Below are 56,202 nucleotides of genomic sequence, written 5' to 3' on the forward strand. Positions count from 1 at the left end.
CTCTCGCGGAAGGGTGGCCAGCCGCGGGTGTCGTCGCCCGTGCCGGGCGGCTCCACCTTCACCACATCGGCGTCGAGATCGCCGAGCCACTGGCCGCAGAGCGGGCCGGCCAGCACCTTGGAGAAATCCAGCACCTTCAGCCCGGCGAGCGGCGTCATCTCAGTAGGATTTCGGCTGGCCGAGCACGCGCTCGGCGATGAAGGAGAGGACGAGCTGCTCCGAGACCGGGGCGATGCGGGTGATCATCACCTCGCGCAGCAGGCGCTCCACCACGTATTCCTTGGCGTAGCCCATGCCACCATGCGTCAGCACCGCCTGCAGGCAGGCATTGTAGCCGGCGCGGCCGCCGAGCAGCTTGGCGGCATTCGCCTCCGCCCCGCAGGCCTGGCCGCTGTCGTAGAGCCAGGCCGCCTTCAGCGCCATCAGCTTGGCCGATTCCAGCGCCGTCCAGCATTCCGCCAGCGGGTGCTGGATCGCTTGGTTCTGCCCGATCGGGCGGCCGAAGACGCTGCGCTCGCGGGCATAGCGGGCGGCGCGCTCCAGCGCATCCTCGCCGATGCCGATGCCCTCCATGGCGACCAGCACGCGCTCGGGATTCAGGCTGTCGAGCAGGTAGGAGAAACCGCGCCCCTCCTCGCCGATCCGGTCCGCCTCGGGGACGAAGAGGTCGTCGATGAAGACCATGTTCGAATCGACCGCGGCGCGCCCCATCTTCGGGATGCGCTGCACCTCGATCCGGCTGTGGTCGAGATCGGTGTAGAAGAGCGTGATGCCCTCGGTCGGCCGGCGCGCCTCCTCCTTCCGCACGGTGCGGGTCAGCAGCATGATCTTGTTCGCCACCTGGCCGGTGGAGGTCCAGATCTTGCGCCCGTTCACCCGGTAGCCGCCCGGCACCCGCTGCGCGAAGGTGGTGATGCTGGTGGTGTCGAGCCCGGCATTCGGCTCGGTCACGCCGAAGCAGGCCTGGTCCTCGCCGGCGACGAGGCGCGGGATCCAGCGCGCCCGCTGCTCGGGCGTGCCGTGCACGGTGATCGGGTGCGGGCCGAACATGTTGATGTGCAGCGAGGAGGCGGCCGCCATGCCGCCGCCGCTGCGGGCGACGGTGTGCATCATGATCGCCGCCTCGGTCACGCCGAGCCCGGCGCCGCCCTGTTCGGGCGGCATGGTGATGCCGAGCCAGCCGCCCTCGGCCATGGCCTTGTGGAATTCGCGGGGAAAGCGCGCCTCGGCCTCGCAGTCGCGCCAGTAGTCGTCGCCGAAGCGGCGGCAGACCGCGGCGACGCCCTCGCGGATCGCCTCCTGCTCGGGCGAGAGACCGAAATCCATGACTACCCTCCCTCCGTTCCTCCGCCGAGTGTCGCCGCCGCCACCGGATGGGGGAAGGCCGCGGGCGTGAGGCTTGCGCCGAACTATTGCGCAGGCTTACGGTGCGCAAGCTTATAATAAGCCTGGGAAGAGCCTGGGCCCGGGACGGGCCTGGCGCACGGCCCGGTGCGCGGCACGCGCGCGGCGAGGCCCGGGGGCGGCGCCGGATGACGCGGCGGCTCGTCCCTGTATCCTCGGGCGGCATCGGCCGGTCGGGCCGGGCGGAAGGGGAGGAAGGCCGCATGGCCGGTTTGTGGTTCGAGGAATTCGAGATCGGCCAGGTCTTCCGCCACGGCATCCGGCGGACCATCACCGAGGCCGACAATGTCTGGTTCTCGGCGCTGACGCACAACCCGGCGGCGCTGCACCTCGACGAGGAATACTGCCGCACCGAGACCGAGTTCGGCACCCGCATCGTCAACAGCGCCTTCACCCTCGGACTGATGGTCGGCATCTCGGTCGGCGACACCACGCTCGGCACCACCGTCGCCAATCTCGGCTGGGACGAGGTGCGCTTCCCGAAGCCGCTCTTCCACGGCGACACGCTGCGCGTGGAATCCGAGGTCGTCGCCAAGCGCCCGAGCAAGTCGCGGCCCGGCCAGGGCATCGTGGAGTTCATCCACCGCGCCTTCAACCAGAAGGGCGAGCTGGTGGCGCATTGTCGCCGCTCCGCCCTGATGAAGGGCCGGCCGGCGGGAGAGCCCGAGGGGGGCGCGGCATGAGCGCGCCGCCGCGCTCCTGGCTCTTCGTCCCCGGCGACAGCGAGCGCAAGCTGGCGAAGGGCGGCGAAAGCGGCGCCGATGCGCTGATCCTCGATCTCGAGGATGCCGTCGCCGCCGACCGCCGCCCGGTCGCGCGCGGCATGATCGCCGACTATCTCGCGGCGCATGCCGGCGCGGCGCGGCGGCCGCGCCTCTGGGTGCGCATCAACCCGCTCGATGGCGAGGGGCTGGCCGATGCCGCGGCGGTGGTGCGCGCCGCGCCGGACGGGCTGGTGGTGCCGAAGGTGGCCGGGCCGGCCGAGTTGCTGCGCCTGTCCCACTGGCTCGATGCGCTCGAGGCGCGGGATGGCCTGCCGCCGGGTGGCATCCGCCTGCTCGCCGTCGCCACCGAGACGGCGGCGGCGGTGCTCGGCCTCGGCGAGTATGCGCGGCAGCCGGTGCCGCGGCTGCACGGGCTGACCTGGGGCGCCGAGGATCTCTCCGCGGCGCTCGGTGCCAGCAGCAACCGCGATGCCGAGGGGCCGCTCTCGCTCACCTACCGCATGGCGCGCTCGGCCTGCCTGCTCGCCGCGGTCGCCGCCGAGGTGCAGCCGATCGACTCGCTGGAGCCGGATTTCCGCGACGAGGCCGGGCTGCGCGCCGCCTGCGCCGCGGCGCGGCGGGAGGGCTTCACCGGCAAGATCGCCATCCATCCGGCGCAGGTCGGGCCGATCAACGAGGGCTTCCGGCCCACGGAGGCGGAGATCGCCTTCGCCCGCCGCGTCGTCGCCGCCTTCGCCGCCAGCCCCGGCATCGGCACGGTGGGGCTGGACGGCAAGATGCTGGACCGCCCGCATCTGCGCCAGGCGGAGCGCGTGCTGGCCGCCGCCGAGGCGTCGGGCGGATAGCGCCGGCATCGGCGTGCCGCTCGCTATGCGGGTTGTGGCCCCGGATCGGACGTGAAATTCTGAACCGATCCCGGAGCCCGTCGATGCACGCCGCACTCCGCCCTGCTCGTTGCCGCCCGCTGCTGTCCATCGCCCTGATCCTGTTGCTCGTCGCCTGCCGCGCGCTGGCCCAGGTGCCGGCGCCGGTGGTGAGCGTCACCCCCGTGGCGGTCGAGAATGTCGCGCCGGGCAAGGATTTCCTCGGCCGCGTCGAGGCGATCAACGCGGTCGATATCCGCTCCCGCGTCGAGGGCTTTCTCGAAGCGCGCGGCTTCGCGGAGGGGCAATTGGTCCAGCAGGACCAGGTGCTCTTCCAGATCGAGAGCGCCGGCTATGAGGCGGCGCTCTCGGCGGCGCAGGCCAGTCTCGCGGCGGCGCAGGCCGATCTGCGCGACGCGGAGGCCCGCTTCCAACGCAACCAGGAGCTGCGCCGGTCGCAGACGGTGTCGCAAGCCTCGCTCGAGGAATCCCTGGCGGCGCGCGACCGCGGCCGCGCCAATGTCCTCTCGGCCGAGGCCAGCCTGCGGCAGGCCGAGCTGAGTCTCAGCTATGCCACGATCCGCTCGCCGATCGAGGGGCGGATCGGCCATACGAGCTTCGCCGTGGGCAGCCTCGTTTCGCCCTCCTCCGGCGCGCTCGCGCGCGTCGTGCAGGTCGATCCGATCCGGGTGGTCTTCTCGGTGAGCGACCAAAGCATCCTGGATTTCCGCGCCGGGGCGACAGAGGAGCAGCGGAAGGCCGATTTCGTGCCGAGGCTGATCCTCTCCTCCGGCCAGGCTTATCCGCATCCCGGCCAGATCGAGTTTCTCGGCAATGAATTCGATCCCCGCACCGGCACCATTCCCGTGCGGGCGCGCTTCCCGAATCCCGAGGGCATCCTGGTTCCCGGCCAGTTCGCCACCGTCTCCATCCAGCCGGCGACGCCGCGCGAGCGCCCCGTGGTGCGCCTCGGCGCCGTCCAGCTCGACCGCGAGGGGCGCTTCGTGCTGCTGGTCGATGACAATGACAAGGTGGTGCTGCGACGGATCCGCGTCGGCGCCCAGCTCGGCCAGGACTGGGTGGTGGAGGAGGGGCTGCAGGGCGGCGAGCGGCTGATCGTCCAGGGCCTGCAGAATGCCCGGCCGGGCGCCACGGTGAGGGCGGTGCCCGCCGCGCCGAATCCTGCCGAGGGCGCCGCGCGCCCATGATCTCCGCGCTCTTCGTCCGGCGGCCACGCTTCGCCATGGTCATCGCCGTGGTCACCGGCCTCGCCGGGCTGATCGCGCTCGGGCTGATCCCGGTCGCGCAATTCCCGCCCATCACCCCGCCGGAGATCCAGGTCAGCGCCAGCTATCCCGGCGCCAGCGCCGAAGTGCTGATGAACAGCGTCGGCGCGCCGATCGAGGAGCAGGTGAACGGCGTCGACGACATGCTCTACATGGCGTCCTCCAGCGGCAACAACGGCGCCTATTCGCTGACGGTCACCTTCCGGGTCGGCACCGATCCGGCGATCGCCCAGGTGAACGTGCAGAACCGCGTCGCGCTGGCCACGGCGCGGCTGCCGCCGGCGGTCACGCAGACCGGTGTCTCCGTCCGCAGCCGCTCGACCAGCATGCTGATGGGCATCGCGGTCTATGCGCCGCGCGGCACGCATGACGAGACCTTCATCAGCAACTACGCCTCGGTGAACCTGCGCGACGCCATCGCGCGGGTCCCTGGCGTCGGCGAGGTTGGCATCTTCGGCCCGGTCTACAGCATGCGGGTCTGGATGGACCCGGACCGCATGCAGGCGCTTGGGATCACCGCCTCCGATGTCACGGCGGCCATCCGCGCGCACAATGCCCAGGCGGCCGCGGGGCTGATCGGCTCGGCCCCGGCGCCGGCGGGGCAGGAGCTGCAGCTCACCATCATGGCGCGGGGCCGGCTGGAGACGCCGGAGGAGTTCGGCGACATCGTCCTCCGTACCAATCCCGACGGCGCCGTCGTCAGCCTGCGCGACGTGGCGCGCATCGAGCTCGGCGCGCAATCCTACGACATCCGCTCCCGCTTCAACGGCCAGCCAAGCGCCACCGTCGTGATCTACGCCGCGCCCGATGCCAATGCCATGAACGTCGCCAGGGCGGTCCGGGCCGAGCTGGAGCGCGCCTCCGGCCAGTTCCCGGACGACCTGGCCGAGACCGTCGTCTTCGACACCACCGCCTTCGTCAGCGAGACGATCCGCGAGATCGCGGTGACGCTCGGGATCACCTTCCTGCTCGTCGTCCTCGTCACCTATGTCTTCCTGCAGGACTGGCGCGCCACGCTCATCCCGATGCTGACGATCCCGGTCTCCCTGCTCGGCGGCTTCGTCATCCTCTACGGGCTCGGCTTCTCGGCCAACACCATCACGCTCTTCGCCGTCGTCCTGGCCATCAGCCTCGTCGTGGACGATGCCATCATCGTGGTCGAGGGCGTGCAGCGGCTGATGCGCGAGCAGGGGCTCGATGCGGTCGAGGCCACGCTGGCCACGATGCGCCAGGTCACCGCACCGATCGTCGTGACGACGCTGGTGCTCGCGGCGCTGTTCCTGCCGATCGGCTTCATCTCCGGCGTCACCGGCCGGCTCTATGGCCAATTCGCGGTGACGATCATGGCGACGATCGTGCTCTCGACGATCAATGCGCTGACCCTCAGCCCCGCCCTCTGCGTCATCCTGCTGCGGCGACCGGGCAGGGCGCGGCTCCGGCTGCTCGCCGGCTTCGACCGGGCGCTGGAATGGTCGCGGCAGGGCTATCTCGGCCTGCTGGTCCGGTTCGGGACCCGGTTCCTGGTCACCGGGGCGGTGACGGCGGCGGTGCTGCTCGGCGTATTCGGGCTGTTCCGCCAGTTGCCCACCGCCTTCATCCCCTCCGAGGATCTCGGCTATGTCTTCGTGAACGTGCAGCTGCCGAGCGCCGCCTCGCTCGAGCGGACGGATGCGGCGCTCGGCGAGGTGGTCGGCATCCTGCGCGAGACGCCGGGCGTCGCCGGTGTCATCGGCATCGCCGGCACCAGCATGGTCGGCGGCGGCGGCTCGGATTCCGGCATGGTCATCGCCTCGCTGCGACCCTGGCGGGAGCGAACCGGCGCGGCGGAGCGCCTCGATGGCATCCTCGGGCATGTCCGGGCCCGCTTCGCGACGCTGACCGCGGCGACGGCCGTGGCCTTCGTGCCGCCGGCCATCCTCGGCCTCGGCACCACCGGGGGCTTCGACATGCGCCTGCAGGCGCGCGCCGGGCAGGGCGCCGAGCAACTTGCCGAGGCGATGCGCGGGCTGATCGTGAAGGCGAACCAGGCGCCGGAGCTGACCGGCGTGTTCAGCACCTTCCGGGCGGACACGCCGCAGATCTACCTGCGCATCGATCGCCGCCGCGCAGAGCTGCTCAACCTGCAGCCGGACGCGATCTTCCAGGCGCTGCAGGCGCATCTCGGCTCGGCCTATGTCGATGACTTCAACTACCAGGACCGGGTGTTCCAGGTCCGCATCCAGGACGAGCCGCGCTTCCGCGGCCGCGCCGCCGATATCGAGCGCCTGCATGTCCGGAACGGCACCGGCGAGCTGGTGCCGCTCCGCACCGTCCTCGCCGCCTCGAGCGTGCTCGGCGCCAATGCCATCAATCGCTACAACCTCTTCCCCGCCGTCGCCATCAACGGCCAGGCCGCCGCGGGGACCAGCAGCGGCGCCGCGCTGGACCGCATGGAGACGCTGGCGCGCGAGAGCCTGCCGGCCGGCTTCGGCTTCGAATGGACCGGCCTCGCGCTGCAGGAGCGGCAGGCGGGCGCCGAGACGATCCTGATCATCATCGTCGGCATCGTCTTCACCTATCTCTTCCTCGTCGCCCAGTACGAGAGCTGGAGCGTGCCGATCGCCGTCATGCTCTCGGTCGCCATCGCCGTGCTGGGCGCGCTCGGCAGCCTCGCCCTCGCCGGCATGGCGGTCGATCTCTATGTGCAGATCGGGCTGCTGCTGCTGATCGGCCTCGCCGCCAAGAATGCCATCCTCATCGTGGAATTCGCCAAGGAGCGGCGCGAGGCGGGCATGGGCATCGTCGATGCCGCGAGGGAGGCGACCAGCCAGCGCTTCCGGCCGCTCGTCATGACCGCGGTCAGCTCGATCCTCGGCGTCGTGCCGCTGGTGCTCGCCAGCGGCGCCGGGGCGGCGAGCCGGCAATCGATCGGCATGACGCTCTTCGGCGGGCTGCTGCTCGGCACGCTGCTCGGCCTGCTGATGATCCCGGTTCTCTACATCGCCGTGCAGAGCCTGCGCGAATGGGCAAAGGCGCGGCTCTTCGGCACGGCGGGCGAGGGCTAGAGCGGATCCCGTTCGAGTGGAAACACTCGAACGGGTGAGGATGCTCTAGACGGGCGCGTCGCCGCAGATGGTGACGCGGTGCATGATGCGCGTCTCCGCCGGATAGTCGTTGATGGCGAAATGCATTGTGCAGCGATTGTCCCAGAAGGCGAGGGAGCCACTGCGCCAGCGGAAGCGGCAGGTGAATTCCGGCCGTGTCGAATGCTGGGTCAGGAACTCGATCAGCGGCTTGCTCTCCGCCTCGGTCATGTCCTCGAAACGGTGCAGGTGGCCGCCGACATAGAGCGCGCGCCGCCCGGTCTCGGGATGGGTGCGGATCAGCGGATGGGTGGAGACGGTCTGGGTGTCGCCCGGGTCGATCACCTTCATGGACAGCTTGTCGGCGTAGAATTCGCGCCGCGTCTTGCCGTCATGGCTGCTGAAATTGTCGCCGCGATAGACGCCTTTCAGCCCGTCCAGCATCCGCCGCAGGCCGGGCGAGAGCGCCTCGTAGGCGAGGTACTGGTTGGTCCAGAGCGTGTCGCCGCCGGCCGAGGGGATCTCGACGCCATAGAGGATGGTGCCCATGGCGGGCTTCGCGGTGAAGGCCTGGTCGGAATGCCAGGAGCCGCCGAAATTCTTCTTGTCGGCCGGCGTCTTCACGATCTCCAGCACCTCCGGGTAGTCCTCCATCCCGGCCATGTAGGGGTGCAGGTGGATCTCGCCCCAGCGGCGCGCGAAGGCGAGCTGCGTCGCCGGCGTCAGCCGCTGGTCGCGGAAGAAGATCACCAGGTTGTCGAGCAGGGCCTGGCGCAACTCGGCCTGCACCTCGGCCGGGATGTCGCCGGCGAGATCGACGCCGCTGACCTCGGCGCCGAGGGCGCCGGCGATCGGGTTGACCTCGATATGGCGGAATTGGCTGTTGGGCAGCCCGTCCATGGCCGTCTCTCCCTGTGCTGCGGGCACCGCGTCTCGTCCGGATGCGTCTTGCCCTTGCCCGGCAATTCCTGCGCCCCCGCGGCGCGGCGCGCAATGGTGCCGGGGGTGTTCCCAGCCATGGCGATCACGGGTTAGCCTCGCGCCGTCGCCCGGCCGCCCTGCGGCGCGGCGCGGCCTTCGGGAGGGGACGGGCCGGAAGGGCCGTGGCAGGTCGCGGCGATGCCGCCTCGCTGGCCGCAGGGCGCGAGCGGCGCCGCAATCCCCCCACGATGACCCGCAGCCACCCCCAAGCGACCCCCAGAGGGCAGCCCCGGGGCCAGAACCAGAGCGAGGTCCCATGGCCTTCACCAGCATCGGCGTCTTCGAAGGCGGTGCCGTCACCACCGTCGAGATCCAGCGGCCGCCGAACAATTTCTTCGACATCACGCTGATCGAGGAGATCGCCACCGCCTTCGAGGCGGCCGATGCCGATCCCGGCGTGCGCGCCCTGCTGCTGGTGGCCCAGGGCAAGGCCTTCTGCGCCGGCGCCGACTTCTCCCGCCGCGATGTCGGCGACCAGCGGCCGGGGCGGCATCTCTACAAGGAGGCGCTGCGCCTGTTCCGCACCCGCAAGCCGATCATCGCCGCGGTGCAGGGTCCGGCGATCGGCGGCGGGCTCGGCCTCGCCTGCATGGCGGATTTCCGCATCACCTGCCCCGAGGGGCGGTTCAGCGCCAATTTCACCCGGCTCGGCTTCCATCCCGGCTTCGGCCTGACGGCGACGCTGCCGCGGCTGGTCGGGCCGCAGCAGGCGGCGCTGCTTTTCTACACCGGGCGGCGGATCAACGGCGAGGAGGCGGTGCGGCTCGGCCTCGCCGACCAGCTCGTGCCGCAGGCCGAGCTGCGGCAGGCGGCGGCGGCGCTGGCCACCGAGATCGCGCAATCCTCCCCGCTCGGCCTGCTGGCGACGCGCGAGACGCTGCGCCGCGGCCTGGCCGATGCGGTGGAGCAGGCGACGGAGCGCGAGCTGGTGGAGCAGGACTGGCTGCGCAAGACCGCGGATTTCCAGGAGGGCGTCCGGGCCTCCGCCGAGCGGCGGCTGCCGGATTTCCAGGGGCGCTGAGGGAGACGACCATGAGCAGGCTCGATTTCGACGAGAACGCCTTCTTCCAGGCCGGCAAGGAGGTCTGGTTCGAGATGCGCGGCCCGGCCGTCGCGCAGAAGGCGATGGACGAGGCCGCGCAGCACGAGATGACGCGCGACCTGCGGCAATTCCTCTTCGAGCACTGCTTCGGCGCGGTGTGGAACCGGCCGGGGCTGGAGAGGGTGACGCGCAGCACCATTACCATCTCGGTCCTGACGGCGCTGGGGCGGACCGAGGAGCTGAAGTCGCATATCCGCATGGGGCTGAACAACGGCCTGACGCGGGAGGAGCTGAAGGAGATCTTCCTGCATGTCGGCGTCTATGCCGGCGTGCCGACCGCCGTCGCCGCGGTGCGGGCGGCGATGGAGGTCTTCGCCGAGCTCGACAAGCCGGCGGGCTGAGCCGTCGCCCCGCGACGGCACCGGGCGCCGTCGCGGGGCGGATCGGCGCCCGGCGCATCCGATGCCGTCACTCGGGTATTCCCGCCGGCGTCGATCGTCTCTAGCATCCCGGGATCTGCCAGGCCGTGTGACGGGAAGGGGCATGGAGCGCATGACGGGTGCAGAGGGCGATACGGAATTCCGGCCGCACAGCGCGCATTGGGGCGTGTTCTCCGCCGCCTGGCAGGGGGGGCGGCTGGTGGTCCGGCCGCATCCGGAGGACCCGGACCCGAACCGGATCCTGCAGAATTTCCCCGAGGCGCTGCGGCACGAGGCGCGCATCGCCCAGCCCATGGTGCGGCGCGGCTGGCTGGAGAATGGCCCGGGCGCCGATCCGCGCCGCGGCCGGGACGAGTTCGTCCCCGTCTCCTGGGATCGCGCCCTCGACCTGGTGGCGGCGGAGCTGCGGCGGGTGCCGATGCAGCGCATCTTCGGCGGCTCCTATGGCTGGTCCTCGGCCGGGCGCTTCCACCATGCGCAGAGCCAGGTGCACCGCTTCCTGAACACGGCGGTGGGCGGCTATGTCCGCAGCGTCAACAGCTACTCGGCCGGCGCCTCCAACGTCATCCTGCCGCATGTGCTGGGGCCGATGGAGGAGATCAGCCGCCGCAACGTCTCCTGGGAGCAGGTGGCGGCGCAGTCCGAGATCGTGCTCGCCTTCGGCGGCATGGCGCTGAAGAACAGCATGGTCGCGGGCGGCGGCATCAGCCGGCATATCGAGCGCGGCTCGATGGCGGCGGCCGCGGCGCGCGGCTGCGCCTTCGTCCTGATCGGACCGCTGCGCGACGACATGCCCGAGGAGGCGAAGGCGGAGTGGCTGCCGCTCACGCCGAACACCGACACGGCGCTGATGCTGGCGCTGATGCACACGCTGGCCGCCGCCGGGCTGCACGACCGCGCCTTCCTCGACCGCTACGCCACCGGCTGGCCGGAGCTGGAGGCCTATCTGTTCGGCCGCGAGGACGGCCAGCCCAAGGATGCCGCCTGGGCCGCCGGCATCACCGGCATCCCGGCCGAGCGGATCACCGCGCTCGCCCATCGCCTGCCCGGCAAGCGGGTGCTGGTCACGGTCGCGCATGCGCTGCAGCGGGCCGAGCATGGCGAGCAGCCGGTCTGGGCCGGCATCGCGCTCGCCGCCATGCTGGGGCAGATCGGCCTGCCCGGCGGCGGCTACACCTATGCGCTCGGCGCGCTCGGCCATACCGGGCGGCGGATGAACCTGGTCTCCACCGCGGCGCTGCCGCAGGGGCGCAACCGCGTCGGCGCCTATATCCCGGTCGCCCGCATCGCCGACATGCTGCTGCATCCGGGCGAGGGCTACGACTACAACGGCCAGCGCCTGACCTATCCGGAGATCGGGCTGGTCTACTGGGCCGGCGGCAACCCCTTCCACCACCACCAGGACCTCAACCGCCTGCGCCAGGCCTTCCGCCGCATCGAGACGCTGGTGGTGCACGAGCTGGCCTGGACCGCGACGGCGCGTCATGCCGACATCGTGTTGCCGGTGACGATGACGCTGGAGCGCGAGGATATCGGCAGCAGCCAGACCGACCCGGTGATGGTCGCGATGAAGCAGCTCGCCGCGCCCTTCGCCGCGGCGCGCGACGACTACGCGATCTTCACCGACCTCGCCCGCCGGCTCGGCCGCGAGCAGGAGTTCACCGAAGGCCGCAGCGCCCGCGACTGGCTGCGCCACCTCTACGACCGCACCGCCCAGGACCTGCGTGACAAGGGCTTCGCGGCGCCGGAATTCGAGGAGTTCTGGCAGCAGGGCCTGCTGCCGCTGCCGGAGGGGCCGGATACCGGCGGCATGCTGCGCGCCTTCCGCGAGGACCCGGAGGGCGCGCCCCTGCCGACGCCGAGCGGCCGGATCGAGCTCCACTCCGCCACCATCGCCGGCTTCGGCTATGATGACTGCCCCGGCCATCCCGCCTGGCTGGCGCCGAGCGACGTGCCGGGGCCGGGGGCGCCGCTCCGCCTCGTCGCCAACCAGCCGGCCACGCGGCTGCACAGCCAGCTCGATTTCGGCGGCCACAGCCAGGAGCGCAAGCATCGCGGGCGGGAGGTGATGCGCATCCACCCGACGGACGCGGCGGCGCGCGGCATCCGCCAGGGCGACATCGTGCGGCTGTTCAACGCCCGCGGCGCCTGCCTCGCCGCGGCGGAGCTGAGCGAGGCGGTGATGCCGGACGTCGTCAACCTGCCGACCGGCGCCTGGTACGACCCGGAAGACCCGGCGGAGGACCGGCCGCTCTGCGTGCACGGCAACCCGAACGTGCTGACGCGCGATGTCGGCACCTCGCGCCTCGCCCAGGGCTGCACCGGCCAGCTCACCACCGTGGAGGTGGAGCGCTTCACCGGCAACCTGCCGCCGATCCGCGCCTATGCGCCGCCGGAGGCGCTGCCGGCCGCAGCGGAATAGCCGCGGCCGCGGCCGCCCCCCGCGCCGGTCAGGCGGCGGGGGCGGGGCTGCGGCGGCGGAAATCCGCCGCCATGTCCTCGAGCGTGACGAAGCGCACGCCCGGATGCTTCAGCATGTGCGCGATCAGCCGCTCCAGCATCAGCAGCACCTGCGGCCGGCCGGAGACATCCGGGTGGATGGTCATCGGCACCACGGCATAGTCGTATTCGCGGTAGATGAAGTCGAAATGGTCGCGCCAGATCTGCTCGAGCTGGTGCGGCGAGACATAGCCGTGGCTGTTCGGGAATTTCTTGATGAACATCATCGGCGGCAGATCGTCGAGATACCAGGAGGCCGGGATCTCGACGAGGTTGGTGAGCCTGCCCTTGGTGAAGGGCCGCATCCAGCTCTCGGCCGGCCGGGCGTAGTCGATCGGCACCCAGGCATCGCCGGTGCGGACGTAGTAGGGCTGGCAGTCATGGTGCATCAGGCTGTGGTCATAGGCGATGCCGCGCTCGACCAGGATCTCGATCGAGGTCGCGCTCACCTCCCACCAGGGCGCGACATAGCCCACCGGCTTGCGGCCCCAATGCCGCTCGATCAGCCCGATGCAGCGGTCGAAGATCGCCTCCTCCTGGGCGCGGGAGAGGGCCAGCGGGTTCTCGTGGCTGTAGCCATGCAGGCCGATCTCATGCCCGGCCTTCGCCACCATCTCGGTCTCCTTCGGGAAGGATTCGATGGTGTGGCCGGGGATGAACCAGGACTGCGTCAGCCCGAAGCGCTCGAAGAGCCGCAGGATGCGCGGCATGCCGACCTCGGCGGCGAAGACACCGCGGCTGATGTCGCCCGGGCTGTCCTCGCCCATGTAGCTGCCGAGCCAGCCGGCCACGGCGTCGCAATGGATGCTGAAGGCGCAGAGGATCTCTTTCGGCATCGTCACCCCTCCCGGTCGTTGGCCGCCCGCCAGCGCTCGATGGCGTCGAGGCAGGCGGCGGCGTCGATCACATCGGCATAACGCCGCTCCACATCCTTCAGGTTCTGCGCATGCGCGACGGGGTCGTGGTCGCCGACGCAATCCTCCGGCACCATCACCCGGAAGCCAAGCGAGAAGGCGTCGATCACGCTGGCCCGGACGCAGCCCGAGGTGATGCAGCCGGCGACGATCACCGTGTCCACCCGCTCCTTCGTCAGGATGGCGGCGGCCGGGGTGGCGAAGAAGATCGAGGGCGCGGTCTTCATCAGCACCACATCCGGCCCGGCGGCGGCGATGCGCGGGTCGAGCTCCACCGCCGGGCTGCCCTGCAGCAGGTCGAAGACCGGCGCCGCCTTCCAGTGCGGCGCGGCGCGCGGGCTGTCATAGCCGTTGACGCAGGCGATCACCGGCAGCCCGGCCCGCTTCGCCGCGGCGATCAGCGGCACCGTGTTGCGCACCGCGGCATCGACCATGGGCGCCCCGCCCATCGGGAAGCCCGCCTCGGTGAAGCCGCGCTGGAAATCGACCACGACCAGGCCCGGCCTGGCGCCGAAGCCGAGCGGCCGGCTGCCATAGCCGCGCGCGGCGTAGATGTCGGCCTCGGGGCTGGACATGGGCTGATCCTCCGCTGGGGTTCACCCGGGGAGGGTAGCAAGCGCCATGCCCGCTGCGGTCAGCCCGCCTCCGCCCCGATCAGCGCCAGCCCCTCCGCCACCGAGACGAACTCGCCGCCGCCGGCGAGGCGGTCCGCGCCGAAGCGCGCCTCGAAGAGCCGCCGCACCGCCGGCACCAGCGCCGTGCCGCCGGTGAGGAAGACCCGGTCCACCGCCCCCTCCGCCAGCCCGGCCGCGGCCAGGGCCGCCGTCACCGCCGCATCCATCCGGGCCAGCTCGGGGGCGATCCAGCGCTCGAACTCGGACCGGGCGATCGCCCGCCGCACCGCGAAGCCCTCGTGCCGGAAGTCGAGCACCGCCTCCTCGGCGCCCGAGAGCGCCGCCTTCACCCCGGAGACGGCGCGATAGAGCGCATAGCCCGCCTCCTCCTCGATCAATTGCAGCAGGTGGTGCAGCCGCTCCGGCGCCTCGGCGGTGCGGGCCACCTCGCGGATATCGGCCAGCACCCGCGGCGCCCGCATGAGGGAGAGGCGGTGCCATTGCGCGAAGCCGAGATACCAGCCGACCGGGATCGGCATCGGCTTGCCCATCACCGTGTAGGTGCCGCCCTTGCCGAGCAGCGGCGAGACGGCATGGTCGATGATGCGGTAGTCGAGCGCGTCGCCGGCGAGGCCGAGCCCGGCATGGCCGAGCGGGGTGACGCGCCGCGGCGGCCCCGGCTCGAAGCGGAGGAGGGAGATGTCGCTGGTGCCGCCGCCGAAATCGCCGACCAGCACGGTGGCCGCCTGGCCCAGCCCGGCGGCGAAGCGGTGCCCGGCCGCCGCCGGCTCCAGCGCCACCATCACCTCCGGCAGGCCGGCGGCGGCGAAGGCGGCGCGCAGCCGCGCCTCGCCGAAGCCGTCATCCGCCGTCTCGCCGGCGAACTGCACCGGGCGGCCGACCACGATGCGGGCATCGGCCAGCTCGGCCGCGAAGGGCGCGAGCAGGGCGCGCAGGAAGGCGGCCACCAGCGCCTCCAGCGTCCAGCCGCGGCCATGGATGCGGGTCTCGCGGAAGCTGCGCTGCGCCAGGTAGCTCTTCATCGACATGATGAGCCGGCTGGCCAGCGGGTCGTCCAGATAGGCCTCGATCGCCGCCGGCCCGGCGGCCAGCGCGGTGCCGCCCTGCGCCGCCTGCCAGAGGCAGAGCACGGAGCGGAAGACGGCGCCCGCCGCATGGTCGAGCGTGGCCACGCGGCCATCCGGCCGCAGGGCCGCGACGACGCTGTTGGTGGTGCCGAAATCGATGCCGATGACGGGGCGCATGCCGGTCCGCGGATGGGGGAAGGGGGCGCTTTGGAGCAGCCGCGGCGCCATCTGGCAAGGCCGGCGGTGCGGGGCGGGGGATGCCGGGCCCGCCGCGCCACCCCATCTTCGGCGCGGAGAGGGCAGGGGCGGGCGTGCATGGCGGGGCTGCTGATCGTCTATCATTCCCGCACCGGCGGCACCCGGCGGATGGCCGAGGCGGCGGCGCGCGGGGCGGCGGCCGAGGCGGCGCCGGCGCGGCTGCTGCCGGCGGAGGCGGCGGGGCCCGGGGACCTGCTCGCCGCCGGCGGCTACCTCTTCGCCGCGCCCGAGAACTTGGCGGCGCTCTCGGGAGCGATGAAGGAGTTCTTCGACCGGTGCTACTACCCGGTGCTCGACCGGCTGAACGGCCGCCCCTATGCGCGGATGGTCTGCGCCGGCAGCGACGGCCAGGGCGCGTTGCGGCAGATGGCGCGCATCGCCACCGGCTGGCGCCTGCGCGAGGTGGCGGCGCCGGTGCTGGTCTGCACCGCGGCGCAGGCGCCGGAGGCGATCCTGGCGGAGAAGCACCTGCCGGCGGAGGAGCTGCGGCGCTGCGAGGAGCTGGGCGCGGCGCTGGCGGCCGGGCTGGCGATGGGCATCTTCTGACCGCGACCGCGCTCGAGCAGCCTCCCGGCACGGTGGCCGTGCCGGGAGAGGCGCGCGCCGGGGGCCGATCCCGCGCGCGCGGCCCCGCTACCGCGTCACCTTCGCCCGCACCGCCTCGTCCTCGGCGAGCTGGCGGGCGCGGGAGGCGACGAAGGCGCGGACCTGCTCCACCTGCTCCTCGGTCATCCGCCCGGTCATGTTGGGCATGCCGCGCGGCTCGAGGATGCCGCCGAGGACCACGGCGCGGAAGGCCTGCGGATCGGCGATGGCCGGCGAGCGGCGCAGGTCCGGCACGACGCCGAGCGAGATCGCCGAGAAGCCGTGGCACAGCACGCAATTGCCGTATTGCGCCTCGCCCTCGCGCACCGCCGCCTCGGTCCAGGTGGCGGCCGGGACGAGGGTGGGCGGCCGGTGCTCGGGCCTGTAGGGCGGCAGCGCGGCGGTGCCGTTCAGCTTGAAGACCAGGATGCGGCCCTGTCCCGCCTTGGCGCCGTCGATATAGGGCACGTTCAGCCCGTTCGAGCCGCCGAAGCCGGCGAGGACGGCGACATACTGCTCGCCCTCCACCTGATAGGTCATGGCGCCGGCGATGATGCCGTTATGCCCCTCGAACTGCCAGAGATGCAGCCCGTTATCGGCCCGGTAGGCATGGAAGACGCCGTCCGGCGTGCCCTGGAAGACCAGGTTGCCGGCGGTCGAGAGCACGCCGCCCGCGCCCATGGAGGGGTGCTGGACGCGCCAGGCCTGGCTCTGCGTCGCCGGGTTCCAGGCGACCAGCGCGCCCTTGTTCCATTGCGAGAGCTGGATGCGCTCGGGCTCGTTGCGCGGCCCGGTATTGGTCAGGGCCGTCGAGCCGTTGGCCATGTTCCAGACGCCGGGCTGCGGCCGGTAGACGAAATTCGGGTCCTTCTTGTAGCCGAGCGGGTTCTCCTGCACCGGGATGTAGACGAGCTGGGTCTTGGGGCTGAAGGACATCGGGTGCCAGTTGTGCGAGCCGAAGGCCGCCGGCTGCGCCATGAACTCGCGCCCATGGTTGCTGTAGCGGGCTTCCGGATACTCGATCGGCCGGCCGGATTCGATGTCGATGCCGGCGGCCCAGTTCACCTTGGTGAAGTTCTTCGCCGAGAGCAGCCGGCCGTTGCTGCGGTCGATGACGTAGAAGAAGCCGTTCTTCGGCGCGTGCAGCAGCACCTTCCGCGGCGTGCCGGCGATGGTCATGTTGGCCAGGATGATCGGCTGGACCGAGGTGAAGTCCCATTCCTCGCCGGGCGTCTCCTGGTAGTGCCATTTGTAGGCGCCGGTATCGGGGTCGAGGGCGACGATCGAGGAGAGGAAGAGGTTGTCGCCGTTGCCGCCCTTGCCGTTGCGCGTCTCGAACACCCAGGGGGAGCCGTTGCCGGTGCCGACCAGCACCTGGTTCTGCTCGACGTCGTAGACGATCGCGTCCCAGGCCGTGCCGCCGCCGCCGGTCTGCTTCCAGACGCCGTCGCCCCAGCTCTGATAGGCCTGGCTCATCAGGATGCTGTCGGAGGCGGCGCCGTCCGGCTTGTTCTCCGGATTGGGCGTGAAATAGAACCGCCAGGCCTGCTTGCCCGTCTCCGCATCATAGGCGCCGACGTAGCCGCGGACCCCGAGCTCGGCGCCGCCATTGCCGATCAGCACCTTGCCTTTGACGATGCGGGGCGCGCCGGTGATGGTGTAGGGCCGGCTGGTGTCGGTGGTCTGCGTCGACCAGACCTGCCGGCCGGTCTTCATGTCGATGGCGATCAGCCGGCCGTCCAGCGCGCCGACATAGATCTTGCCGTTGAAGGCGGCGAGGCCACGGTTGACCACGTCGCAGCAGGCATCCTGACCCTTGGCGCCCGGCACCTCGGGATCGAAGACCCAGAGCCGCTTGCCGGTCTTGGCGTCGTAGGCATAGACCTTCGACCAGGCGGTGCTGGTGTAGAGCACGCCGTCGATCACCAGCGGCGTCGCCTCCTGGCCGCGGCTGGTGTCGAAATCGCCGTACCAGGCGAGCTTCAGGTCCTTGATGGTGTCGGCGTTGATCTGCTCGAGCGGGCTGTAGCGCTGCTCGTCATAGGTGCCGCCGATCGTCGGCCAGTTCGCCGGCTCGGCCGCCGCGTTCCGCAGGCGGGCATCGTCCAGCCGCGCCGCGGGCGCGTTCTGCTGCGCCGCGGCGGGGATGGCGGTCAGGCCCAGGCAAAGCAAGGCGGCCGAGAACGAAGCGCGGGACAGGCACGGTCTGGATGGTGTCCTGAATATTGACACTCTTCCCCTCCCATTTTGGACGTTACGCCATGCATTGAAAGAAGTGGCTGGCGCTATGGGATTGCAGCAATATTCCCGTGGGCCTTCAATGAAGAATATTTGACCTTGTCTTCGGGAAGTGCGGGCAGGGCCGGCGGGGAGCCGGTGCCGGGGGCGGCGGGAATTCCGCTGCGGCGGTGCCGGCCTCGCCGCTCCGGGCGGGCTGCGGCGCCGGCATCAGCCGGCCGCGACCTCCCGGGCGATGTACAGGATCTGCCGGCGCAGCCAGGCATGCGCCGGGTCCGCGTCATAGGAGGCATGCCAGAGCAGCGAGACTGCGACATCCGGCAGCGCGACCGGCGGCGGGCTGAGGCTCAGCCCGAGCTCGGCGGCGAAGAAGCGGGCGAGCCGCCCGAGCATGGTGACGACGACCGGCGCGCGGGCGACCAGATAGGGCACGGCGAGGAAGCGCGGCGTCGTCAGCACCACGCTGCGCCGCAGCCCCAGCGCGGCCAGCGCATCGTCGACCACGCCGCGCTCGCCCTCGCGCAGGCTGGTGAGCACATGCGGCAGGCGGACATAGTCCTCGAGCGAGATCGGCGGCACGAGGCCGGTCCGCCCCGCATCGAACATGCAGAGATAGGGCTCGGTCATGAGCTGCCGGCGCTTGTGGTGCGCCTGGCCGGCGGCGAACTCGCCGAGGCCGATGGCGAGGTCGAGCCGGTCGGCGTCGAGGTCGTCGAGGAGCCGTGCCGAATCGATGTTGTGCAGCCGCAGATGGATGCCCGGCGCCGCCGCCGTGAGCTGCGCCAGCAGGGCGGAGGCGAGCAGCACCTCGGCGCTGTCGGGCAGGCCGATGCGGAAGGTGCGGGCGGCGGTGCGCGGATCGAAGCGCTCCTCGCGCGAGACCAGGGCCTCGATGCGCGCCAGGGTCGCCCGCAGCGGCTCGGCCAGCGCCAGGGCGCGCGGCGTCGGCTGCATCCCCCGCGGCCCGCGCGTCAGCAGCTCGTCGCCGAACAGCCGGCGCAGCCGGGCCAGGTTGTGGCTCATCGCCGACTGGCCGAGGCCGATCCGCGCCGCCGCCCGGGTCACGCTGCCCTCGGTGAGCAGCGCGTCGAGCGCCACCAGCAGGTTCAGGTCGAGCCGGGCGAGATTGGCGTGGTCGATAGCCATGATCGATCCAATCGGTTGGACTGATGGCCCGCGCGGGACCATTTGGACGGCAACGCCCGAACCAACCGGGCCCCTGATGAAGGTTTCCCGACGATGATCCTCCGTTCCACCCTCCTGGCGGCCGGGCTGGCCCTCGCCGCCGCCGCGCCTGCCCCGGCCCAGGAGCTGAAGCCCATCGAGGCCCGCCGCATCGCGCTCGGCGAGGCTGCCGGCATCGCCTACTACACCGTCGAGCCGGAGGGGTATCGCGTGGTCGTCACCCTGGCGGTGCCGGATGCGGCGCCACTGCGGCTCGAGACCCGCCTCGCCGCGGGGCAGAGCGTCCTGCTCTCGGCGCCGCGCGGGCCGGATGCGCCGGCCGAGCAGATCGAGATCAGCCGCCGCGACGACACCGTGCTGGTCCGCCGCCCGGGGCCCGTCGCCATCAACTGAGACCACGCGCAGGACGGTTTCACCCTCCTGCCTCTCACACGCCGGGCGCAACCCTCCGGCTTGCCTGGGCCTTCGGCGCCCGGCCCTGCGGGCCGCGGGCCAGGACGTCATGCGCCGGGTACGAGGCCGGCATCTCGCCGCGCCCGTCCCGCCGCCGGGGCTGTTCCCCGGCGGCGCTTCCGGGGGATGCTGCGCCCGCAGACCCGGGAGGACGCGGATGGCGGAACAGAACAGGCCGGTCACGCTGGTGACCGGCGGGGCGGATGGCATCGGCTGGGCCATCGCCCGGCGCTTCGCGGCCGGCGGGCATCGCCTGGCCATCGCCGATCTGCGGCGGGACGCCGCCGAGGCGCGCGCCCGCGAGCTGGGCGAGGGGCATCTCGCCCTCGCCTGCGACGTCGCCGAGGAAGCGCAGGTCACCGCCATGGTTGCAGCGGTGGTGCAACGCCTCGGCCGGCTCGACGTGCTGGTGAACAATGCCGGCATCGCCGACAGCATCCAGCCGACGCTGGAGCAGAGCGGCGCGCATTTCGCCCGCCAGCTCGACATCCACCTGAAGGGCAGCTTCCTCTGCGCCCGCGAGGCGGCGCAGGCGATGCTGGCCCGCGAGCCCGGCGAGGGGGAGGGGCGCGGCGCCATCATCGGCCTCGCCTCCATCGCCGGCCTCACCGGCCTGCCGCGGCGCAACGGCTACGGCGCCGCCAAGGCGGGCATCATCGCGCTCACCCGCAGCCTCGCCGCCGAATGGGGCCGGCGCGGCATCCGGGTGAACGCCATCGCCCCGGGCTATGTGCGCACGCCCCTGGTCGAGGCGCTGGAGCGCGAGGGCAAGATCGACACCGGCGCCATCGCCCGCCGGGCGCCGCTCGGGCGGCTGGCGCGGCCGGAGGAGATCGCCGAGGCGGCCTGGTTCCTCGCCTCGCCGGCAGCGAGCTACGTCACCGGCATCACCCTGCCGGTCGATGGCGGCTGGATGGCCTATGGCGCCGCCGGGGAGGCACCGGATTAGGTCCCGATCCGGAACCATGGGAGTGCGGGGCCGGCTGGACCCTGGCGGCGAACGGTGGCCGGCCGCCGGCGTTCGGCCCTGAACGCCATGCGCGGGCAGCGCGCGATGGGGCGGCGGCGGCCCTGGCCTGGCAGGCCGGCTCGCCGGCGAGGGCCGGCCTTCGGACCCCGCGCCATCGTCGATATCGTGCGTCGTCACCGCCTGTTAGAAGCTGCTCGATGGTCCGGCCAGACAGTCTTCGCCGCATTCCGGTTCCGTGCCTGGCCCGTTGCCGGCAGGCCGCCACGCGCCCGGCATGACCGAGCCACCCGATGCCGTGCCCGGGCCGCGCCCCGCCGAGGCCGCCTTCGCGGATATTCCGCGGCTGGCGGCGGCGCTGCTCGGCGCGCCGATGGCGCTGCTGCGGCGGGCCGACGGGCCCGACGAGGCGGCGCTCGCCACTTTCGGCCCGCTGCCCGCCGAGGCGGCGGAGGCCATCGCCCGCGGCTGGCCCGGCCCGCCCGAGGCGGGAGGGCTGGTCGTCCCCGATGCCGCGGCGGAGCCGCGCCTCGCCGCCGATCCGCTCGTCGCCGGGCCGCCCGGGCTGCGCTTCTATGCCGGCCTGCCGGTCTGTTCGGAGGGGCGCGTGGTCGGCCTGCTCTGCGTGCTCGACACCGCGCCACGGCCCGGTGGGCTCGATCCCGGGCAGCGCGACCTGCTGCGCGCGCTGGCCCGCCAGGCCGGGCTGCAGGTCGCGTTGCGCCAGGCCCTGGCCCAGCGCGACCAGGCCGATGCGCTGCGCCAGCAGACCCTCGCCAGCGCCGTCGACACCGCCATCGTGGCGACCGACCTCGAGGGCCGCATCACCGGCTGGAATGCCGGCGCCGAGCGGCTGTTCGGCTGGAGCGAGCCGGAGGCGGTGGGGCAGCCCATGGCGATCCTGTTCACGCCGGAAGACCGCGCCGCGCAGCTGCCGGCGGCCGAGATGCAGGCGAGCCGGCGGCACGGGCGGACCGGCGAATCGCGCTGGCACCAGCGCAAGGACGGCAGCCGCTTCTGGGCCGGCGCCGAGATGCTGCCGCTGCGCGACGATGCCGGGGCGCAGATCGGCTTCCTCAAGGTCCTGAGCGACCGCACGCGGCAGCGCCGCAGCGGCGACGTGGCGGAGGCGATCAACGAGCGCTACCGGCTGGCGCAGCGGGCGACGCGCGACGCGATCTGGGACTGGGATCTCACCAACAACGCCGTGCGCTGGAACGAGGCGCTGGCATCGGCCTATGGCTGGGCGCCGTCTGCGGTGGAGCCGACCGGCGCCTGGTGGCTGGCCACGATCCATCCCGAGGACCGGGCGCGGATCGACCGCAGCATCCATGCCGTGATCGAGGGCGGCGGCACCAGCTGGTCCGGCGAATACCGCTTCCGCCGCGCCGATGACAGCTATGCCGCGGTGCTCGACCGCGGCTACGTCATCCGCGACGGCGACGGCAAGCCGATCCGCATGATCGGCGCCATGTTCGACCGCAGCGCGCTCGAGCGCGCCGATGCCGCGCTGCGCGAGCGGGACGACCGGCTGCGCCTGGCCACCGCCGCGGCCGGGATCGGCACCTTCGACTACCGGGTGCCGGAGGACCTGCTCAACTGGGACGACCGCTGCCGCGCGCTGTTCGGCCTGCCGCCCGGCGCGCCGGTCAGCTACGAGGGCACCTTCCTCGCCGGGCTGCATCCCGAGGACCGGGCGCGGGCCGATGCGGCGGTGCGCGCGGCCCTCGATCCCGCCGGCTCCGGCCAGTTCTCCTGCGAGTACCGCACCATCGGCATCGAGGATGGGATCGAGCGCTGGGTCTTCGCCAATGGCGAGACGCATTTCGAGCGCGGCGCGCCGGTGCGGCTGATCGGCACCGTGCTCGACATCACCGACCGCAAGCGCGCCGAGGCGGTGCTGCAGGCGATGAACACCGGGCTCGAGCAGCTGGTGGAGAACCGTACGCGCGAGCGCGACCGGATCTGGACGGTCAGCAACGACCTGCTGGCCATCTGGGGGCGCGATGGCCGCGCCAAGGCGGTGAACCCGGCCTGGACCAAGGATCTCGGCCATCCGCCCGAGGCCCTGGCCGGCCTGCTCTACACCGACCTGGCGCATCCCGACGACCTCCCCGCCCTGCAGGCGGCCTGGCAGCGGCTGCTGGCCGGCGAGGCGGTGCGCGGCCTCGACCTCCGGCTCCGCCACCAGGACGGCAGCTACCGCAGCCATAGCTGGACCTGCATCCCGGAGGGCGAGGAGATCTACGCCACCGGCCACAACGTCACCGAGCAGCGCGCGCTCGAGGCGCAGCTCCGGCAGAGCCAGAAGATGGAGGCGGTCGGCCAGCTCACCGGCGGCATCGCGCACGACTTCAACAACCTGCTGACCGGCATCACCGGCGCGCTCGAGCTGCTGAACCGGCGGCTGCAGGAGGGCCGCTTCGCCGAGACCGGCCGCTACATCACCACCGCCCAGGGCGCGGCGCGCCGCGCCGCGGCGCTGACCCATCGCCTGCTCGCCTTCTCGCGCCGGCAGACCCTCGATCCCCGCCCGACCGAGGTGAACCGCCTGATCGCCGGCATGGAGGAGCTGATCCGGCGCTCGATCGGGCCGGCCATCACGCTCACCGTGGTCGGCGCGCCGCGGCTCTGGCCGACCCTGGTCGATCCGAACCAGCTCGAGAACGCCCTGCTCAACCTTTGCATCAACGCCCGCGACGCCATGCCCGGGGGCGGCCGGCTGACCATCGAGACGGCGAATCTGCGGCTCGACGGCCGCAGCGCCCGCGAGCGCGACCTGCCGCCCGGGCCCTATGTGACGATCGCCGTCACCGATACCGGCACCGGCATGGCGCCCGAGGTCGCGGCGCGCGCCTTCGACCCCTTCTTCACCACCAAGCCGCTGGGGCAGGGCACCGGGCTCGGCCTGTCCATGATCTACGGCTTCGCCCGGCAATCCGGCGGCCAGGCGCGGATCCAGTCCGAGCTCGGCCGGGGCACCACGATGCGGCTCTACCTGCCGCGCCACTATGGCGAGGCCGAGACGGTGGAGCCGGCGCCGGGCCGGCCGGCGGCGGCGCCGGCCGGGGCCGGCGAGACGGTGCTGGTCGTCGATGACGAGCCGACGGTCCGGACCTTCGCCGGCGAGGTGCTTCGCGATATCGGCTATGCGGTGCTTGAGGCCGGCGACGCCGCCGCCGGGCTGGCGCTGCTGCGATCGCCGGCGCGGATCGACCTGCTGGTGACCGATGTCGGCCTGCCTGGCGGCATGAACGGGCGGCAGCTGGCGGATGCGGCGCGGCTGCACCGGCCCGGGCTGCGGGTGCTGTTCATCACCGGCTATGCCGAGCAGGCGGTCCTCGGCACCGACCCGCTGGAGCCGGGGCTGCAGGTCATGACCAAGCCCTTCACCACCGAGGCGCTGGTGCAGCGCATCCGGGCGATGCTCGGCGGCTGAGGCCGGCCCGCCGGCCGCGGCGGGACATCCCCCCAACGACCTCGCATCGGCCGCCGCCGCGACCGGGCGCCTCTCGGTGACGCCACCTCAAGCGATCACCCGGCTGGAGCAGATCCCGATCGGGTGGGCTCACCCGATCGGGTGAAGATGTCCTGAAAACAATGATCCAGGGTGCTTCCCCCGAACCGGTGTCCAGGGGAGGCACCCTGGCGGCAGGCGGGGCCGCGCCGCTACGCCTCCCATCCCGCCGGCAGGAAGCGGCTGACCTCGATGCCGCTGCCGACCGGCAACAGCACGCTGCGCATGCCGGGCTTGGCGCGCACCGCCTCGCCATAGCGCCGCACATCGGCATTGCCCGGGCGGATCATGTTGTCGGCGACCACGATCGCGCCGGGATTGAGCCGCGGGTAGAAGGCCTCGAGGCAGGGCAGGTAGAGGTCCTTCCAGAGATCGACGAGCACGAAATCGACCTTGCCCGGCAGGGCCTGGATCATCGCCACCGCATCGCCGACCAGGAACTCGACATGCGCCGCGAGCCCGGCCTTCTCCGCCATCTCGCGCGCGAAGGCGGATTTGTAGGCGTGCAGCTCCATGGTGACGAGGCGGCCGCCGGTGGCGCGCGCCGCCTCGGCGAGCCAGAGGCCGGAATAGCCGAAGGAGGTGCCGAGCTCGAGGATGGTCGGCGCCGCGAGGCTGCGGGCGAGGATGTTGAGCAGCCGCCCGGTCTCCGGCCCGACGGCGCGCATCCGCATGTCCTGGCCGCCGTCGCGGCCGCCGGGCGGCATCGCGCGCGGGGCGGCGCGTTCGGCGCGGATCATCGCCTCGTAGGTCTCGAGGACGGCAGTGACGGCCTGGTCCATGTCCGGTTGTCCTGGTTGCGGGCCGCCAACCGGGCGCGGCGGCGCCGGCGGGCTTCGGGCGGGCCCTGGGAAGCGCGTATCAGATATATCGAGATATGTCTTAGAGCAAGCGAGAGCCCCGATCCCCTGGCCGTTGGAGCGTGATCGCCTGGGATGGACTCACCGAAGGCGTGCATCCCGCGACCCAACACCGCGCTGGGCTCTGGCCCGCGAACCGGCGTGAGCGGATCCTGCTCTAGCCCCGGCCTGTCCGGGTTCCGCGCCGGGCCGCGGGCCCGATGGGACGGGGGAGGGGGCGGACCTTCCCACTACCAAGGTCGAGGGTTTCCCGCCGGCCCTTGCGGGGGCAGGATCGGCCCACACATGCCACGCGCATGTCGCCGCGCCATGGATGCAAGGGAGGGAGCCGGATGAAGACGCGCGCCGCCGTCGCCTGGGAGGCCAAGAAGCCGCTCACCATCGACACCGTCGATCTGGAGGGGCCGAAGGCCGGCGAGGTGCTGGTCGAGGTCATGGCGACCGGCGTCTGCCACACCGACGCCTATACGCTGGACGGGCTGGATTCGGAGGGGCTCTTCCCCGCCATCCTCGGCCATGAGGGCGCCGGCATCGTGCGCGAGGTCGGCGCCGGCGTCACCAGCGTGAAGCCGGGCGACCACGTGATCCCGCTCTACACGCCGGAATGCCGGCAGTGCAAAACCTGCCTCAGCCAGCGCAGCAACCTCTGCACCGCGATCCGCGCCACCCAGGGCAAGGGGGTGATGCCGGACGGCACCAGCCGCTTCCACTGCGAGCCCACGGGGCGCAGCGCGCCCTCGGGCAACACCGTCTACCACTACATGGGCTGCAGCACCTTCTCGAACTTCACCGTGCTGCCGGAGATCGCCGTGGCGAAGGTGCGCGAGGACGCCCCCTTCGACAAGATCTGCTACATCGGCTGCGGCGTGACGACGGGCATCGGCGCGGTGATCTACACCGCCAAGGTCTGGCCGGGCGCCAATGTGGTGGTCTTCGGCCTCGGCGGCATCGGGCTGAACGTGATCCAGGGCGCCCGCATGGTGGGCGCCGACAAGATCATCGGCGTCGACATCAACCCGGCGAAGCAGGAGATGGCGCGGAAATTCGGCATGACCCACTTCGTCAACCCGAAGGAGGTCGGCAACGACAAGGTGGTGCAGGCGATCGCCGACCTGACGGATGGCGGCGCCGACTTCTCCTTCGACGCGACGGGCAACGTCAACGTCATGCGCCAGGCGCTGGAATGCTGCCATCGCGGCTGGGGCCAGAGCATTATCATCGGCGTCGCCGAGGCGGGGCGGGAGATCGCCACGCGGCCCTTCCAGCTCGTCACCGGCCGGGTCTGGAAGGGCACCGCCTTCGGCGGCGCGCGCGGCCGCACCGACGTGCCGAAAATCGTCGACTGGTACATGGAGGGGAAGATCAACATCGACGACCTGATCACCCACACCATGCCGCTCGAGAAGATCAACGACGCCTTCGACCTGATGCATGCGGGCCAGTCGATCCGCTCGGTGGTGATCTTCTAGCATGGCGGCGGAGATCCTCTCGCGCGCCCGCTGCTTCGGCGGCGAGCAGCGCGTGCTGCGCCACCGCTCCGCCGAGACGGGGACGGAGATGCGCTTCGCCGCCTATCTGCCGCCGCAGGCGCTGGACGGGGCGACGGTGCCGGTGGTGTGGTTCCTCGCCGGGCTGACCTGCACGGAGGAGAATTTCACGGTGAAGGCCGGGGCGCAGCGCGTCGCGGCCGAGCTCGGCCTGCTGCTGGTGGCGCCCGACACCTCGCCGCGCGGCGAGGGCGTGCCGGACGACCCGGAGAAGGCCTATGACTTCGGTCTGGGCGCCGGCTTCTATGTCGATGCCACGGCGCAGCCCTGGGCGACGCATTACCGCATGCGGAGCTATATCGAGCGGGAACTGCCGGCGTTGGTCGGCGCCGAGCTGCCGGCCGATCTCGAGCAGCAGGGCATCATGGGCCATTCCATGGGCGGGCATGGCGCGCTGACCATCGCGCTGCGCAATCCCGGGCGCTATGCCGCGGTCTCGGCCTTCGCGCCGATCTGCTCGCCGCTGCGCTGCCCCTGGGGGGAGAAGGCGCTGTCCGGCTATCTCGGCCCGGACCGTGCCGCCTGGCGCGAATATGACGCGACGGCGCTGATCGAGGACGGGGCGCGGGTGCCGGACATCCTGGTGGACCAGGGGACGGCGGACGGCTTCCTCGAGGCCCAGCTCAAGCCCGAGCTGCTGGAGGCGGCCTGCGGCAAGGCCGGCATCCCGCTGACCTTGCGGCGGCAGGAGGGGTACGACCACTCCTACTTCTTCATCGCCAGCCTCGTGGAGGACCATCTCCGCTGGCATGCGGCCCGGCTGGCCCGGACCTAGGGCGCTTCCCGTGAAGGCCGGTTCACGGGAAGCGCCCCAGGCTCCTGTTTCCGGAGCATCTTCACCCGATCAGGGGAGTCCCCCTGATCGGGATCTGCTCTAGGCCTCCGCCGCCCGGAAGCGGGCGAGCGTGACGGCATCCCCGGCGAGCGCGGCGGCGATGGCGGCCTCGGCCGCCGGGGTCTCCGCCAGCGCGACGACCCGCTCGAACCAGGGACACTGGTTGCGCACCCGCGCCTGGAACAGCCGGTCCAGCGCCGCGGCAACGGGTGGGCGTCCGCCGCAACAGGCGCAGGCCGCGGCGTGCGGCAGGGCCGGGTCGAAGCTTGCCAGCGCCACGGCCCCCCGCGGCAGCGGCGGCGGCGGCGCCTCGGCCAGCACGGCAGCGCTTCCCCCGGCGGCCAGAGCCAGTTGCATCGCCGCCCTGTCCCTGGTCACGCGCACGGGAATCCGCGCATCGATTTGCCACATTTCTGCCATACTCCAGGGCTCATGCTGGACATAAGGATATCTTTATGCCAGATCCAGAATCATGGAAAAATTTCTGGTCCAACTGCGCGCTGCCGCGGAGCCGACGCGGCTTCGGTTGCTGGCGCTCTGCGCGCGGGGGGCCTTCTGCGTGACCGATCTGTGCGAGGTGCTCGGCCAGTCGCAGCCGCGGCTGTCGCGCCATCTCCGGCTGCTGGTCGAGGCCGGGCTGCTGGAGCGCCTGCCGGAGGGGGCGAACGCCTATTTCCAGGTGCCCCCCGGCGCCAACCTCGTCCACCAGCTTCTCGCCCGCCTGCCGGAGGAGGACCCGCAGCTCGCCGCCGACCGGCGCCAGGCCGCCCGCCTCGCCGCCGAGCGGGCCCGCGCCGCCTCCGACAGCTTCCGCCGCCACGGCGCCGACTGGGATGAGATGCGCGCCCTCGGCCTGCCCGCCGAGGCGATCGAGGCGGCGCTGCTCGCCGCCCTGCCGGACCGCCCCGGCCGCGTGCTCGACATCGGCACCGGCACCGGCCGCCTGCTCGAGCTCCTCGCCGGCCGCGCCGAGAGCGCCCTCGGCGTCGATGCCAGCCGCGACATGCTGGCCCTCGCCCGGGCGCGGCTGACCGAGCGCGGCCTCAGCCCGCGCTGCAGCGTGCGCCAGGCCGACATGTACCGCCTGCCGCTGCCGGATGCCTGCTTCGACCTCGTCACCCTGCAGATGGTCCTGCACTACGCCGAGGATCCGGGCGCGGCGCTGGCCGAGGCGGCGCGGGTGCTGCGGCCGGACGGGCTGCTGCTCGTCCTCGATCTCGGCCCGCACGGCAAGGTGGAGCTCGCCACCGACCACGCGCATCGCTGGCCCGGCTTCGACGATGACGAGATGGCGCAATGGCTCGCCGCCGCCGGCTGCCTCGCCCCGCCCGCCACCGAGATCCCGGGCCGCATCGCCGTCCGCCTCTGGTCCGCCCGCCGCATCGCCGGCGCCGTCGCCGCCCAGCCTGCCCTGACCTTCTGATCTCGCGGAACGCCCCCCCATGGCTCGCTCCACCGCCCGTCCCCATCTGCTCGACGCCCTCCGCGACCGCGTGCTGCTCTGCGACGGCGGCATGGGCAGCCGCGTGCAGGCCCTCACCCTCGACATCGACCGGGACTATCGCGGCAAGGAGAACTGCACCGAGGTGCTGAACCTCTCCCGCCCCGACCTCGTGCGCGAGATCCATCGCGGCTATTACGAGGCCGGCGCCGACATGGTGCTGACCAACAGCTTCGGCGGCAGCCCGGTCACCCTCGGCGAGTTCGAGCTGGAGGGCGAGGCCTTCGCCATCAACCGCATCGCCGGCGAGCTGGCGCGGGAGGCCGCCGAGAGCTTCGCCGATGGCCGCGACCGCTGGGTGATCGGCGATATCGGCCCCGGCACCAAGCTGCCCTCCCTCGGCCATATCGAGTACGACCGGCTGCAGGCGGCGCTGGAGGAGCAGTGCCGCGGCCTCATCGCCGGCGGCGTCGATGCGCTGCTGACCGAGACCAACCAGGACACGCTCTACATCAAGGCCGCCGTCAACGCCGCCAAGGCCGTGATCCGCGAGACCGGCGCCGACATCCCGATCTTCGTCCAGGTCACGGTCGAGACCACCGGCACGCTGCTGGTCGGCCCCGACATCGCCGCCGCCTCGACGGTGGTGCATGCCCTCGACGTGCCGCTGATCGGCCTCAACTGCGCCACCGGGCCGCAGGAGATGGCCGAGCATGTGCGCTGGCTGAGCCAGAACTGGCCGGGCCTGATCAGCGTGCAGCCCAATGCCGGCCTGCCCGAGCTGGTGGATGGCCGCACCCACTACCCCCTCGGTGCCGAGGAGATGGCGAGCTGGATGGAGCGCTTCGTCCGCGAGGACGGGGTGAACCTGATCGGCGGCTGCTGCGGCACCTCGACCCCGCACATCGCCGCGCTCGATGCGATGCTGCGCCGGCACGGGGCGTGGCGGCCGGCGCCGGTCGCCCGCAGGCATCACTGGGTGCCCTCCGTCGCCTCGCTCTACGGCGCCACCGCGCTGCGGCAGGAGAACGCCTATTTCTCCATCGGCGAGCGCTGCAACGCCAACGGCTCCAAGGCCTGGCGGGAGCGGCAGGCGGCGCATGACTGGGATGGCTGCGTCGCCATGGGCCGCGAGCAGGTGGGGGAGGGCTCGAACAGCCTCGACCTCTGCACCGCCTTCGTCGGCCGCGACGAGATGGCCGAGATGAACGAGGTGGTCCGCCGCTTCACCGGCAGCGTCAACGCGCCGCTGGTGATCGACAGCACCGAGACGCCGGTGATCGAGGCGGCGCTGAAGCTGCATGGCGGCAAGCCGATCATCAACTCGATCAATTTCGAGGATGGCGAGGGCCATGCCACCGACCGCCTGGTCCTGGCGAAGAAATTCGGCGCCGCGGTCATCGCGCTCACCATCGACGAGGTGGGCATGGCCAAGACCGCCGAGGACAAGCTGCGCATCGCCCGCCGGCTGGTCGATTTCGCCTGCACCCGGCACGGGCTGCCGCAGAGCGACCTGCTGATCGACCCGCTGACCTTCACCATCGCCACCGGCAACGAGGACGACCGCAAGCTCGGCCTCTGGACGCTCGAGGGCATCCGCATGATCCGGGAGGAATTCCCGGACATCCAGATCATCCTCGGCCTGTCCAACATCAGCTTCGGCCTCAACCCCGCGGCGCGGCACGTGCTGAACAGCGTCTTCCTCGACCATGCGGTGAAGGCCGGCATGACCGGCGCCATCGTGCATGTCTCGAAGATCAAGCCGCTGCACGCCATCCCGCCGGAGGAGGTGAAGGTCGCCGAGGACCTGATCTTCGACCGCCGCGCCGAGGGCTACGACCCGCTGCAGCGGCTGCTGGAGATCTTCGCCGGCCGCAAGGCGGCGGATGCCGCCAAGAAGGTGAAGGCCGCGACGGTGGAGGGCCGCCTCAAGGACCGCATCGTCGACGGCGACCGCAAGGGGCTGCACGAGGAGCTGCAGGACGCGCTCGACAAGGGCATCGCCCCGCTCGACATCATCAACACCATCCTGCTCGACGGCATGAAGGTGGTGGGCGAGCTGTTCGGCGCCGGCAAGATGCAGCTGCCCTTCGTGCTGCAATCGGCCGAGACCATGAAGGCCGCCGTCGCCTATCTCGAGCCCTTCATGGAGAAGGCGGAGGGCCAGGAGAAGGGCACCATCGTCCTCGCCACGGTGAAGGGCGACGTGCACGACATCGGCAAGAACCTGGTCGACATCATCCTGACCAACAACGGCTACCGCGTGGTCAATCTCGGCATCAAGGTGCCGCTCGCCGACATGGTGGCGGCGGTGAAGGAGCACCGGGCGCATGCCATCGGCATGAGCGGGCTGCTGGTGAAGTCCACCGTCGTGATGCGCGAGAACCTCGAGGAGATGAGCCGCATCGGCCTCGACGTGCCGGTGCTGCTCGGCGGCGCCGCGCTCACCCGCAACTATGTCGAGGAGGATTGCGTCCGCGCCTATGCCGGCGGCGAGGCGACGGGCCGCGTCGCCTATGCCCGCGACGCCTTCGACGGGCTGCACCTGATGGACAAGGTGACGGGCAACGGCTTCGACGACTACCTCGCCGCCATCCAGCAGAAGCGCAAGGGCAAGGCGCGGAACGAGAGCCGCACCCTCGGCCAGGCCGATCCGCGCGGCTTCGCGCCGGTCGATGTCAACTACGCCCAGGAGCGCCGCCGCCGCGTCACCGCCGGCGAGCCGGTGCCCGACCCGCCCTTCTGGGGCGCGCGGGTGATCGAGGCGGCGCCGAAGGCCATCGTGCCCTTCATCAACGAGCGCAGCCTCTATCAATTCCAGTGGGGCTTCCGGAAGCAGGGCCGCAGCCTGGAGGATTTCCTCGGCTGGGCGAAGCAGGAGCTGCGGCCGGTGCTGCGGCGCATGCTGGCCTTGGCCGAGGAGCAGCAGATCCTCCGCCCGCAGGCGATCTACGGCTACTGGAAATGCGCCGGCCAGGGCAACGACCTGGTGCTGTTCGAGGCGGATGGCGCGACCGAGGCCGGCCGCTTCACCCTGCCGCGCCAGCCGAAGCAGGATGGCGAGTGCATCGCCGATTTCGTCCGCGACATCGAGGACGGGCCGCTGGCGCGCGACGTGATCGGGCTGCAGGTGGTCACCGTCGGCCAGAAGGCCAGCGACATGGCGCGGGAGTGGTTCGAGGAGAACCGCTACCAGGACTATCTCTACCTGCACGGCCTCTCGGTGGAGATGGCCGAGGCGATGGCGGAATACACCCACAAGCGCATCCGCGCCGAATGGGGCTTCTCCGGCGAGGACGACCGCGACATGGAGCGGATGCTGAGCCAGGGCTATCGCGGCGGCCGCTATTCCTTCGGCTATCCGGCCTGCCCGCGGCTGGAGGACCAGGTGCCCCTGCTGCGGCTGCTGGGCGCGGAGCGCATCGGCGTCTCGATCAGCGACGAGTGGCAGTTGCACCCGGAGCAGAGCACCAGCGCCATCGTGCTGCACCATCCGCGGGCGAAGTATTTTTCCGTGTGACGGGGCCCGCGGCCGCGGCGCGGGACCTGGCCCGTGTCGCCGCGTGACGGCGGCCGGGCCCGGCTTTCATGCGCGGGCCAGGATGGGACAAGGCCGGCGCGCGCAGGATGCGGGGGATGGCTGAAGGAGGCTGTCATGACCCGCTTCACCCTGCGATCCGCCCTGCTGGCCACCACGCTGCTCGCCCTGCCGCTGCTCGCGCCCAGCCCAGCCCGGGCGTGGTGGGGGCCGGGCGGCTGGCATCCCGGCCCGGTCTGGGTGGTGCCGCGGCCGGTGCGGCTGCCGCCGCCCCTGCTGGTGGTGCCGGCCCCCGTCTATCGCCCCATCTATCGCCCCATCTGGGTGCCGCCGCATTTCGACCGCTACGGCTATTGGGTGCCGGGTCACTGGCGGTGAGGGGACGGACGGAAGGCGCGGCCGCCGCCATCGGCGCTTGCCGTTGCTGCCCGCGATCTGATATCATTTTCTGATATCAGAGGGCAGGCGATGGGACAGCTCCTGGTCCGGGGCCTGGACGAGCGGATCATCCAGACGCTACGGCAACGTGCCGCCCGGGCCGGCCGCTCGGTGGAGGCGGAGCACCGGGCGATCCTGGAGCAGGTGCTCGGCCCGGAGATGGAGAGCTTCGCCGATGTCGCGGCGCGGCTGCGCGCCCAATCGCCCCGGCAGCGCACCGACAGCGCCGATCTGCTGCGGGCGGATCGTGACCGGAACCGCGGCTCGGAGCCTTGAGGGTTGTCGTGGATGCCTCCGTCGCCGCCAAATGGGTGGTGGCGGAAGCGCATTCCGAGGCGGCGGCGGCCCTGCTGGACCTTGAGGCGCTCTACGCTCCCGATCACTGGCAGGCCGAGGCGGTCAATGTCCTGTGGTCGAAGCAGCAATTCGGCGACCTGACGGTGGCCGAGGCGGAGGCGCGGCTGGACCTCCTGCTGCGCGCGCCGATCCAGGCCGTGCCGATCGCCACCCTCATGCCGGGCGCCTTCGCGATCGCGGTCGGGAACGGCGTCACGGTCTATGACGCCCTCTACCTTGCCCTGGCCCGCGATCTCGGCATTCCCTTCGTGACGGCCGATGCCCGGTTGCTGCGAAAGGTCACCGATGCGGCGCTGCGGCCGCTGCTGCGCTGGATCGGGGACCGGCCGGAGGCGGGGTGAGGGCCCGCCGCCGCCGCCCGCCCCCGCGCCCTTCCTATCCCGGCACCGCCACCTCGCCCTGCATCAGCCGCCGCGCGGTGCGGAACACCACCGCGCTGTCGGCCACCCAGCCTGCCGCCGCCTGCCGCACCTCGGCGCCCACCGTCAGCATGCCGGAGGGATGCGCGACGCGGATCTCCTCCGGCCGGGCGCCGCGGCGCGCCAGCGCCTGCGGGATGCTGCCCTCGATGCGGCAGGCCACCGCGAGGCCCATGGCGCCGGTCATCGGCACCGCCCGGTGCGGCCGCTCCATCGACAGCATGCGGATGGTCACGTCATGCGCCGCGGGGTCGAGCACGGCGCCGTCCAGCGTCCGTGCCGCCAGCGGCCCGGCGACGAGCGCGACGCGCGGATTGGCCAGGCCGACCGCCGCCTCCGTCGCGGCGAGGCCCATGGCGACGCCGGCGATGCGGCGGATGCGGTCGAGCAGGGCCATCAGCGCCGCATCGGCCTCGATCGCCTCGGGGGATTCCGCGCCGGTCAGGCCGAGGTCGCGGGCATCGAGGAACACCGCCGGGTTGGCGGCATCGACCAGGCTGGCGCGCAGCCGCCCATGGCCCGGCACCTCCAGCACGTCCACCGCGCGCCCGGTCGGCAGCAGCGCCGCGCATTGCGAGCCGCCGGGCGCGAGGAAGTCGAGCCGGATGCGGGCGCCGCTGCCGGCGACGCCGGCGATGGCGAAACCGCCCCGCGTCTCGGCCCGGCCCGCGCGCACCGGGAAGCGGGCATGGATGAGCTTCTTCGTGTTCACCTGGTGGATGCGCACCAGCGCCTCGCCCTCGGCGGCGCGCACCAGCCCCTCATCCACCGCGAAGGGGCCGACAGCGGCCGAGAGGTTGCCGCAATTGCCCTTCCAGTCCACCACCGGCCGGTCCACCGCGACCTGGGCGAAGGTGTAGTCCACATCCGCCTCGGGATGGCTCGGCGGGCCGATGATGACGGCCTTGGAGAGGGAGGAGAGGCCGCCGCCCATGCCGTCGAGTTGCCGGCCATAGGGATCCGGGCTGCCGAGCACGCCGAGCAGGATCGGGTCGATCGCCGCGCGGTCGGCGGGCAGGTGGCGGGCCTGGAAGAAGACGCCCTTGGAGGAGCCGCCGCGCATGAAGACGGCGGGGAGGAAGCGCTGGGTCATTCTGGGTCTCCGGGACGAGGAAAGCCCTGGCAGGCCGGCCTGTCGAGAGGGGGGGGTGGCGCGGCGCGGCGGAATGGGCGAGGAAGGGGGCCGATAAGCCGGAGGGGACGCGAATGGCGGGCTTGCGCTTCGAGTTGCGGGACATCCCGCCGGAGGCGGAGGCGTTGCGCGCCGAGCTGCGCGGCTTCCTCGCCGAGGCCGGGCGCGCCTTCTCGCCGCGGGTGCGCGCCTATTCCTGGATGGGCTTCGACCGCGACTTCTCGCGCGAGGTCGGCCGGCGCGGCTGGATCGGCATGACGTGGCCCAAGGCCTATGGCGGCGGCGAGCGCACGGCGCTCGAGCGCTACGTGGTGCTGGAGGAGATGCTGGCCGTTGGCGCCCCGGTCGGCGCGCATTGGATCGGCGACCGGCAATCCGGCCCGCTCATCCTCCGCCTCGGCACCGAGGAGCAGCGGCGGGAATTCCTGCCGCGCATCGTCGCCGGCGAGCTGGCCTTCGCCATCGGCCTCTCCGAGCCCGACAGCGGCTCCGACCTCGCCAGCCTGCGCACGCGCGCCGAGAAGGTGCCGGGCGGCTGGAAGATCAACGGCCGCAAGGTCTGGACCACCAACGCGCACAAATGCGACTTCATGATCGCCCTGCTGCGCACCGCGCCGGCGCCGGACCCAAGGCAGAAGCATCAGGGGCTGAGCCAGTTCCTGGTCGATTGCCGCAGCTCCGGCATCACCATCCGGCCGATCCTCGACCTGCTGGGCGAGGAGGGGTTCAACGAGATCACCTTCGACGACGTCTTCGTCCCCGACAGCCTGCTGGTCGGCAAGGAGGGGAATGGCTGGGAGCAGGCGACGGCCGAGCTCGCCTTCGAGCGCGCCGGGCCGGAGCGCTACCTCTCCTCGCTGCCGCTGCTGACCGCGGCGCTGGATGACCTGCGGGCCGAGCCGGCGGCGCCCGAGGCGGTGGGTCGGCTGCTGGCGCGGGCCGGGACGCTGCGGCAGATGTCGCTCGCCGTCGCCGGCATGCTGCAGGACGGCAAGACGCCGGCGCGCGAGGCGGCGCTGGTGAAGGATGCCGGCAACGACTACGAGCAGGCGCTGCCCGAGACGCTGCGCGATCTGATGCAGCCCGGCCGCACGCCGGAGGAGGTGCTGGAGATGCAGCGCCTCATGACCATGGTCGCCCGCAGCTACTCGCTCCGCGGCGGCACCCGCGAGATCCTGCGCGGCATCATCGCCCGCCAGCTGGGGCTGCGCTGATCATGAGCGAGACCGACGACCTCCGCGCCATCCTGCTCGACCAGGTGGAGCGGCTGCTGGCCGACAAGGCCGGCCCCGACACGCTGCGCGCCAACGAGCGCGGCGACTGGCCCGCGGCGCTCTGGGCCGAGGCCGAGGCGCTCGGCCTGCCGACGGCGCTGGCGCCGGAGGAGAAGGGCGGCGCCGGGCTCGGCTGGGGCGATGCTGCGGCGCTCTGGCACGTGCTGGGGCGGCATGGCGCGCCCATCCCGCTCGGCGAGAGCATGGTCGCCGCCGCGCTGCTGGCGGCCGGCGGCATCGCGCCGCGCCCGGGCCTGCTCGGCCTCGCCGTCGCCGGCGCGCCCGTGCCCTGGGGCCGGCGTGCCGCGGCGGTGGTGATGGTCTCGGGCGGCGCGGTGCTGCTGCAGCCGGGGCCGGCGACGCGCCAGGGTCTGGCGCCAATCAGCCGCGAGCCGGCCGACCGCGCCGCGCCCGGCGTGCCGGCCGAGGAGGGGCGGCTGCCCGAGGCCTTCGGCCCGGAGGCGGACCTGCTCGCCGGGGCGCTGCTGAACGCGGCGCGGATCGCCGGGGCGCTGGAGGCGGTGCTCGACATGACGGTCGACTACGCCACCACCCGCACGCAATTCGGCCGGCCGATCGGCGGCTTCCAGGCGGTGCAGCAGCTCCTGGCGCGCGCCGCCGGCGAGGTGGCGGCGGTCGCCGTCGCCGCCTCCCATGCCGGCCGCGCCGCGGACCGGCACGGCCTCGCCGGGGCGGGTTTCGAGATCGCCTCGGCCAAGGTGGTGGCGGGCGAGGCGGCCGGCACCGTCGCCGCCATCGCGCACCAGGTGCATGCCGCCATCGGCTTCACCGACGAGCACGCGCTGCACCTCTACACCCGCCGGCTCTGGGACTGGCGCGACGGCTGCGGCGCGGAGCGGGTCTGGGCCCGGCGGCTCGGCCAGGCGGCGCTCGAACGCGGCGGCGCGGCGCTCTGGCCCGACCTCACCGCGCGCTGAACCCGATCCCACAGGCGGAACCACCAGGCATGTCCGACTACGTCACCTACGACGAGAGCGACCACGTCGTCACCCTCACCCTGAACGCGCCGGAGAAGCGCAACGCCATCTCCACCTTCGCCGATTGCGACGCGGTGGTGGAGGCGGTGCGGCGGGTGAACCGCGACCGCGGCGTGCGCGCCGTCATCCTCACCGGCGCCGGCACCGCCTTCTGCGCCGGCGGCGACCTGAAGGCGATGCGCGACCGCAAGGGCATCATCGAGGGCAGCCATGCCGATCTGCGGGAGAATTACCGCCGCGGCGTGCAGGCCATGGCGAATGCCCTCTACGAGTGCGACGCGCCCACCATCGCCGCGGTGAACGGCCCGGCCATCGGCCTCGGCCTCGACGTCGCCTGCATGTGCGACATCCGCATCGCCTCCGAGAAGGCGCGCTTCGCCGAGAGCTTCATCAAGGTCGGCATCGTCCCCGGCGATGGCGGCGCCTGGCTGCTGCCGCGCGTGGTCGGCATGTCCATGGCCTGCGAACTCAGCTTCACCGGCGACCAGATCGACGCCGCGACGGCGAAGGAGATCCGCCTCGTCTCCCGCGTCGTGCCGCACGACGAGCTGCTGCCGGCGGCCCGCGCGCTGGCCGCGCGCATCGCCGCCAACCCGCCCGAGATGGTGCGGATGACCAAGCGGCTGCTGCGCGAGGGCCAGCACATGCGGCTGTCCAGCCTGCTGGAGATCTCGGCCGCCTACCAGGCCCTGGCGCACAGCACCGAGGACCACAAGGAGGCGGTCTCGGCCATGCTGGAGAAGCGGGAGCCGCGCTTCACCGGGCGCTGAGGCGCCGCCCCCGTCGCCGGCCCCCGGCGGCGGGGCGGGGCGGACAGTCGGCCGGCGCCCCGCGGCATCGCGGCGGCCGTCAACCGCAGGGCCAGGTTCCGCCCGGGCCGTTCAATGAATCCGCGCCGGCCTGTGGCAAATCGCCATCGCCGCGTGGAAAATCCCGATCATCGGCTATCCTCTCCTCCTCTCCGGGCGTTCGTGGCCGACGAAGCCCCGGAATGGCAGAGGCGCGACGTCACATGCGACGAGGATTCCCCATGGCCCACCTCGCGCGCCGGAGACGTCAGGCCGGGCCGCCGCATCGCCATCCTGCCGCGGGACGGGCCCCGGCGCCGCACCGCCCGGGCGCCGGCCGCGCCCGGCTGCCGCGCCGGAGCCCGGCCTGATGCCGCCGCAGCCCTTCCCGATCGTCGGGGTCGGCGCCTCCGCGGGGGGGATCGAGGCGATGGAGGGCTTCTTCCGCGGCCTGCCGGCCCGGCCCGGCCTCGCCATCGTCGTGATCACGCATCTCAGCCCGGAGCGCGAGAGCCTCCTGCCCGAGGTCCTGGCCCGCTACACCGAGCTGCCCGTCCAGGTCGTGGTCGATGACCAGCAGGTCGAGCCGGACCAGGTCTATGTGCTGTCGGCCGATGCCGTCCTCGGCATCGAGGGCGGCCGCCTGCAGGTCACCCGGCCCAACACCGGCCGGCGCGAGCGGAAGCCGATCGACATCTTCTTCAGCGCCCTCGCCGCCGACCAGGGCGAGCACGCCGCCGGCGTGGTGCTCTCGGGCGGCGACGGCGACGGCACGCTCGGCGTCAAGGCGATCAAGGAGCGCGGCGGCCTGACCCTGGCGCAGGTCGCGGACGGCCATGGCCCCGCGCATCCGGACATGCCGGACAGCGCCATCGCCTCCGGCCTGATCGACTTCGCCCTGCCGGTCGAGGAGATGGGCGCCCGGCTCGTCGACTTCGCCCGCGGCCTGCACCTGCTCGACGGGATCGCCGCGGGTGCGGAGGGCGACCCCTCGGCCGAGGCGGCGGCGCTGGAAGGGGCGCGGCAGGAGATCTGCAACATCCTGCGCGATCAGATCGGCCACGACTTCGCCGGCTACAAGCCGAAGACCTTCCTGCGCCGGGTGCAGCGGCGCATGCAGGTGCGGCAGTTCACCTCCATGGAGGGCTATCTCGACCTGCTGCGGCAGAACCCGCAGGAGGTCAGCGCCCTGTTCCGCGACCTGCTGATCAGCGTCACCAATTTCTTCCGCGACGCCGATGCCTTCGAGGCGCTGGCCGAGACGGTGATCCCGCGGCTGTTCGAGGGGCGCGCCGTCGGCGACGCGGTGCGCATCTGGGTGCCGGGCTGCGCCACCGGCGAGGAGGTCTACTCGCTCGCCATCCTGCTGCGCGAGCAGATGGACCGCCTCGCCACGGCGCCGCGGGTGCAGATCTTCGCCACCGACATCGACGAGCGCGCGCTCGGCGTCGCCCGCGCGGCGCGCTATCCCGAATCGCTGCTCGAAGGCGTCTCGGCGGAGCGGCGCGAGCGCTTCTTCGTCCCGGACGGCGGCAGCCACATCGTGGCCAAGGAGGTGCGCGACCTCTGCGTCTTCTCGCCGCACAGCGTGCTGCGGGACCCGCCCTTCTCCCGCATCGACCTGGTCTCCTGCCGCAACCTGCTGATCTATTTCGGGGCCACGGCGCAGAACCAGGTCATCCCGATCTTCCACTACGCGCTGCGGCCGGGCGGCTACCTGTTCCTCGGCACCTCGGAGAACATCAGCGGCTTCGGCGACCTCTTCACGCCGCTGGAGAAGAAGCATCGCATCTTCCTGCGGCGCGGGGATGCGCCGCAATCCATCCGCCTGCCCATGGCGCTCAGCACGCTGCGGCCGGGGCATGTGGCGGGGACGACGCCGCCCCGGCTGGCGGGCAACGGCATGCTGCTGCGCCAGGCCGTGGAAACCCAGGTGCTGGAGCGGTTCGCGCCGCCCTTCGTGGTGGTGAACCGCGACGGCGACATCGCCTACTACTCGGCCCGCACCGGCAAGTACCTGGAGGCGGCGGCCGGGACGCCGACGCGCCAGATCCTGACCCTGGCCCGCAGGGGCCTGCGCCTCGACCTGCGGACGACGCTGCGGGAGGCCTTCGAGACCGGCCGCACCGTCACCCGCGACGGCATCGCGGTGGAGGAGGATGACGGCCGGGTCCAGCTCATCACGCTGACGGTGGAGCCGCTGCGCGACCGCGACGAGCCGCTGTTCCTCGTGCTCTTCGCCGATGAGGGGCCGCCGCTCGGCCGCGAGGAGGCGCTGGCCCGCAGCCAGGCGGCGCAGGACGGCGCGGCGCTGCGGCTGGAGGCCGAGCTGCGGGAGACCCGCGAGCGACTGCAATCGCTGATCGAGGAATACGAGACGGCGCTGGAGGAGGTGAAGGCCTCGAACGAGGAGCTGGTCTCGCTGAACGAGGAGCTGCAATCCACCAACGAGGAGATGGAGGCCTCGAAGGAGGAGCTGCAATCGGTCAACGAGGAGCTGCAGACCGTCAATCTCGAGCTGAACAGCAAGGTCGAGGCGCTGGACCGGGCGCATGACGACCTGAAGAACCTGTTCGAGAGCACCGACGTCGCCACCATCTTCCTCGACCGGAGCCTGCAGATCCGCAGCTTCACCCCGGCGGCGACGCGGATCTTCAACCTGCTGCCGACCGATCGCGGGCGGCCGATCACCGACCTGTCGAGCCGCTTCACCCTGCCCGAGCTCGACCGCAACATCGCCGCGGTGCTCGAGAGCGGCGAGCCCTTCGAGCGGCAGCTCGACCACGAGGAGGCGCGGGCGCATTACCTGGCGCGGCTGGCGCCCTACCGGAACGGGGATGGCCGGGTGCAGGGCGTGGTGCTGACCTTCCTCGACGTCACCGGCGTCACCCGGGCCGAGGCGCGGCAGCGGGTGCTGATCGCCGAGCTGCAGCACCGCACGCGCAACCTGCTGAACGTGGTGCAGGCCATCATCCTGCAGACGCTGGGCAAGGAGGGCACGCCGAAGCTGCTGGTGGAGCGGCTGGGCGCCATCGGGCGCGTGCAGAGCCTGATCAGCCAGTCCCGGGGCGAGGAGGTCGATCTCGCCGAGGTGGTGCGCCTCGAGCTGCGCGCCTATGCCGCGGGGCAGGATGGCCGGGTCAGCGTATCCGGCCCCTCCGTCTCCCTCGGCTATGAGCGGGTGCAGATCCTGGCGCTGGCCCTGCACGAGCTGACCACCAATGCGGTGAAGCACGGCGCGCTGAAGGAGGCGGCCGGGCGTCTGCAGATCCGCTGGGCGGTGGAGCGGCGCGGCGACGGCGAGGCGGTGCTGGTGCTCGACTGGCGGGAGAGCGGCGTCGCCATGCCGCCCGACACCTCCCGCCGCGGCTATGGGCGGGAGCTGATCGAGCGGGCGCTCCGCTACACCATGCGGGCGAAGGCCTCGCTCGATCTCGGCCGGGATGGCGTGGTCTGCCGGATCGAGATGCCCCTGCCGCCGCGGCCGGAGCTGCCGGACCGGCTCTCGGATGCGGTGGCCAGGCCCGCCTGAGCGGCGCCCCGGAGACGCCCTGGGGACGGGAGGCCTTCCGGGGGCTGCCATTGGAGGCTGCCGTGGGGGGCTGCCGCTTGCCGCTCCGCCGCCGCCGCGTTAGCCAGCCGGCATGACCCGCTTCCCCGCCGAGGCGCGCCCCGCCGTGGCCGCGCTCGAAAGCTCCAAGATCCGCGACGTCTACAACGACGGCGCCGGCATCGCCGACCTGATCCCGCTCTGGGTGGGGGAGCCGGACATCCCGACGCCCGACTTCATCGCGCGCGCCGCGGCGGCGTCGCTTGCCGCCGGGGAGACCTTCTACTCCCACAACCTCGGCATCGAGCCGCTGCGCGAGGCCATCGCCCGCTACCTGCAGCGCAACGGCCGCCCGGTGGCGATGGACCGCATCGCCGCCACCAGCGCCGGGGTGAACGCCATCATGCTGGCCTGCCAGTCGGTGCTCGACCCGGGCGACCGGGTGGTGACGCTGGCGCCGCACTGGCCGAATATCGGCGCCATCCCGCTGATCCTCTCGGCGCCGGTGGAGACGGTGCCGCTCGAGCTCTCGCAGGGGCTGTGGCGGGTCGATCTCGACCGGCTGCTCGCCGCCATCACGCCGGAGACGCGGCTCGCCCTGCTGAACTCGCCGGGCAACCCGACCGGCTTCGCCTTCACCGCCGAGGAGCAGCGGGCGGTGCTCGACCATTGCCGCCGCACCGGCACCTGGATCCTCGCCGACGAGGTCTATGAGCGGCTGTACTACGATGGCCCGGCGGCGCCCTCCTTCCTCGAGATCGCCACCCCCGAGGACCGGGTCATCGGCGTCAACAGCTTCTCCAAATCCTGGGCGATGACCGGCTGGCGGCTCGGCTGGCTGGTGGTGCCGCCGGCGCTGCTGCCGGGGCTGGCGAAGGTGGTGGAGTACAACACCTCCTGCGCCCCGGTCTTCGTGCAGCGCGCCGGCATCGCCGCGCTCGAGGGCGGGGATGACTTCATCGCCGGGAACGCCGCGCTGTTCCGCCGGCTGCGCGACCGCACGGCGGCGGCGCTGGCGACGGTGCCGGGGATCACCGCGCCGGTCGCCTCGGGCGGCATGTACAGCTTCTTCCGGGTCGAGGGGCTGACCGACAGCCTGGCCGAGGCGAAGCGGATGAGCCGCGGCGCCCGGGTCGGCCTCGCCCCCGGCTCGGCCTTCGGCCCGGGCGGGGAGGGGCATTTCCGCCTCTGCTTCGCGCAGCAGGAGGCGACGCTGGCGCGGGCGCTGGAGCGGGTGACCGACTGGTTCTCCCGCCCGCGCTGAGGCTGGCGGCGCCGGGCCCGCCCGGCGACGGCCGCGGAGCCTGTGGCGCCCCTCCGCGTTGGCAGGGGCAGTCCAGGAGATGGCCGATGACCCAGCACCTGCCGGCGATGCTGCAAAGCCAGCCGCATCACCCCTCCGCGCAACCGGTGATCGAGCGCTGCATCGCCAGCTGCCTCGATTGCGCCGCGGTCTGCACGAGCTGCGCCGATGCCTGCCTGTCCGAGACGAATGTCGCCGAGATGGTCGCCTGCATCCGTCTCGACCTCGACTGCGCCGATCTCTGCGGCGCGACGGCGCGGAGCGTCGGGCGGCTGACCAAGCCGAACAAGGCGAGCATGGCGGCCACCTTGCAGGCCTGCATCGCCGCCTGCGAGGCCTGCGCCGCCGAATGCGGCCGGCATGCCGGCATGCATGCGCATTGCCGGATCTGCGCCGAGTCCTGCCGCGCCTGCGCCGCCGCCTGCCAGGCGCTGCTCGACGTGATGCCCTGAGGCTTGGTGCCCCGAGGCTTGATACCCTGGTAGGGGGGCGGCGCCGTGGGATCAGCCGCGGGCGATCCAGGGCATCTTGGCGGCGGCGATGGTGACGAACTGGATGTTCGCATCCAGCGGCAGGTTGGCCATCATCAGGATGGTGCTGCCGACATGCGCCACGTCGAAGACCGGCTCCACCTTCATCTCGCCATTCGCCTGCTTCACGCCCTTCTGCATGCGGGCGGTCATCGGCGTGCCGGCATTGCCGATGTCGATCTGGCCGGAGACGATGTCGAAGGGCCGGCCATCCAGCGCCAGCACCTTGGTCAGGCCGGTGATGGCATGCTTGGTGGAGGTGTAGGCGACGCTGTCCGGCCGCGGCACATGCGCCGAGATCGAGCCGTTGTTGACGATGCGGCCGCCCTGGGGAGACTGATTCTTCATCAGGCGGAAGGCGGCCTGGGCGCAGAGGAAGGAGCCGGTGAGGTTGACCTGCACCACCCGCGCCCAGTCCTCATAGGCCAGGTCCTCGATCGGCCCGGCCGGGACGTTGCCGCCGGCATTGTTGAACAGGAAGTCGAGCCGGCCCCATTCCGCCTTGATGCGGTCGAAGAGGGCGTTCACCGCCTTCGGGTCGCCGACATCGGTGGGGATGGCGAGCGCGCGCGACGCCGCCTCGCCGGCGAGGCCGATGGTCTCCTCCAGCGCATCCTTGCGGCGCCCGGCGAGCGCGACCGACCAGCCGCCGCCGAGCAGGGCGAGGGCGGCGGCGCGGCCGACGCCGGAGCCGGCGCCGGTGACGACGGCATGTTTCGTGGACATCGGGGGTCTCTCCTGGACCGGGTGGGCGCCGGGGCGCCAAGGATAGGACGCGGCGCCGGGGCCGCGCCAGGGTCGGCGGCCGCTAGCTGTTCGGCCCGCGGCCCATGCCGACCGGCTGCCAGCGCCGCAGCTTGGTGGTCTGCAGCACCGAGGGGTTGACGCAGCTCATCGGCCATTTGTCCTGGAGCACGAGGGCCAGCTCATGCCCGACGCGCCGCTTGCGCGCCTCGTCGAAGCGGGCCGAGGCGCTGGCGACATGCGCGGTGAGGGTGACGTTCTCCATGCGCAGCAGCGGGTTGTTGTGGCTCGGCGGCTCGGTCTCCAGCACGTCGAGCGCGGCATGCGCGATCCAGCCCTCCTGCAGCGCCTTGATCAGCGCGCTCTCGTCCACGGTCGGGCCGCGTCCGGTGTTGACGAAGATGGCGGAGGGCTTCATGGCGCGGAAATGCTGCTCCTTCAGCATGTGGTGCACCTCGGGCCGCGCCGGGGCGTGCATGCTGAGGAAGTCGGACTGCGCCAGCACCTCGGAGAGCGTCGCCGGCTGCACGCCGTATTCCGCGATCTGCAGCTCCTCGATGAAGGGGTCGTAGGCCATCATGCGCAGCCCGAAGGGGGCGGCGCGGCGGGCGACGGCGCGGGCGACGCGGCCGAAGGAGATGAAGCCGAGGGTCTGGCCCATCAGGCGCGGGATCTGCAGCAGCGCCGGGCGGCCCTCCTTCCAGCGGCCCTCGCGCACCATGCGGTCCTGCTCGATCAGCCGGCGGAAGCCGGCGAGCAGCAGCATCATGGCATGGTCCGCCACCTCCTCGATGAAGGTGTCGGGCACGTTGGTGACCGGGATGCCGCGCGCCGTCGCCGCCTTCACGTCGACGCTGTCGACGCCGACGGAGCCGAGGGCGATGATGCGGCACTTCGTCAGGCTGTCGATGATCTCCCTGGTGATCGGGATGCCCTTGGCGTAGATCGCATCCGCCTCGCGCGCCGCAGCGATGAAGCCGGCGGTGTCGGTCGGCGCCTCGACGATCTCGGCATCGATCTCCGCCAGCGCCTCGCTCTCCAGCGCATAGCCGCCGCCGGCGACGGTGAAGCTGGCGCCTGCGGGGGTGACGATCCTGAACCTGGCCATGCGGCTGTCCTCTCCTTAACGCACCGGCCGCGCGCGGATCGCGGCCTCGTTGACCTCGACACCCCAGCCCGGCCCCTCCGACAGGACCAGCGCGCCATCCTCGATCCGCGGCGCGGCGGTGAACTCGTCGCGCCAGGCGACGCTGTCGATATCGATCTCCATCACCCGGAAATTCGGGATGCAGGCGGAGAAGGTGGCGCTGATGGCGGTGCAGAGATTGCCGTAGAAATTGTGCGGCGCGCAGTTGACCTCGTAGACGTCGCAGAAGGAGGCGATCTTCATGCTCTCGCCGAGCCCGTTCCAGATGACGTCGACAATGCCGACATCCATCGCGTACTGTTCGAGGAAGGGGCGGAACTCCCGCCGTCCGTGCAGCGTCTCGCAGGAGGCGACGGGGCAGGGCGCCATGCGCTTGATCGTGGCGAGCGCCGCCGGGTCGTGGCTGTCGATCTCGAGCCAGGTGAGGTCATAGGGCGCCACCGCCTCGGCGACGCGCTGGAAGCCCTCGGTGCGGAAATGGAAATTGGTGTCGAGATGGATGCCCATCTCCGGCCCCACCGCGTCGCGGATGCTGCGCAGATGCGCCCGCAGCTCGGCGAGCAGCCGGTTGTCCCAGTTCAGCTCCGGCCAGCCGGCATGCCGGCCGAAGCCGGGCGCGTACTGGAACAGCGCGCCATCCGGCCCGGGGATCAGGATGTTGGTCTTGAGGGCGCGGAAGCCGCGCTCCTTCACCTCGGCCGCGTGGCGGGCGACATCGGCGCGGCTGCGGATGGCCGGCACGCCCATATGCGCCGCGTTGCGCACCCGGTAGCTGGCGAAATGCGACCAGTAGACCGGGATCCGCGTGCGGATCGGCCCGCCGAAGAGGGCGGCGACGGAGAGGCCGCGCGCCCGCGCCGCGATGTCGAGCAGCGCATTCTCGATGGCGGCGATCGCCTGCTGGTTCAGCCCGCCGCGGGATTGCCGCGTCATCACCTGCAGCCAGGCCGTCACCTCCTCCCAGCGTGTCGGGTCGCGGCCGATGACCAGCGGCGCCAGGCTCTCGATGACGGCGGAGAGGCCGGCGGAGCCGAAGCTCTCGCTGTATTCCGACCAGCCGACGAGCCCGTCATCGGTCGTGACCTTGAGGAAGGAGAAGATCCGCCAGCCGGCATCGGCGCGCAGGGTCTCCAGCCGGGCGATCTTCATCGCGCTCTCCGTTCCTCTCCCAAGCATCCTGGACCATGATCCGCCCGCACGGGTTCGCGGATCATGGTCCAGGCCAGTGTTTGATCGCGTGATTCACGCCTTCGGCGTTTCCACCTCAGGCGATCACGCTCTGGCAGCGCCACGCCGCGCCGTGCCGGATCGAACCATGTCGGCCGCCTATCCACAAGCCGCCCCGGCGGGGGTAGCGTCGCGGCATCGTGGAGGAGGATGCGATGGGCAGGCTGGATGGCAGGATCGCCTGGGTGACGGGCGCGGGGAGCGGCATCGGCGAGGCGGTGGCGGAGCGCTTCGGCGCCGAGGGCGCGGTGGTGGTGCTCACCGGCCGCCGGCAGGACCGGCTGGCGGCGGTGGCGGAGCGGATCCGCGGCCAGGGCGGCACGGCGCATGTGCAGCCGGCCGACCTGATGCGGGCGGCCGAGGTGCAGCGCGTGGCGGACTGGATCGGCGCGACGCTCGGGCGGCTCGACGTGCTGGTGAGCAATGCCGGGCTGAACGTGGTGGAGCGGGACTGGACGCGGCTGAGCCCGGAGGGGATCGATCAGCTCATCCAGGGCAACCTCAGCTCGGCCTTCTACGTGGCGCGCGCGGTGCTGCCGATCATGCGGGCGCAGGGCGGGGGCGTGATGATCCACACCGCCAGCATGGCCGGGCGCAATGTCGGGGTGATGAGCGGCGCCGGCTACAACGCCGCCAAGCACGGCGTGGTGGCGATGAGCCACAGCCTCAACATGGAGGAATGCGTCAACAACATCCGCAGCACCGCCTTCTGCCCCGGCGAGGTGAACACCGAGATCCTGAAGAAGCGGCCGAACCCGCTGAGCCAGGAGGAGCTCGACCGCATGCTGCAGCCGGAGCAATGCGCCGACCTCATCCTCTACGTCGCCACCCTGCCGGAGGGCGTGACGATGAACGAGGTCTGGCTGACGCCCACCTGGAACCGCGGCTACGTCTCCGGGCTCCAGCGCAAGCTGTAGGCGAGCGGGGGTTCGGGCCCCCGCTATTCCTTCACCGCGCCGGTGAGGGAGGAGACGTAGTAGTCCACGAAGAAGGAATAGAAGATGGCGACCGGCAGCGAGCCGAGCAGGCTGCCGGCCATCAGCGCCCCCCATTGGTAGACGTCGCCCGAGACCAGCTCGGTCAGGATGGCGACCGGCACCGTCTTGCTCTCGCTGCTCTGGATGAAGGCGAGGGCGTAGATGAACTCGTTCCAGGACAGGGTGAAGCTGAAGATGCCCGCCGAGATCAGCCCCGGCACGGCGAGCGGCAGGGTGATCTGCGTCAGGATCTGCAGCCGCGTCGCGCCGTCGATCAGCGCGCATTCCTCGAGCTCGTAGGGGATCGACTTGAAGTAGCCGATCAGCAGCCAGGTGCAGAAGGGCACGAGGAAGGTGGGGTAGGTGAGGATCAGCGCGAAGGGCGTGTCGAACAGCCCGAGGCGGAACACCATCGTCGCCAGCGGGATGAACAGGATGGAGGGCGGCACGAGATAGGCCAGGTAGATGGCCAGGCCGACATACTGGCTGCCGCGGAAGCGCAGCCGCTGGATGGCATAGGCGGCGAGCACGCTGGCGAAGAGCGAAAGCGCGGTGGAGGCGATCGCCACCAGCATCGTCGTCCACAGCCAGCGCGGATAGCTGGTGTTGAACAGCAGGTGGCGGATGTGGTCCAGCGTCGGGCTGGCGATCCAGAAGGGGTTGTAGGTCTTGTAGTCGTAGAGCTCGGCATTCGGCTTGAAGGCCGTCACCGCCATCCAATAGAAGGGGAAGAGCAGGATGATGACGAAGCAGGCGAGCGGGACATAGAGCGTCACCACGCGGCGCGCCTTGCTGTCCCAGGTCATCAGCTCCGGGGCGAGGGCGGCGCGCGCCTCCGGCCCGTCCGCGGTCGCGGTGCTGGCCTCAGTCATTGCCCTCTCCCTGCTGCCACTTGCGCCGCGCCATGCCGAAATAGGTGAAGAGCGTGGCGAAGATCAGGAACGGGATCATCGAGACCGCGATCGCCGCGCCCTCCGCCAGCTGCCCGCCCGGGATGCCCCGCTGGAAGGCGAGGGTCGCCATCAGATGCGTCGAGTTCACCGGCCCGCCGCGGGTGATGGCGTAGACGAGCTGGAAGTCGGTGAAGGTGAAGATGATCGAGAAGGTCATGACGATCGCCAGGATCGGCATGAGCAGCGGCACCGTGATCTGGGTGAAGCGCTGCCAGGGCGTCGCGCCGTCGAGCAGCGCCGCCTCGTAGAGGCTGGGCGAAATGGTCTGCAGCCCGGCGAGCAGGCAGATGGCGACGAAGGGGATGCCGCGCCAGACATTGGCCGCGATCAGCGACCAGCGCGCCGGCCAGGTGGAGCCGAGGAAGTCGATATAGGTGTTCCGCAGGTGCAGCACGTCGACGAGGATATAGGAGACGATGCTGAACTGCGGGTCGTAGATCCACCAGAAGGCGATGGCCGAGAGCACCGTCGGCGTGATCCAGGGCAGCAGCACGATGGCGCGCAGCAGGCTCTTGAAGGGCAGGTGGTTGTTCAGCAGCAGGGCGAGCCAGAGGCCGAGGGCGAATTTCCCGACCGTCGCCACCGCCGTGTAGAAGACGCTGTAGAAGACCGCCGTCCAGAAGACCGGGTCCTCCGCCAGATACTCGAAATTCTCGAGCCCGACCCAGGCGCCGCCGCGGCCGATCATGGTATCGGTGAAGGCGAGCCAGATGCCGAGCCCGAGCGGGTAGGTGAGGAAGACCAGCAGCAGCCCGGTGGCGGGCAGCATGCAGCAGAAGACCAGGACGGGCTTCCAGTCGAAGAACCGGGCCAGCCAGCCCGGTTCCTGCCTTACGTTCTTCCAGGCCGTGCTTGCCGCCACGGACATGGCGCCCTCCTCCCTGCCTCATCCGCCGCCGGTTGGCCCGGCGGCGCCCTGCCTCAGCCGCGGTAGTAGCGCTTCGCCCGGCGCTCGGCCTCGCGCGCCGCGGCCTCGGGCGTCTGCTGGCCGGCGGCGACCGCGGCGCACATCTGCACCATGACGTATTCCGCCGTGGAGGACGCGGCCGCCTGGTTGATCGGCCCCTTCCACCCGTTCCAGTAGCGGTTGTTCATGCTGTCGCGGAAGCCGGTGATCTTGGGGTCGGATTCCCAGACCGGGCTCTTGTCGTAGGCGTTCAGCGGATGCGCCCAGTAGCCGAGGCATTTCTGCAGCCAGGGGTCGTACTGCTCGCGCTCCATCATGAAGGCGAGATAGGATTTGGCGGCGTTCGGGTAGCGGCTGTGCTTGAACAGCATGGCGTTGATGGTCAGCGCCGATTGCGGCGGCGAGGGGGCCAGCCCCTTCGGCAGCGGCGCGTGGTTGGTGTCGGCCGCGATCGCCGCCGTCGCCGGGTCGTTCTTCAGCGAGAAGTAGAGCGAGACGCCATTCGCCGTCAGGAAGCATTCCTGCGCCGAATAGGCGCGGTTGTTCGAGACGTCGCTCCAGGAGAGCGTGCCGGGCACGAAGGTCTTCTGCAGCTCGGCGGCGTATTTCAGCGCCTCGATCGTCTGCTTGCTGTTGATCGCGACCTTGCCGTCCTCGTCGACCAGGAAGCCGCCATGCGACCAGACCAGCCAGTTGGCGTAGCCGTTGCCGTCGCCGACCGCGTTGCCGAGGGTGAAGCCGGCCGGCTTGCCCGCCGCCTTCAGCTTGCGGCAGAGATCGAGATACTTGTCGTGCTCGGTCGGGATGGCGTCGTAGCCGGCCGCCTTCACCGCGCTCTCGCGGTAGACGATCGGGCCGGCGGTGCCGCCGAAGGGGATGCCGATCCAATTGTTGCTGCCGTTCTTCTTGCCGAATTTCTCGCCGAGGAATTTCCAGCCGCCATAGCGCTTGCCGAGATACTCGGCGACGTCGGAGAGCTCCACCAGCTTGTCGACGAAGATGTGCGGGTCCTCGGCCCAGCCGAGCACCACGTCCGGCCCGCTGCCGGTATTGGCGGTGACCGCGGTCTGGGCGCGGATATCCTCCCAGCCGACGAAGTCGACGCGCACCTGCACGCCGGTCTGCTGCTGGAAGCGCTGGGTGTTCTCGCGGAAGATCACCTCGTCCGGCTCGACGAAGCGGGCCGGCCGCAGGATGCGCAGCGAGGCGCCGCTCTCGATCGGCAGCTTCAGCGTGGCGTCGGCTACCGGGATCTGCGCTGCCGATTCGCGCGCCATCGCCGCGGCCAGGGCGCCGGCGCCGAGCCCAAGGGCAGTGCGCCGCCTGATGATGTGCATCCCGTCCCGTTCTCCCGTTCTTATGGGTCGTGCTTCAGGCGCCGAGGCGCTGCCCGGTCTCGCCCTCGAAGAGGTGCACCAGCCCCATCTCCGGGGCGATGCCGAGCGTGTCGCCCGGGTTGGCGGTGATCCGCTCGCGGAAGGCGCCGGTCAGCGGCGTGTCGCCGAGGCGGAGCAGCACCTGCGTCTCCGATCCCGTCGGCTCGACGAGCTGCACCTTGGCCTGCAGCCCCTTCGGGTCGAGCCGCAGGTGCTCGGGCCGGATGCCGTAGACGCCGGCCTTGCCGTTGGCGCCGGCGGGCAGCGGCAGCACGCCGCCGCCTTCGGCCTCGAAGCCGCCGCTGCCGGGGCGCCCCTTCACCAGGTTCATCGCCGGGCTGCCGATGAAGCCGGCGACGAAGAGGTTGGCCGGCCGGTCGTAGAGCTCGAGCGGCGGGCCGACCTGCTCCACATGCCCGCCATGCATGACGACGATCTTGTCGGCCATGGTCATGGCCTCGATCTGGTCGTGGGTGACGTAGACGGTCGTCACCTTGAGGCGCTGGTGCAGCTCCTTGATCTCGGCGCGCATCTGCACCCGCAGCTTGGCGTCGAGATTCGACAGCGGCTCGTCGAACAGGAAGACCTGCGGGTGCCGCACGATGGCGCGGCCCATCGCCACGCGCTGCCGCTGGCCGCCCGAGAGCTGGCGCGGGAAGCGGTCGAGGAAGGGCTCGAGGCCGAGGATGCCGGCGGCGCGGCGCACCTCGGCCTCCATCGCCTCCTTCGGTGCCTTGGCCAGCTTCATCGAGAAGGCCATGTTCTGCCGCACCGTCATGTGCGGGTAGAGCGCGTAGTTCTGGAACACCATGGCGATGTCCCGGTCCTTCGGCGGCACGTTGTTCACGACGCGCCCGCTGATGGCGATCTCGCCCGAGGTGATGTTCTCGAGCCCGGCCAGCATGCGCAGCAGCGTCGACTTGCCGCAGCCCGAGGGGCCGACCAGGACGACGAACTCGCCATCGGCGATGTCGACGCTGACGCCGTGCAGCACCTCGACCGGCCCGAAGGCCTTGCGGACATTCCTGATCGCAACCGACGCCATGCTGCCTCCCGTCCGCGGGCGTGCCCGTGGCCGCCCGCTTGTCCTTCGGTCTTGCGCCGTGTGTCCCCTGGCCCGCGGGTCAGAGGCGGGAGACGGCGGTCTCCTTCGAGGTGATGAACTCGAGCAGCACGGGAATGCCCTGCTGCGTCTTCTCGATCCCGCGCCGGATCGCGGGGACGATCTCGGACGGGTCGGTCACCCGCTCGCCATGCCCGCCGAAGGCGCGCGCCATGGCGGCGTAGTCGCCGGAGATGTCGGTGCTGCGGTACTTCTCCGTGCTGACCGGCATGACCTTCAGCTCGATCGCCATGGAGAAGTTGTTCAGCAGCACGGACATGATCGGGATGCGCTCGCGCACCGCCGTCTCGAAATCCATGCCGGTGAAGCCGATCGCGGCGTCGCCCCAGACATTGATGCAGAGCTTCTCCGGCGCCGCCAGCTTCGCCCCCATGGCGAGGCCGAGCCCGTAGCCGAGCTGCGTGGTCTTGCCCCAGCCGAGATAGGAGAGCGGGGTGGTGGACTTCCAGAAGGGTGAGATCTGGTCGCGCGGGCTGCCGGCATCATGGGTGATGATGACGTTGTCCTTGTCCACCGTGTGCTGCAGGTCCCACAGCACCCTATAGGGGTTGAGCGGCGCGTCCTTGCAGGTGAGCTTCGGCATCCACTCGGCGAGCCAGGGCTCCTTGATCGACTGGATCTCGGCCGCGACCGGCGCCGGGTCGCGCGGCGACCCGACCAGGCCGGCGAGCTCGGCGAGCAGCGCGTCCATGGTCAGCGCCGCGTCGCCGATGAGGCCGAGATCGACCTTGACGTCCTTGTTCAGGTGCATCGGGTCGAGCGTCGCCTGGATGAATTTCGGCCCCTTCGGCATCTTCGGGCCGAAATTGGTCTCGGTGAAGGAGCAGCCGATGCCGATGATGAGGTCCGCCTTGTCGAGGAAGACCCGCATGTGCCTGCCCATGGCGACGCCGGCGGCGCCGAGGGAGAGAGGATGCTCCTCGTTGAAGGCCGACTTGCCGCCGAGGCTGGTGCAGACCGGCGCCGCCAGCAGCTCGGAGAGCTTGGCGAGCTGCGTCCAGGCCCGCGCCCAGTGGACGCCGGTGCCGGCATAGATCACCGGCCGCTTCGCCTCGGCCAGCATCCGCGCCGCGCGCTTCACCTCGACCGGGTCGGGGCCGTAGCGCGTCGCCATCACCGGCGCGTAGTCGATCTCGCCCACCTCCTCGTTCCAGAGGTCGGTCGGCACCTCGACCAGCACCGGCCCGCCGCGGCCGTTGCGCAGCCGGGTGAAGGCGCGGCGCATGATGTTGGAGATCTCGGCCGCCAGCACCACCGGCTCGGCCGATTTCACCACATGGCGCATCGCCTCCGAGGAGTTGAAATTCGGGTCGATATGCGCGAGGCGCCGCGGATAGCCCTGCGGCACCACCAGCACCGGCACGCTCTCGCCATAGGCCTGGGCGACGCCGCCATAGGCGTTCTCGCTGCCCGGCCCGTGCTGCATGCAGAAGGCGCCGATCTTCTGCCCGGCGGTGACGCGGCTGATGGCGTCCGCCATGTGCAGGCCGATCCGCTCCTGCCGCACCATGATCGGCCGGATGTCGCGCGCCGCGGCGAACTCGATCAGGTGGTTCACCGGATAGCCGCAGAGGATCTCGACGCCCTCGCGCTTCATGATCTCGGCGATGGCTTCGCCCAGCTTCATGGCCTGGTCCTCCCGCTGCGGGCCCGCATGGCAGCCCGGCATCCGCGACCGGCGTTCCGGTCCGCTTCGTTTCCGCGGCAAGCCTAGCCTTGCCGGCGCGACGCGCGCAACCGGGGGGCCGGCGCCTTCCGGCGCGGCCGGATCGGATCATACTGCGTCGCATCAACACGAGCGGGAGATGGCCGATGCCGTCCGAAACCTCCGAAGCCGCGTTCGAGGCGCTGGTCGCGCGCGCCGGAATTCCCCTCACGGCCGAGCAGCGCGCGGCGCTGCGGGCGGTCTGGCCGCGCTTCGGCGGCATGCTGCGGCTGCTGCGGGACCCGGCGCCGGGGATGCTGGCCGAGCCCGCCGCCACCTTCTCGGCGGAGCCGGGGCGGTGAGCGCGTCGCCCATCCCGACCATCGCCGAGGCCGCCGCGGCGATCGCCGCGCGCCGCCTCTCGCCGGTCGAGCTGACCGAGGCCTGCCTCGGGCGCATCGAGCGGCTGGACGGCACGCTGCACGCCTTCATCCGCCTCGAGGCCGAGGCCGCGCGCGCCGCCGCCCGGGCGGCCGAGGCGCGCATCGCCCGCGACGGGCCGCGCGGCCCGCTCGACGGCATCCCCATCGCGCACAAGGACATCTATTGCACCGCCGGCATCGCCACCACCGGGCATTCGCGGCTGCTGCAGGACTGGGTGCCGCGCGAGGACGCGACCACGGTGCGCCTGCTGGCCAAGGCGGGCGCCGTCGTGCTTGGCAAGCTGGCGACGCATGAGTTCGCGCTCGGCGGGCCGAGCTTCGACCTGCCCTGGCCGCCGGCGCGCAATCCCTGGAACCCGGAGCACTTCACCGGCGGCTCCTCCTCCGGCACCGGCGCGGCCGTCGCCGCCGGCCTCGTGCTCGGCGGCACCGGCTCCGACACCGCGGGCTCGATCCGCCTGCCGGCCTCGCTCTGCGGCATCGCCGGCCTCAAGCCGACCTATGGCCGCTGCTCCCGCGCCGGCGTGCTGCCGCTGTCGCAATCCCTCGACCATACCGGGCCGATGGCCTGGACGGTGGAGGATTGCGCCATCCTGCTGCAGGCCATGGCGGGGCACGACCCGGCCGATCCGGCGAGCGCCGACCGGCCGGTGCCCGATTTCCGCGCCGGGCTCGGCCAAGGGGGGAAGGGGGGCGTGAAGGGCCTGCGCATCGGCCTCGTCCGTCACTTCCACGAGCGCGATCATCCCGTGAACGCCGCGACTCTTGCCGGCATCGAGGGCGCTGCCGAGTTCTTCCGCCGGGAGGGCGCGGAGGTGCGCGAGGTGACGCTGCCGGGGCTCGACGCCTTCAATGCCTGCGCCTGGGCGATCATGCTCGCCGAGGCCTTCTCCATCCACGAGGTGGCGATGCGCCGCGAGCCGGACCGCTTCGGCGCCATCCTGCGCGACCGGCTGGCGCTGGGCGGGCTGCTCGGCGCGGCGGACTACCTGGCGGCGCAGAAGGCGCGGCGGCGGCTGGTCGCGGCGACCGAGGCGGCGACGGCGGATGTCGACCTGCTGCTCACCGCCGTCCAGCCCGGCGAGGCGGCGCGGATCGACGCGGTGTCGCCCTGGGCCTTCCTGGAGCGGCCGAGCTTCACCACGCCCTGCAACGTCACCGGCTGGCCCGCCCTCTCGGTCTGCACCGGCTTCGGCGCGGGCGGCCTGCCGCTCGCCATGCAGCTCATCGGCAAGCCCTTCGCCGAGGCCGGGCTGCTGCGCGCCGGCCATGCCTATGAGGTGGCGCATGGCTGGCGGGCGCGCCGGCCGCCGCTGCTCGGCTGAGCCGCGGGCATGGCGGAGGCGGGGGAGTGGGAGAGCTGGATGACGGCGGCGCAGGCCGGCGACGCCCGGGCCTATGACGCGCTGCTCCGCGCCGCGCTGCCGCTGCTCCGCAACACCGCCCGCCGCCGCATCCGCGACCCGGCGGAGGCGGAGGACGCGGTGCAGGACGCGCTGCTGACGATCCACCAGCTCCGCCACGCCTATGATCCGGCGCGGCCGATCCGCCCCTGGCTGGTGGCGATCTGCGAGCGGCGGGCGATCGACCGGCTGCGGCGCAGCGGCCGGCGGCAGGGGCGGGAGATCCCGCTCGGCGATGCCGGCGAAACCCTGGCCGCGCCGCTGGCGAATCAGGGGGAGGCGCGGGTCGCCGCGGCCGAGCTGCGGGCGGCGGTCGCCGAGTTGCCGCCGGCCCAGCGCACCGCGCTCGGCCTGGCCAAGCTCGAGGACCTGCCGCTCGCCGAGGCCAGCGCCCGTTCGGGCATGAGCGTCGGCGCGCTGAAGGTGGCGACGCACCGGGCGGTGCGGGCGCTGCGGCGGCGCCTGGCGGCGCGGCCTGGCACGGGGAGTGGCGAATGACGGCGAGGAAGGGCGCGCCGGGCTGGCCGGCATCCGCCCGGCGCCGGCCCCTGGCGCCGGGGCGTGGCGAGGGGCCGGACGGGGCGAGCGAGCGTCTCATCGCGGAGCTGGCCCTCGGGCTGCGCCCGGTGCGGCGCCTGCCGCCGCCCGGGCTGCTGGCGCTGCTCTGGCTGGCGCTGGCCGGGCTGGTGATCGGCCTCGCCATCGCCCTGCACGGGCTGCGGCCGGATCTCGCCGCCGCCATGGCCGAGCCGGGCGAGCGGGCGCAATTCCTCGCCTCGCTCGCCACCGGCGTCGCGGCGGCGCTGGCGGCGGCGATGCTGGCGCGGCCCGACCGCTCCGGCCGCTGGGGGCTGCTGCCGCTCGCGCCGCTCGGCCTCTGGCTGGGCAGCCTCGGCTGGGGGTGCCTCGCCGATCTCGGGCGCCTCGGCCCCGCCGCCTGGAGCCTCGGGCCGAGCTGGGGGTGCCTGCGCTTCATCCTGGCCCTCGGCGCGCCGCTCACCGCGGCGATGCTGCTGCTGCTGCGCCATGCCGGGCCGGTGCGGCCGGGGCCGGTGCTGCTGCTGGGCGGGCTGGCGGCGGCGGCGCTCTGCTCGGCCGGGCTGTCCCTGATCCACCACCTGGATGC

Annotated in this window: 48 protein-coding genes (2 of these 48 running past the window's edge); 29 read left to right on the forward strand and 19 right to left on the reverse strand. The window is 71.9% G+C overall.

What is annotated here, in order from left to right; translation table 11 throughout:
- Both DOO78_RS15330 and DOO78_RS15335 read right to left on the reverse strand, forming a co-directional pair.
- Nucleotides 1-158: the 5' end (the start) of a CaiB/BaiF CoA transferase family protein gene (locus DOO78_RS15330; protein ID WP_111470736.1), read on the reverse strand. The gene continues 1,039 nt to the left of window position 1, outside the view; 158 of the gene's 1,197 nt are visible here — the first part of the coding sequence; its start codon is at nt 156-158; its stop codon lies off the left edge, out of view.
- 1 nt (nt 159) lies between these two features.
- Nucleotides 160-1,326 (reverse strand): acyl-CoA dehydrogenase family protein, encoded by a 1,167-nt coding sequence (locus tag DOO78_RS15335; protein ID WP_111470737.1) that lies wholly within the window; start codon nt 1,324-1,326, stop codon nt 160-162.
- Nucleotides 1,327-1,607: 281 nt separating this feature from the next.
- On the opposite strand from DOO78_RS15335, the gene DOO78_RS15340 reads away from it, so the two are divergent.
- From DOO78_RS15340 to DOO78_RS15355, 4 genes are all read left to right on the forward strand, one after another.
- Nucleotides 1,608-2,087 (forward strand): MaoC family dehydratase, encoded by a 480-nt coding sequence (locus DOO78_RS15340; RefSeq protein ID WP_111470738.1) that lies wholly within the window; start codon nt 1,608-1,610, stop codon nt 2,085-2,087.
- Nucleotides 2,084-2,974, forward strand: a complete 891-nt coding sequence (locus tag DOO78_RS15345; protein ID WP_111470739.1) for an HpcH/HpaI aldolase/citrate lyase family protein — start codon at nt 2,084-2,086, stop codon at nt 2,972-2,974. Before DOO78_RS15340 ends, DOO78_RS15345 begins: the two co-directional genes overlap by 4 nt.
- 83 nt (nt 2,975-3,057) lie before the next feature.
- Nucleotides 3,058-4,200, forward strand: a complete 1,143-nt coding sequence (locus DOO78_RS15350) for an efflux RND transporter periplasmic adaptor subunit (protein ID WP_111470740.1) — start codon at nt 3,058-3,060, stop codon at nt 4,198-4,200.
- A complete protein-coding gene (locus tag DOO78_RS15355) occupies nt 4,197-7,322 on the forward strand; it encodes an efflux RND transporter permease subunit (protein WP_111470741.1) in 3,126 nt (1,041 codons plus the stop codon). The genes DOO78_RS15350 and DOO78_RS15355 overlap by 4 nt, the downstream gene beginning before the upstream one ends.
- 45 nt (nt 7,323-7,367) lie before the next feature.
- Here the strand turns inward: DOO78_RS15355 and DOO78_RS15360 are convergent, their stop codons facing one another.
- On the reverse strand, nt 7,368-8,240 hold the full coding sequence (locus DOO78_RS15360) for a TauD/TfdA dioxygenase family protein (protein ID WP_111470742.1): 873 nt from the start codon (nt 8,238-8,240) through the stop codon (nt 7,368-7,370).
- Between the two features lie 337 nt (nt 8,241-8,577).
- Here DOO78_RS15360 and DOO78_RS15365 point away from each other — a divergent pair, with 337 nt between their 5' ends.
- The 3 genes from DOO78_RS15365 to DOO78_RS15375 all read left to right on the forward strand — a co-directional run bounded on the left by DOO78_RS15365 (nt 8,578) and on the right by DOO78_RS15375 (nt 12,225).
- The gene (locus DOO78_RS15365) at nt 8,578-9,342 is read left to right on the forward strand and encodes an enoyl-CoA hydratase/isomerase family protein (RefSeq protein WP_111470743.1); all 765 of its coding nucleotides are present in this window, start codon (nt 8,578-8,580) and stop codon (nt 9,340-9,342) included.
- Nucleotides 9,343-9,353: 11 nt separating this feature from the next.
- Nucleotides 9,354-9,764 (forward strand): carboxymuconolactone decarboxylase family protein, encoded by a 411-nt coding sequence (locus DOO78_RS15370; protein ID WP_111470744.1) that lies wholly within the window; start codon nt 9,354-9,356, stop codon nt 9,762-9,764.
- 142 nt (nt 9,765-9,906) lie between these two features.
- Nucleotides 9,907-12,225 (forward strand): molybdopterin guanine dinucleotide-containing S/N-oxide reductase, encoded by a 2,319-nt coding sequence (locus DOO78_RS15375; protein ID WP_111470745.1) that lies wholly within the window; start codon nt 9,907-9,909, stop codon nt 12,223-12,225.
- 28 nt (nt 12,226-12,253) lie between these two features.
- Here DOO78_RS15375 and DOO78_RS15380 read toward each other — a convergent pair whose 3' ends face one another.
- Genes DOO78_RS15380 through DOO78_RS15390 form a run of 3 tightly spaced genes read right to left on the reverse strand, consistent with a single transcriptional unit; the run spans nt 12,254 to nt 15,095 of the window.
- Complete coding sequence (locus tag DOO78_RS15380; RefSeq protein WP_111470746.1) at nt 12,254-13,138, reverse strand: polysaccharide deacetylase family protein; 885 nt, start codon at nt 13,136-13,138, stop codon at nt 12,254-12,256.
- Between the two features lie 2 nt (nt 13,139-13,140).
- The gene (locus DOO78_RS15385) at nt 13,141-13,791 is read right to left on the reverse strand and encodes an isochorismatase family protein (RefSeq protein WP_111470747.1); all 651 of its coding nucleotides are present in this window, start codon (nt 13,789-13,791) and stop codon (nt 13,141-13,143) included.
- Between the two features lie 59 nt (nt 13,792-13,850).
- A complete protein-coding gene (locus tag DOO78_RS15390; protein WP_111470817.1) occupies nt 13,851-15,095 on the reverse strand; it encodes an Hsp70 family protein in 1,245 nt (414 codons plus the stop codon).
- A 138-nt stretch (nt 15,096-15,233) separates the two neighbouring features.
- Between DOO78_RS15390 and DOO78_RS15395 the strand changes: the two genes are divergently transcribed.
- Nucleotides 15,234-15,722 carry a flavodoxin family protein gene (locus DOO78_RS15395; protein ID WP_111470748.1) on the forward strand — a complete coding sequence of 163 codons (489 nt, stop codon included), beginning with the start codon at nt 15,234-15,236 and terminating at the stop codon, nt 15,720-15,722.
- Nucleotides 15,723-15,809: 87 nt separating this feature from the next.
- Here DOO78_RS15395 and DOO78_RS15400 read toward each other — a convergent pair whose 3' ends face one another.
- Both DOO78_RS15400 and DOO78_RS15405 read right to left on the reverse strand, forming a co-directional pair.
- Complete coding sequence (locus DOO78_RS15400; protein WP_207802921.1) at nt 15,810-17,933, reverse strand: PQQ-dependent dehydrogenase, methanol/ethanol family; 2,124 nt, start codon at nt 17,931-17,933, stop codon at nt 15,810-15,812.
- Between the two features lie 276 nt (nt 17,934-18,209).
- Nucleotides 18,210-19,145, reverse strand: a complete 936-nt coding sequence (locus DOO78_RS15405) for a LysR family transcriptional regulator (RefSeq protein WP_111470749.1) — start codon at nt 19,143-19,145, stop codon at nt 18,210-18,212.
- Nucleotides 19,146-19,238: 93 nt separating this feature from the next.
- On the opposite strand from DOO78_RS15405, the gene DOO78_RS15410 reads away from it, so the two are divergent.
- The 3 genes from DOO78_RS15410 to DOO78_RS28185 all read left to right on the forward strand — a co-directional run bounded on the left by DOO78_RS15410 (nt 19,239) and on the right by DOO78_RS28185 (nt 24,043).
- Nucleotides 19,239-19,577 (forward strand): hypothetical protein, encoded by a 339-nt coding sequence (locus DOO78_RS15410; RefSeq protein ID WP_111470750.1) that lies wholly within the window; start codon nt 19,239-19,241, stop codon nt 19,575-19,577.
- Nucleotides 19,578-19,794: 217 nt separating this feature from the next.
- On the forward strand, nt 19,795-20,586 hold the full coding sequence (locus tag DOO78_RS15415; RefSeq protein WP_111470751.1) for an SDR family oxidoreductase: 792 nt from the start codon (nt 19,795-19,797) through the stop codon (nt 20,584-20,586).
- A 295-nt stretch (nt 20,587-20,881) separates the two neighbouring features.
- A complete protein-coding gene (locus DOO78_RS28185) occupies nt 20,882-24,043 on the forward strand; it encodes a PAS domain-containing protein (RefSeq protein ID WP_111470752.1) in 3,162 nt (1,053 codons plus the stop codon).
- A gap of 230 nt (nt 24,044-24,273) precedes the next feature.
- Here the strand turns inward: DOO78_RS28185 and DOO78_RS15425 are convergent, their stop codons facing one another.
- Nucleotides 24,274-24,903, reverse strand: coding sequence for an O-methyltransferase (locus DOO78_RS15425; RefSeq protein WP_111470753.1), 630 nt, complete (start codon nt 24,901-24,903; stop codon nt 24,274-24,276).
- A 410-nt stretch (nt 24,904-25,313) separates the two neighbouring features.
- Between DOO78_RS15425 and DOO78_RS15430 the strand changes: the two genes are divergently transcribed.
- Both DOO78_RS15430 and fghA read left to right on the forward strand, forming a co-directional pair.
- Entirely contained in the window at nt 25,314-26,450 is a 1,137-nt protein-coding gene (locus DOO78_RS15430; RefSeq protein WP_111470754.1) for an S-(hydroxymethyl)glutathione dehydrogenase/class III alcohol dehydrogenase, read from the forward strand.
- A gap of 1 nt (nt 26,451) precedes the next feature.
- On the forward strand, nt 26,452-27,303 hold the full coding sequence (gene fghA / locus DOO78_RS15435) for an S-formylglutathione hydrolase (RefSeq protein ID WP_111470755.1): 852 nt from the start codon (nt 26,452-26,454) through the stop codon (nt 27,301-27,303).
- Nucleotides 27,304-27,402: 99 nt separating this feature from the next.
- On the opposite strand, the gene DOO78_RS15440 is transcribed toward fghA, so the two are convergent.
- Nucleotides 27,403-27,720, reverse strand: a complete 318-nt coding sequence (locus DOO78_RS15440; protein WP_111470756.1) for a hypothetical protein — start codon at nt 27,718-27,720, stop codon at nt 27,403-27,405.
- Nucleotides 27,721-27,835: 115 nt separating this feature from the next.
- On the opposite strand from DOO78_RS15440, the gene DOO78_RS15445 reads away from it, so the two are divergent.
- The 5 genes from DOO78_RS15445 to DOO78_RS15465 all read left to right on the forward strand — a co-directional run bounded on the left by DOO78_RS15445 (nt 27,836) and on the right by DOO78_RS15465 (nt 33,478).
- The gene (locus tag DOO78_RS15445; protein WP_111470757.1) at nt 27,836-28,786 is read left to right on the forward strand and encodes an ArsR/SmtB family transcription factor; all 951 of its coding nucleotides are present in this window, start codon (nt 27,836-27,838) and stop codon (nt 28,784-28,786) included.
- A 19-nt stretch (nt 28,787-28,805) separates the two neighbouring features.
- Nucleotides 28,806-32,324, forward strand: a complete 3,519-nt coding sequence (metH, locus tag DOO78_RS15450; RefSeq protein ID WP_111470758.1) for a methionine synthase — start codon at nt 28,806-28,808, stop codon at nt 32,322-32,324.
- A 135-nt stretch (nt 32,325-32,459) separates the two neighbouring features.
- Nucleotides 32,460-32,720 (forward strand): hypothetical protein, encoded by a 261-nt coding sequence (locus tag DOO78_RS15455; protein WP_111470759.1) that lies wholly within the window; start codon nt 32,460-32,462, stop codon nt 32,718-32,720.
- 90 nt (nt 32,721-32,810) lie between these two features.
- Nucleotides 32,811-33,056, forward strand: a complete 246-nt coding sequence (locus DOO78_RS15460; protein WP_111470760.1) for a FitA-like ribbon-helix-helix domain-containing protein — start codon at nt 32,811-32,813, stop codon at nt 33,054-33,056.
- An 8-nt stretch (nt 33,057-33,064) separates the two neighbouring features.
- Nucleotides 33,065-33,478 (forward strand): type II toxin-antitoxin system VapC family toxin, encoded by a 414-nt coding sequence (locus DOO78_RS15465; RefSeq protein ID WP_165838915.1) that lies wholly within the window; start codon nt 33,065-33,067, stop codon nt 33,476-33,478.
- A gap of 34 nt (nt 33,479-33,512) precedes the next feature.
- Here the strand turns inward: DOO78_RS15465 and DOO78_RS15470 are convergent, their stop codons facing one another.
- Nucleotides 33,513-34,649: a 2-methylaconitate cis-trans isomerase PrpF family protein gene (locus DOO78_RS15470; RefSeq protein ID WP_111470762.1), complete on the reverse strand. Its 1,137-nt coding sequence runs from the start codon at nt 34,647-34,649 to the stop codon at nt 33,513-33,515.
- 113 nt (nt 34,650-34,762) lie between these two features.
- Between DOO78_RS15470 and DOO78_RS15475 the strand changes: the two genes are divergently transcribed.
- The 6 genes from DOO78_RS15475 to DOO78_RS15500 all read left to right on the forward strand — a co-directional run bounded on the left by DOO78_RS15475 (nt 34,763) and on the right by DOO78_RS15500 (nt 43,053).
- Nucleotides 34,763-35,902 carry an acyl-CoA dehydrogenase family protein gene (locus tag DOO78_RS15475; protein ID WP_111470763.1) on the forward strand — a complete coding sequence of 380 codons (1,140 nt, stop codon included), beginning with the start codon at nt 34,763-34,765 and terminating at the stop codon, nt 35,900-35,902.
- Nucleotides 35,903-35,904: 2 nt separating this feature from the next.
- Complete coding sequence (locus DOO78_RS15480; RefSeq protein ID WP_111470764.1) at nt 35,905-36,900, forward strand: acyl-CoA dehydrogenase family protein; 996 nt, start codon at nt 35,905-35,907, stop codon at nt 36,898-36,900.
- Nucleotides 36,901-36,929: 29 nt separating this feature from the next.
- Nucleotides 36,930-37,730: a crotonase/enoyl-CoA hydratase family protein gene (locus DOO78_RS15485; RefSeq protein WP_111470765.1), complete on the forward strand. Its 801-nt coding sequence runs from the start codon at nt 36,930-36,932 to the stop codon at nt 37,728-37,730.
- Between the two features lie 388 nt (nt 37,731-38,118).
- Nucleotides 38,119-41,280 (forward strand): CheR family methyltransferase, encoded by a 3,162-nt coding sequence (locus DOO78_RS15490; protein ID WP_111470766.1) that lies wholly within the window; start codon nt 38,119-38,121, stop codon nt 41,278-41,280.
- A 112-nt stretch (nt 41,281-41,392) separates the two neighbouring features.
- Nucleotides 41,393-42,562 carry a pyridoxal phosphate-dependent aminotransferase gene (locus tag DOO78_RS15495; protein ID WP_111470767.1) on the forward strand — a complete coding sequence of 390 codons (1,170 nt, stop codon included), beginning with the start codon at nt 41,393-41,395 and terminating at the stop codon, nt 42,560-42,562.
- A gap of 86 nt (nt 42,563-42,648) precedes the next feature.
- Nucleotides 42,649-43,053 carry a four-helix bundle copper-binding protein gene (locus tag DOO78_RS15500; RefSeq protein ID WP_111470768.1) on the forward strand — a complete coding sequence of 135 codons (405 nt, stop codon included), beginning with the start codon at nt 42,649-42,651 and terminating at the stop codon, nt 43,051-43,053.
- A 51-nt stretch (nt 43,054-43,104) separates the two neighbouring features.
- Here the strand turns inward: DOO78_RS15500 and DOO78_RS15505 are convergent, their stop codons facing one another.
- From DOO78_RS15505 to DOO78_RS15515, 3 genes are all read right to left on the reverse strand, one after another.
- Nucleotides 43,105-43,857 carry an SDR family oxidoreductase gene (locus DOO78_RS15505; RefSeq protein ID WP_111470769.1) on the reverse strand — a complete coding sequence of 251 codons (753 nt, stop codon included), beginning with the start codon at nt 43,855-43,857 and terminating at the stop codon, nt 43,105-43,107.
- 82 nt (nt 43,858-43,939) lie between these two features.
- Nucleotides 43,940-44,983 (reverse strand): C-terminal binding protein, encoded by a 1,044-nt coding sequence (locus tag DOO78_RS15510; protein WP_111470770.1) that lies wholly within the window; start codon nt 44,981-44,983, stop codon nt 43,940-43,942.
- Between the two features lie 15 nt (nt 44,984-44,998).
- Nucleotides 44,999-46,171 (reverse strand): mandelate racemase/muconate lactonizing enzyme family protein, encoded by a 1,173-nt coding sequence (locus DOO78_RS15515; RefSeq protein WP_165838916.1) that lies wholly within the window; start codon nt 46,169-46,171, stop codon nt 44,999-45,001.
- A 233-nt stretch (nt 46,172-46,404) separates the two neighbouring features.
- Between DOO78_RS15515 and DOO78_RS15520 the strand changes: the two genes are divergently transcribed.
- Nucleotides 46,405-47,166 carry an SDR family oxidoreductase gene (locus tag DOO78_RS15520; RefSeq protein ID WP_111470772.1) on the forward strand — a complete coding sequence of 254 codons (762 nt, stop codon included), beginning with the start codon at nt 46,405-46,407 and terminating at the stop codon, nt 47,164-47,166.
- A gap of 23 nt (nt 47,167-47,189) precedes the next feature.
- Here DOO78_RS15520 and DOO78_RS15525 read toward each other — a convergent pair whose 3' ends face one another.
- The 5 genes from DOO78_RS15525 to DOO78_RS15545 form a co-directional block, all read right to left on the reverse strand.
- Entirely contained in the window at nt 47,190-48,098 is a 909-nt protein-coding gene (locus DOO78_RS15525) for a carbohydrate ABC transporter permease (RefSeq protein ID WP_111470773.1), read from the reverse strand.
- On the reverse strand, nt 48,091-49,047 hold the full coding sequence (locus DOO78_RS15530) for a carbohydrate ABC transporter permease (protein ID WP_111470774.1): 957 nt from the start codon (nt 49,045-49,047) through the stop codon (nt 48,091-48,093). Before DOO78_RS15530 ends, DOO78_RS15525 begins: the two co-directional genes overlap by 8 nt.
- 53 nt (nt 49,048-49,100) lie before the next feature.
- Nucleotides 49,101-50,423 carry an ABC transporter substrate-binding protein gene (locus DOO78_RS15535; RefSeq protein ID WP_111470775.1) on the reverse strand — a complete coding sequence of 441 codons (1,323 nt, stop codon included), beginning with the start codon at nt 50,421-50,423 and terminating at the stop codon, nt 49,101-49,103.
- A 34-nt stretch (nt 50,424-50,457) separates the two neighbouring features.
- Nucleotides 50,458-51,507: an ABC transporter ATP-binding protein gene (locus DOO78_RS15540; protein ID WP_111470776.1), complete on the reverse strand. Its 1,050-nt coding sequence runs from the start codon at nt 51,505-51,507 to the stop codon at nt 50,458-50,460.
- Between the two features lie 79 nt (nt 51,508-51,586).
- Complete coding sequence (locus tag DOO78_RS15545; RefSeq protein WP_111470777.1) at nt 51,587-53,254, reverse strand: thiamine pyrophosphate-requiring protein; 1,668 nt, start codon at nt 53,252-53,254, stop codon at nt 51,587-51,589.
- A gap of 143 nt (nt 53,255-53,397) precedes the next feature.
- On the opposite strand from DOO78_RS15545, the gene DOO78_RS27885 reads away from it, so the two are divergent.
- The 4 genes in view from DOO78_RS27885 to DOO78_RS15560 are tightly spaced (at most 9 nt apart) and all read left to right on the forward strand, a layout consistent with a single transcriptional unit that may run on beyond the window.
- A complete protein-coding gene (locus DOO78_RS27885; RefSeq protein ID WP_207802922.1) occupies nt 53,398-53,592 on the forward strand; it encodes a hypothetical protein in 195 nt (64 codons plus the stop codon).
- On the forward strand, nt 53,589-54,998 hold the full coding sequence (locus tag DOO78_RS15550) for an amidase (RefSeq protein ID WP_207802923.1): 1,410 nt from the start codon (nt 53,589-53,591) through the stop codon (nt 54,996-54,998). The genes DOO78_RS27885 and DOO78_RS15550 overlap by 4 nt, the downstream gene beginning before the upstream one ends.
- A 9-nt stretch (nt 54,999-55,007) precedes the next feature.
- A complete protein-coding gene (locus tag DOO78_RS15555) occupies nt 55,008-55,574 on the forward strand; it encodes a sigma-70 family RNA polymerase sigma factor (protein ID WP_111470779.1) in 567 nt (188 codons plus the stop codon).
- Nucleotides 55,571-56,202: the 5' portion of an NrsF family protein gene (locus tag DOO78_RS15560; RefSeq protein WP_111470780.1), read on the forward strand. The gene runs 97 nt beyond the window's last position; only the first 632 of its 729 coding nucleotides appear in the window; its start codon is at nt 55,571-55,573; its stop codon lies beyond the right edge, outside the window. The genes DOO78_RS15555 and DOO78_RS15560 overlap by 4 nt, the downstream gene beginning before the upstream one ends.

The sequence above is a fragment of the Roseicella frigidaeris genome, from assembly GCF_003258945.1.
Lineage (GTDB): Bacteria > Pseudomonadota > Alphaproteobacteria > Acetobacterales > Acetobacteraceae > Paracraurococcus > Paracraurococcus frigidaeris.

Coding starts and splice junctions, on each gene's coding strand:
- DOO78_RS15360 (WP_111470742.1), bottom strand. CDS start 8,240: ATGGACGGGCTGCCCAACAGCCAATTCCGCCATATCGAGGTCAACCCG.
- DOO78_RS15380 (WP_111470746.1), bottom strand. CDS start 13,138: ATGCCGAAAGAGATCCTCTGCGCCTTCAGCATCCATTGCGACGCCGTG.
- DOO78_RS15475 (WP_111470763.1), top strand. CDS start 34,763: ATGGCGGGCTTGCGCTTCGAGTTGCGGGACATCCCGCCGGAGGCGGAG.
- DOO78_RS15545 (WP_111470777.1), bottom strand. CDS start 53,254: ATGCCGGGCTGCCATGCGGGCCCGCAGCGGGAGGACCAGGCCATGAAG.
- DOO78_RS15430 (WP_111470754.1), top strand. CDS start 25,314: ATGAAGACGCGCGCCGCCGTCGCCTGGGAGGCCAAGAAGCCGCTCACC.
- DOO78_RS15340 (WP_111470738.1), top strand. CDS start 1,608: ATGGCCGGTTTGTGGTTCGAGGAATTCGAGATCGGCCAGGTCTTCCGC.
- DOO78_RS15470 (WP_111470762.1), bottom strand. CDS start 34,649: ATGACCCAGCGCTTCCTCCCCGCCGTCTTCATGCGCGGCGGCTCCTCC.
- DOO78_RS15365 (WP_111470743.1), top strand. CDS start 8,578: ATGGCCTTCACCAGCATCGGCGTCTTCGAAGGCGGTGCCGTCACCACC.
- DOO78_RS15495 (WP_111470767.1), top strand. CDS start 41,393: ATGACCCGCTTCCCCGCCGAGGCGCGCCCCGCCGTGGCCGCGCTCGAA.
- DOO78_RS15390 (WP_111470817.1), bottom strand. CDS start 15,095: ATGCGCCCCGTCATCGGCATCGATTTCGGCACCACCAACAGCGTCGTC.
- DOO78_RS15505 (WP_111470769.1), bottom strand. CDS start 43,857: ATGTCCACGAAACATGCCGTCGTCACCGGCGCCGGCTCCGGCGTCGGC.
- DOO78_RS15370 (WP_111470744.1), top strand. CDS start 9,354: ATGAGCAGGCTCGATTTCGACGAGAACGCCTTCTTCCAGGCCGGCAAG.
- DOO78_RS15355 (WP_111470741.1), top strand. CDS start 4,197: ATGATCTCCGCGCTCTTCGTCCGGCGGCCACGCTTCGCCATGGTCATC.
- DOO78_RS15440 (WP_111470756.1), bottom strand. CDS start 27,720: ATGCAACTGGCTCTGGCCGCCGGGGGAAGCGCTGCCGTGCTGGCCGAG.
- DOO78_RS15350 (WP_111470740.1), top strand. CDS start 3,058: ATGCACGCCGCACTCCGCCCTGCTCGTTGCCGCCCGCTGCTGTCCATC.
- DOO78_RS15525 (WP_111470773.1), bottom strand. CDS start 48,098: ATGACTGAGGCCAGCACCGCGACCGCGGACGGGCCGGAGGCGCGCGCC.
- DOO78_RS15490 (WP_111470766.1), top strand. CDS start 38,119: ATGCCGCCGCAGCCCTTCCCGATCGTCGGGGTCGGCGCCTCCGCGGGG.
- DOO78_RS15425 (WP_111470753.1), bottom strand. CDS start 24,903: ATGGACCAGGCCGTCACTGCCGTCCTCGAGACCTACGAGGCGATGATC.
- DOO78_RS15335 (WP_111470737.1), bottom strand. CDS start 1,326: ATGGATTTCGGTCTCTCGCCCGAGCAGGAGGCGATCCGCGAGGGCGTC.
- DOO78_RS15375 (WP_111470745.1), top strand. CDS start 9,907: ATGGAGCGCATGACGGGTGCAGAGGGCGATACGGAATTCCGGCCGCAC.
- DOO78_RS28185 (WP_111470752.1), top strand. CDS start 20,882: ATGACCGAGCCACCCGATGCCGTGCCCGGGCCGCGCCCCGCCGAGGCC.
- DOO78_RS15515 (WP_165838916.1), bottom strand. CDS start 46,171: ATGAAGATCGCCCGGCTGGAGACCCTGCGCGCCGATGCCGGCTGGCGG.
- metH (WP_111470758.1), top strand. CDS start 28,806: ATGGCTCGCTCCACCGCCCGTCCCCATCTGCTCGACGCCCTCCGCGAC.
- DOO78_RS15405 (WP_111470749.1), bottom strand. CDS start 19,145: ATGGCTATCGACCACGCCAATCTCGCCCGGCTCGACCTGAACCTGCTG.
- DOO78_RS15480 (WP_111470764.1), top strand. CDS start 35,905: ATGAGCGAGACCGACGACCTCCGCGCCATCCTGCTCGACCAGGTGGAG.
- DOO78_RS15555 (WP_111470779.1), top strand. CDS start 55,008: ATGGCGGAGGCGGGGGAGTGGGAGAGCTGGATGACGGCGGCGCAGGCC.
- DOO78_RS15455 (WP_111470759.1), top strand. CDS start 32,460: ATGACCCGCTTCACCCTGCGATCCGCCCTGCTGGCCACCACGCTGCTC.
- DOO78_RS15530 (WP_111470774.1), bottom strand. CDS start 49,047: ATGTCCGTGGCGGCAAGCACGGCCTGGAAGAACGTAAGGCAGGAACCG.
- DOO78_RS15510 (WP_111470770.1), bottom strand. CDS start 44,983: ATGGCCAGGTTCAGGATCGTCACCCCCGCAGGCGCCAGCTTCACCGTC.
- DOO78_RS15395 (WP_111470748.1), top strand. CDS start 15,234: ATGGCGGGGCTGCTGATCGTCTATCATTCCCGCACCGGCGGCACCCGG.
- fghA (WP_111470755.1), top strand. CDS start 26,452: ATGGCGGCGGAGATCCTCTCGCGCGCCCGCTGCTTCGGCGGCGAGCAG.
- DOO78_RS15445 (WP_111470757.1), top strand. CDS start 27,836: ATGGAAAAATTTCTGGTCCAACTGCGCGCTGCCGCGGAGCCGACGCGG.
- DOO78_RS15410 (WP_111470750.1), top strand. CDS start 19,239: ATGATCCTCCGTTCCACCCTCCTGGCGGCCGGGCTGGCCCTCGCCGCC.
- DOO78_RS15520 (WP_111470772.1), top strand. CDS start 46,405: ATGGGCAGGCTGGATGGCAGGATCGCCTGGGTGACGGGCGCGGGGAGC.
- DOO78_RS15535 (WP_111470775.1), bottom strand. CDS start 50,423: ATGCACATCATCAGGCGGCGCACTGCCCTTGGGCTCGGCGCCGGCGCC.
- DOO78_RS15500 (WP_111470768.1), top strand. CDS start 42,649: ATGACCCAGCACCTGCCGGCGATGCTGCAAAGCCAGCCGCATCACCCC.
- DOO78_RS15485 (WP_111470765.1), top strand. CDS start 36,930: ATGTCCGACTACGTCACCTACGACGAGAGCGACCACGTCGTCACCCTC.
- DOO78_RS15460 (WP_111470760.1), top strand. CDS start 32,811: ATGGGACAGCTCCTGGTCCGGGGCCTGGACGAGCGGATCATCCAGACG.
- DOO78_RS27885 (WP_207802922.1), top strand. CDS start 53,398: ATGCCGTCCGAAACCTCCGAAGCCGCGTTCGAGGCGCTGGTCGCGCGC.
- DOO78_RS15415 (WP_111470751.1), top strand. CDS start 19,795: ATGGCGGAACAGAACAGGCCGGTCACGCTGGTGACCGGCGGGGCGGAT.
- DOO78_RS15540 (WP_111470776.1), bottom strand. CDS start 51,507: ATGGCGTCGGTTGCGATCAGGAATGTCCGCAAGGCCTTCGGGCCGGTC.
- DOO78_RS15345 (WP_111470739.1), top strand. CDS start 2,084: ATGAGCGCGCCGCCGCGCTCCTGGCTCTTCGTCCCCGGCGACAGCGAG.
- DOO78_RS15385 (WP_111470747.1), bottom strand. CDS start 13,791: ATGTCCAGCCCCGAGGCCGACATCTACGCCGCGCGCGGCTATGGCAGC.